Source organism: Xanthomonas sp. DAR 34887, from assembly GCF_041245805.1.
GTDB lineage: Bacteria > Pseudomonadota > Gammaproteobacteria > Xanthomonadales > Xanthomonadaceae > Xanthomonas_A > Xanthomonas_A tesorieronis.
Window position 1 is genome coordinate 822,154 of sequence record NZ_CP162490.1, and the last position, 57,671, is coordinate 879,824.

48 protein-coding genes (2 of these 48 only partly in view) are annotated in these 57,671 nt (G+C 69.0%); 39 read left to right on the forward strand and 9 right to left on the reverse strand.

The genetic code is table 11. The features are described 5' to 3' along the window. Positions 1–496, forward strand: the 3' portion of a protein-coding gene (hemC, locus tag AB3X08_RS03585) for a hydroxymethylbilane synthase (protein WP_369936279.1). The gene continues 425 nt to the left of window position 1, outside the view; the window shows 496 of its 921 coding nt (coding positions 426–921); its start codon lies off the left edge, out of view; it ends in the stop codon at positions 494–496. Positions 497–715: 219 nt separating this feature from the next. Here hemC and AB3X08_RS03590 read toward each other — a convergent pair whose 3' ends face one another. After that, positions 716–1,504, reverse strand: a complete 789-nt coding sequence (locus AB3X08_RS03590; RefSeq protein ID WP_184412195.1) for a DUF481 domain-containing protein — start codon at positions 1,502–1,504, stop codon at positions 716–718. Positions 1,505–1,698: 194 nt separating this feature from the next. On the opposite strand from AB3X08_RS03590, the gene AB3X08_RS03595 reads away from it, so the two are divergent. Further along, positions 1,699–2,670 (forward strand): helix-turn-helix transcriptional regulator, encoded by a 972-nt coding sequence (locus AB3X08_RS03595; RefSeq protein WP_369936281.1) that lies wholly within the window; start codon positions 1,699–1,701, stop codon positions 2,668–2,670. 99 nt (positions 2,671–2,769) lie between these two features. Here AB3X08_RS03595 and AB3X08_RS03600 read toward each other — a convergent pair whose 3' ends face one another. Continuing rightward, positions 2,770–3,186, reverse strand: coding sequence for a winged helix-turn-helix transcriptional regulator (locus AB3X08_RS03600; protein ID WP_369936283.1), 417 nt, complete (start codon positions 3,184–3,186; stop codon positions 2,770–2,772). A gap of 111 nt (positions 3,187–3,297) precedes the next feature. After that, entirely contained in the window at positions 3,298–3,882 is a 585-nt protein-coding gene (locus tag AB3X08_RS03605) for a lipocalin family protein (RefSeq protein WP_369936285.1), read from the reverse strand. Positions 3,883–4,013: 131 nt separating this feature from the next. On the opposite strand from AB3X08_RS03605, the gene AB3X08_RS03610 reads away from it, so the two are divergent. From AB3X08_RS03610 to AB3X08_RS03620, 3 genes are all read left to right on the forward strand, one after another. Beyond that, positions 4,014–4,316: a hypothetical protein gene (locus AB3X08_RS03610; RefSeq protein ID WP_369936287.1), complete on the forward strand. Its 303-nt coding sequence runs from the start codon at positions 4,014–4,016 to the stop codon at positions 4,314–4,316. 66 nt (positions 4,317–4,382) lie between these two features. Further along, positions 4,383–6,488: a prolyl oligopeptidase family serine peptidase gene (locus AB3X08_RS03615; RefSeq protein ID WP_369936288.1), complete on the forward strand. Its 2,106-nt coding sequence runs from the start codon at positions 4,383–4,385 to the stop codon at positions 6,486–6,488. A gap of 67 nt (positions 6,489–6,555) precedes the next feature. Next, positions 6,556–7,035 carry a hypothetical protein gene (locus AB3X08_RS03620; protein ID WP_369936290.1) on the forward strand — a complete coding sequence of 160 codons (480 nt, stop codon included), beginning with the start codon at positions 6,556–6,558 and terminating at the stop codon, positions 7,033–7,035. Positions 7,036–7,045: 10 nt separating this feature from the next. Here AB3X08_RS03620 and AB3X08_RS03625 read toward each other — a convergent pair whose 3' ends face one another. Further along, positions 7,046–8,257, reverse strand: coding sequence for a pyridoxal phosphate-dependent aminotransferase (locus tag AB3X08_RS03625; RefSeq protein ID WP_369936292.1), 1,212 nt, complete (start codon positions 8,255–8,257; stop codon positions 7,046–7,048). 164 nt (positions 8,258–8,421) lie between these two features. Here AB3X08_RS03625 and AB3X08_RS03630 point away from each other — a divergent pair, with 164 nt between their 5' ends. From AB3X08_RS03630 to hslU, 9 genes are all read left to right on the forward strand, one after another. Continuing rightward, positions 8,422–10,548, forward strand: coding sequence for a S9 family peptidase (locus AB3X08_RS03630; RefSeq protein WP_369936294.1), 2,127 nt, complete (start codon positions 8,422–8,424; stop codon positions 10,546–10,548). Positions 10,549–10,889: 341 nt separating this feature from the next. After that, positions 10,890–11,273, forward strand: coding sequence for a YbaN family protein (locus AB3X08_RS03635; protein WP_369936295.1), 384 nt, complete (start codon positions 10,890–10,892; stop codon positions 11,271–11,273). A gap of 98 nt (positions 11,274–11,371) precedes the next feature. Beyond that, on the forward strand, positions 11,372–11,623 hold the full coding sequence (lptM, locus tag AB3X08_RS03640; protein ID WP_369936297.1) for an LPS translocon maturation chaperone LptM: 252 nt from the start codon (positions 11,372–11,374) through the stop codon (positions 11,621–11,623). Then, entirely contained in the window at positions 11,616–12,470 is an 855-nt protein-coding gene (dapF, locus tag AB3X08_RS03645) for a diaminopimelate epimerase (protein ID WP_369936299.1), read from the forward strand. Before lptM ends, dapF begins: the two co-directional genes overlap by 8 nt. Then, positions 12,467–13,138 (forward strand): DUF484 family protein, encoded by a 672-nt coding sequence (locus tag AB3X08_RS03650; RefSeq protein WP_369936300.1) that lies wholly within the window; start codon positions 12,467–12,469, stop codon positions 13,136–13,138. Before dapF ends, AB3X08_RS03650 begins: the two co-directional genes overlap by 4 nt. A gap of 140 nt (positions 13,139–13,278) precedes the next feature. Continuing rightward, positions 13,279–14,109, forward strand: a complete 831-nt coding sequence (xerC, locus tag AB3X08_RS03655) for a tyrosine recombinase XerC (RefSeq protein ID WP_369936302.1) — start codon at positions 13,279–13,281, stop codon at positions 14,107–14,109. A gap of 110 nt (positions 14,110–14,219) precedes the next feature. Then, on the forward strand, positions 14,220–14,444 hold the full coding sequence (locus tag AB3X08_RS03660) for a DUF3079 domain-containing protein (protein WP_369936303.1): 225 nt from the start codon (positions 14,220–14,222) through the stop codon (positions 14,442–14,444). A 48-nt stretch (positions 14,445–14,492) separates the two neighbouring features. Beyond that, positions 14,493–15,044, forward strand: a complete 552-nt coding sequence (hslV, locus tag AB3X08_RS03665) for an ATP-dependent protease subunit HslV (protein ID WP_003465879.1) — start codon at positions 14,493–14,495, stop codon at positions 15,042–15,044. A 100-nt stretch (positions 15,045–15,144) separates the two neighbouring features. Further along, positions 15,145–16,512 carry an ATP-dependent protease ATPase subunit HslU gene (gene hslU / locus AB3X08_RS03670; RefSeq protein WP_369936304.1) on the forward strand — a complete coding sequence of 456 codons (1,368 nt, stop codon included), beginning with the start codon at positions 15,145–15,147 and terminating at the stop codon, positions 16,510–16,512. A 389-nt stretch (positions 16,513–16,901) separates the two neighbouring features. Here the strand turns inward: hslU and AB3X08_RS03675 are convergent, their stop codons facing one another. Both AB3X08_RS03675 and AB3X08_RS03680 read right to left on the reverse strand, forming a co-directional pair. Then, the gene (locus AB3X08_RS03675; protein ID WP_369936306.1) at positions 16,902–18,266 is read right to left on the reverse strand and encodes a DUF2252 domain-containing protein; all 1,365 of its coding nucleotides are present in this window, start codon (positions 18,264–18,266) and stop codon (positions 16,902–16,904) included. A gap of 149 nt (positions 18,267–18,415) precedes the next feature. Further along, positions 18,416–18,871: a nucleoside deaminase gene (locus AB3X08_RS03680; RefSeq protein WP_369936308.1), complete on the reverse strand. Its 456-nt coding sequence runs from the start codon at positions 18,869–18,871 to the stop codon at positions 18,416–18,418. A 309-nt stretch (positions 18,872–19,180) separates the two neighbouring features. On the opposite strand from AB3X08_RS03680, the gene AB3X08_RS03685 reads away from it, so the two are divergent. The 12 genes from AB3X08_RS03685 to AB3X08_RS03740 all read left to right on the forward strand — a co-directional run bounded on the left by AB3X08_RS03685 (position 19,181) and on the right by AB3X08_RS03740 (position 35,945). Next, complete coding sequence (locus AB3X08_RS03685; protein ID WP_369938406.1) at positions 19,181–20,287, forward strand: porin; 1,107 nt, start codon at positions 19,181–19,183, stop codon at positions 20,285–20,287. Between the two features lie 203 nt (positions 20,288–20,490). After that, positions 20,491–21,252: a bifunctional demethylmenaquinone methyltransferase/2-methoxy-6-polyprenyl-1,4-benzoquinol methylase UbiE gene (gene ubiE / locus AB3X08_RS03690; RefSeq protein ID WP_145703075.1), complete on the forward strand. Its 762-nt coding sequence runs from the start codon at positions 20,491–20,493 to the stop codon at positions 21,250–21,252. A 159-nt stretch (positions 21,253–21,411) separates the two neighbouring features. Next, entirely contained in the window at positions 21,412–23,352 is a 1,941-nt protein-coding gene (locus AB3X08_RS03695; RefSeq protein WP_369936310.1) for a M1 family metallopeptidase, read from the forward strand. 204 nt (positions 23,353–23,556) lie between these two features. Then, a complete protein-coding gene (locus AB3X08_RS03700) occupies positions 23,557–24,546 on the forward strand; it encodes an alpha/beta fold hydrolase (protein WP_369936312.1) in 990 nt (329 codons plus the stop codon). Further along, complete coding sequence (locus AB3X08_RS03705; RefSeq protein ID WP_369936314.1) at positions 24,543–25,262, forward strand: hypothetical protein; 720 nt, start codon at positions 24,543–24,545, stop codon at positions 25,260–25,262. The genes AB3X08_RS03700 and AB3X08_RS03705 overlap by 4 nt, the downstream gene beginning before the upstream one ends. Beyond that, positions 25,253–25,879 carry an HAD family hydrolase gene (locus tag AB3X08_RS03710; protein ID WP_369936315.1) on the forward strand — a complete coding sequence of 209 codons (627 nt, stop codon included), beginning with the start codon at positions 25,253–25,255 and terminating at the stop codon, positions 25,877–25,879. The genes AB3X08_RS03705 and AB3X08_RS03710 overlap by 10 nt, the downstream gene beginning before the upstream one ends. Before the next feature lie 1,038 nt (positions 25,880–26,917). Next, positions 26,918–28,927 (forward strand): methanol/ethanol family PQQ-dependent dehydrogenase, encoded by a 2,010-nt coding sequence (locus AB3X08_RS03715; RefSeq protein WP_369936316.1) that lies wholly within the window; start codon positions 26,918–26,920, stop codon positions 28,925–28,927. Continuing rightward, a complete protein-coding gene (locus AB3X08_RS03720; protein WP_369936317.1) occupies positions 28,924–30,681 on the forward strand; it encodes a quinoprotein dehydrogenase-associated putative ABC transporter substrate-binding protein in 1,758 nt (585 codons plus the stop codon). The genes AB3X08_RS03715 and AB3X08_RS03720 overlap by 4 nt, the downstream gene beginning before the upstream one ends. A 76-nt stretch (positions 30,682–30,757) precedes the next feature. Beyond that, positions 30,758–31,348 carry a c-type cytochrome gene (locus AB3X08_RS03725; RefSeq protein WP_369936318.1) on the forward strand — a complete coding sequence of 197 codons (591 nt, stop codon included), beginning with the start codon at positions 30,758–30,760 and terminating at the stop codon, positions 31,346–31,348. Continuing rightward, entirely contained in the window at positions 31,345–32,376 is a 1,032-nt protein-coding gene (locus AB3X08_RS03730) for a beta-propeller fold lactonase family protein (protein ID WP_369936319.1), read from the forward strand. Before AB3X08_RS03725 ends, AB3X08_RS03730 begins: the two co-directional genes overlap by 4 nt. Positions 32,377–32,423: 47 nt before the next feature. Next, positions 32,424–33,533, forward strand: coding sequence for an S-(hydroxymethyl)glutathione dehydrogenase/class III alcohol dehydrogenase (locus tag AB3X08_RS03735; RefSeq protein WP_369936320.1), 1,110 nt, complete (start codon positions 32,424–32,426; stop codon positions 33,531–33,533). 15 nt (positions 33,534–33,548) lie between these two features. Beyond that, entirely contained in the window at positions 33,549–35,945 is a 2,397-nt protein-coding gene (locus tag AB3X08_RS03740; protein ID WP_369936321.1) for a TonB-dependent receptor, read from the forward strand. 959 nt (positions 35,946–36,904) lie between these two features. On the opposite strand, the gene AB3X08_RS03745 is transcribed toward AB3X08_RS03740, so the two are convergent. Together AB3X08_RS03745 and AB3X08_RS03750 are read right to left on the reverse strand one after the other, a co-directional pair. Next, entirely contained in the window at positions 36,905–38,890 is a 1,986-nt protein-coding gene (locus tag AB3X08_RS03745; protein ID WP_369936323.1) for a sigma-54-dependent Fis family transcriptional regulator, read from the reverse strand. A 246-nt stretch (positions 38,891–39,136) separates the two neighbouring features. Beyond that, on the reverse strand, positions 39,137–40,069 hold the full coding sequence (locus tag AB3X08_RS03750) for a carbohydrate kinase family protein (protein ID WP_184412168.1): 933 nt from the start codon (positions 40,067–40,069) through the stop codon (positions 39,137–39,139). A 262-nt stretch (positions 40,070–40,331) separates the two neighbouring features. Between AB3X08_RS03750 and AB3X08_RS03755 the strand changes: the two genes are divergently transcribed. The 13 genes from AB3X08_RS03755 (at position 40,332) to AB3X08_RS03815 (ending at position 56,987) form a co-directional block, all read left to right on the forward strand. Next, positions 40,332–41,378, forward strand: a complete 1,047-nt coding sequence (locus tag AB3X08_RS03755) for a rod shape-determining protein (RefSeq protein ID WP_003465837.1) — start codon at positions 40,332–40,334, stop codon at positions 41,376–41,378. A 170-nt stretch (positions 41,379–41,548) separates the two neighbouring features. Further along, positions 41,549–42,679, forward strand: a complete 1,131-nt coding sequence (gene mreC / locus AB3X08_RS03760) for a rod shape-determining protein MreC (RefSeq protein ID WP_369936325.1) — start codon at positions 41,549–41,551, stop codon at positions 42,677–42,679. Next, positions 42,676–43,161 (forward strand): rod shape-determining protein MreD, encoded by a 486-nt coding sequence (gene mreD / locus AB3X08_RS03765; RefSeq protein WP_184412166.1) that lies wholly within the window; start codon positions 42,676–42,678, stop codon positions 43,159–43,161. The genes mreC and mreD overlap by 4 nt, the downstream gene beginning before the upstream one ends. Before the next feature lie 7 nt (positions 43,162–43,168). Then, positions 43,169–45,223 (forward strand): penicillin-binding protein 2, encoded by a 2,055-nt coding sequence (mrdA, locus tag AB3X08_RS03770; RefSeq protein ID WP_369938407.1) that lies wholly within the window; start codon positions 43,169–43,171, stop codon positions 45,221–45,223. After that, the gene (gene rodA / locus AB3X08_RS03775; protein WP_369936327.1) at positions 45,220–46,338 is read left to right on the forward strand and encodes a rod shape-determining protein RodA; all 1,119 of its coding nucleotides are present in this window, start codon (positions 45,220–45,222) and stop codon (positions 46,336–46,338) included. Before mrdA ends, rodA begins: the two co-directional genes overlap by 4 nt. A 337-nt stretch (positions 46,339–46,675) precedes the next feature. After that, complete coding sequence (locus AB3X08_RS03780; RefSeq protein WP_369936328.1) at positions 46,676–48,010, forward strand: virulence factor family protein; 1,335 nt, start codon at positions 46,676–46,678, stop codon at positions 48,008–48,010. A 430-nt stretch (positions 48,011–48,440) separates the two neighbouring features. Beyond that, complete coding sequence (locus AB3X08_RS03785) at positions 48,441–49,583, forward strand: NAD(P) transhydrogenase subunit alpha (protein WP_369936329.1); 1,143 nt, start codon at positions 48,441–48,443, stop codon at positions 49,581–49,583. 3 nt (positions 49,584–49,586) lie between these two features. Then, entirely contained in the window at positions 49,587–49,916 is a 330-nt protein-coding gene (locus AB3X08_RS03790; RefSeq protein ID WP_369936330.1) for an NAD(P) transhydrogenase subunit alpha, read from the forward strand. Between the two features lie 4 nt (positions 49,917–49,920). Further along, complete coding sequence (locus AB3X08_RS03795; protein ID WP_369936332.1) at positions 49,921–51,327, forward strand: NAD(P)(+) transhydrogenase (Re/Si-specific) subunit beta; 1,407 nt, start codon at positions 49,921–49,923, stop codon at positions 51,325–51,327. A gap of 68 nt (positions 51,328–51,395) precedes the next feature. Then, positions 51,396–52,787, forward strand: a complete 1,392-nt coding sequence (locus tag AB3X08_RS03800) for an NAD-dependent succinate-semialdehyde dehydrogenase (protein ID WP_369936333.1) — start codon at positions 51,396–51,398, stop codon at positions 52,785–52,787. A 222-nt stretch (positions 52,788–53,009) separates the two neighbouring features. Continuing rightward, on the forward strand, positions 53,010–54,146 hold the full coding sequence (gene mltB / locus AB3X08_RS03805) for a lytic murein transglycosylase B (protein WP_369936334.1): 1,137 nt from the start codon (positions 53,010–53,012) through the stop codon (positions 54,144–54,146). Then, positions 54,143–55,588 (forward strand): septal ring lytic transglycosylase RlpA family protein, encoded by a 1,446-nt coding sequence (locus AB3X08_RS03810; protein WP_369936335.1) that lies wholly within the window; start codon positions 54,143–54,145, stop codon positions 55,586–55,588. Before mltB ends, AB3X08_RS03810 begins: the two co-directional genes overlap by 4 nt. 187 nt (positions 55,589–55,775) lie before the next feature. Next, positions 55,776–56,987 carry a D-alanyl-D-alanine carboxypeptidase family protein gene (locus AB3X08_RS03815; RefSeq protein WP_369936336.1) on the forward strand — a complete coding sequence of 404 codons (1,212 nt, stop codon included), beginning with the start codon at positions 55,776–55,778 and terminating at the stop codon, positions 56,985–56,987. A gap of 110 nt (positions 56,988–57,097) precedes the next feature. On the opposite strand, the gene AB3X08_RS03820 is transcribed toward AB3X08_RS03815, so the two are convergent. After that, positions 57,098–57,671, reverse strand: partial view of a lipid A deacylase LpxR family protein gene (locus AB3X08_RS03820; RefSeq protein WP_369936337.1) — the 3' portion only. Its footprint extends 494 nt past the window's final position; only the last 574 of its 1,068 coding nucleotides appear in the window; its start codon lies off the right edge, out of view; the stop codon is at positions 57,098–57,100.

Below are 57,671 nucleotides of genomic sequence, written 5' to 3' on the forward strand. Positions count from 1 at the left end.
GTTGCTGGACCTGCGCGGCAACGTCAACACGCGCCTGGCCAAGCTCGACAACGGCGGCTACGACGGCATCGTACTGGCCTGCGCCGGCTTGCAGCGGCTGGGCCTGGAGGCGCGCATCACCCAGCGCCTGCAGCCGCCGGACTGGCTGCCGGCGCCGGCGCAGGGCGCCATCGCGGTGGAATGCCGTGGCGACGACGCGGCCGCACTGGGCCTGTTCGCCGCGATCGACGACGCGGCCACGCGCAGCTGCGTGGAGGCCGAGCGGGCGATGAACCGCGCGCTGCACGGCAGTTGCCACGTGCCGGTGGCCGCGTTCGCGCACTGGCGGGGCGAAGACCTGCTGCTGCAGGGCATGGTCGGCGGCGTCGCCGACGGGCGCCTGGTGCGCGCCGACCTGCAGCGCAGCGCCCAGGACCCGCAGGCGCTGGGCGAGGCGGTGGCCGAGGCGCTGCTAGGCGCCGGCGCACGCGAACTGCTGGACGCCGTGCTGCCGTGAACGCAGGCCGGCCAAATCCGGCAGCCACCCTGTAGGAGCGGCTTCAGCTGCGACAGGCCTAAAGAGACAGATAGTGCCTGTCGCGGCTGAAGCCGCTCCTACAGAAGCTCCGTCAGCTGAAACACCCGAAGTCCTAGCGGCTGGAAGACCACGCATCGGCCCGATCGCCGCGCCGCCCGGCTTTTGCGAATCCCCAATCCCGACTCCCGAATCCCGGCCTCACTTGAACTTATAGACCACGTTCATCGTCGCCAAGGTATCGGTCTTCTTCTTGTCGTCGCTGACATCGCTGTTGTGGCGCGCCTGCCAGCCGGCCTTCAGCGCCAGCCGCGAGTTCATGCTGACCGAGATGCCCAGGTCGTTCTGCGCGAAGGTGTTGTAGGAGCCGGATTCGACCAGCAGGGTATTGGCCAGTTCGGTGTTCTCGGTCAGGCCGTACTTGAAGTCGACCAGGCCGCGGCCGATCAGCCCGGTCTCGGTGCGGTCTTCTTCCACGTCGTGGGCGCGGCGCACGCCGGGACCGATCTGCACGTCGAGGCTCCTGTGGTCGCCATCCATGATCCGCGTGCCGTAGCCGATGCCGATCGTGGCCAGGCGGTCGTAGGTGGCGAAATCGTCGCGCTCGTAGCGCAGCGAGGCGGTCAGCTGGCGGTGCTCGCCGAGCTGCAGCGCGCTGCCGGCGCTGCCGGTGTAGCGGTTGGACGTCGTCTGGCGCACGCGTTCGGTGGTGCCGTCGTCGTTGGTGTTGGTGTACTCGGCGCTGGCGCGCAAGGCGAACAGATCGATGCTGTGGATCCAGTCGCCGTCCAGGTACTGGCCCTTGAGCCGGCCATTGAAGCTTTCGTTGGAACTGTTGCCGCGCGAGGAGGACAGTCCCAGCTCGCCGGAGCCGCTCCACGGTGAACTGCCCGGTTCCGCCGGCGGGGTGGGCACATCGGCGGCCAGGGCCGTGGAGGTGCACAGCAGCAACGAGGTGATGGCGGATACTACGGTGGCGCAGCGGGGCATGGCTTTACTCTCCGGTTGAGGACGCAGCCTTCGGCTAACGAAATGGAAACGATTTCATCATACCGGATCTACATGACGCCCCGGCCGCCACCGGACCCCGGCTTCATCGCCGGTTCGGTCGTGTCGCCGCGGTTCGGGCGCGCGGCCGGCCGCAATGCGTTCTTCCGCCACGCACTTCGGACATAATCGGGACCATGGACCGCTACGAACGCATCAACGCACTGCACCGGCTGCTCAAGTCCGCCCGCTATCCGGTGACGGTGGCGCGGCTGCAGGACGAATTGAGCTGCTCCCGCGCCACCGTCTATCGCGACCTGGCGTTCCTGCGCGATGCGCTGATGGCCCCGGTCGAGGGCGACGGCGAGGCCGGGTTCCGCTACGAGTCCGGCGAGAGCGACCGCTTCGAACTGCCCGGGTTGTGGCTCAGTTCCGAGGAACTGCACGCGCTGCTGGCCTCGCAGCAATTGCTGGCGCGGACCGGCGGGGGGGTGCTGTCCTCGGTGCTGGCGCCGCTGCAGCAGCGCATCGAGAGCCTGCTGGCGGCGCAGGCCGGGGCCACCCACTGGCCGGTGGAGCGGGTGCGGGTGATCCCGCATCGCGGCCGCAAGCTCGACGAGGCCAGTTTCCGCACCGTCGCCTCGGCGGTGCTGGAGCGCAAGCGGCTGTCGTTCGACTACCGTGCGCGCTCCACCGACGAATCGACCAAGCGCACGGTGTCGCCGCAGCGCATCACCCACTACCGCGACAACTGGTACCTGGACGCCTGGGACCACGGCCGCGACGCGGTGCGCAGCTTCGCGGTGGACCGCATCAACCAGGCGCGGCTGCTCGACCAGCCGGCGCAGGACATGGCCGACGCGGAGCTGGACTCGCAGCTGGCGGCCAGCTACGGGATCTTCTCCGGCGCGCCCAAGGGCTGGGCGACGATCGTGTTCAGCCCCAAGGCCGCGCGCTGGGTCGCCGACGAGCACTGGCATTCCAAGCAGCAGGGGCGGTTCCTGGCCGACGGCCGCTACGAACTGAAGGTGCCGTACAGCGTCTCGCGCGAGCTGCTGATGGACGTGCTGCACTACGGCTCGGACGCGGAAATCGTCGAGCCGCGCTCGCTGCGCGAACAGGCCAAGGCGCTGCTGTCGCTGGCGCTGAGCAACTATAGCGACGACTGAGGCGTTCGCATCGGGCGTGCTGCTGCCGTTGTAGGAGCGGCTTCAGCCGCGACAGGCATTATCGATGGCCGACATCGCCTGTCGCGGCTGAAGCCGCTCCTACAGGGCGTCCGGCGGCGGGTTGCCGCTGCTCAGGATCGCGCCGATGTTGTTCTCGATCCAGTCCACCAGCGCCTGCACATGCGTGGCCGCGTCTTCGCCCAGCGCGGTCAGCGCGTATTCCACGTGCGGCGGGACCACCGGATAGGCGGTGCGCTGCACCAGGCCATCGGCTTCCAGCGCCTGCAGGGTCTGCGACAGCATCTTCTCGCTGACCCCTTCGAGCTTGCGGCGCAGGTCGCCGAACCGATGCGTGCCCTTGCGCAGCGCGACCAGCACCAGCACGCCCCAGCGGCTGGTCACATGGCTGAGGACGGCGCGCGAAGGACAATGCTGCGCGAACACCTGGCCGCGCGTGGGCTCCGCGGCGGGGGCGTGCGGCGCAGTGCAGGGGAGGTCGGAAGGAACGCTGGCCAAGCGGTGCACCTGTCTGGGGGACGGACCGGCCCGATCATACGGGGGCCGGCTGGCGCCTCGCTGAGCGGCAGGCGATGGCGGTGCAACCTATTCGGGGATCGGCGACACGCCTCAGGGCTTGCTCGGCACTTCGAAGCCCAGCTTGCCGACCTGGTCGCGGCGCTGCGCCACGCGCTTGAGCTTGTCCACCTTAATCCCGTAATCGTGGTCCAGCTTGCCGACCAGCTCGCGGTACTGCTTGTAGTCCATGTCCGGCGAGCGCGAGAACACCCAGGCCAGGTCGCGGCCGGGGTAGTCGATCAGCGCCCAGGAATAGTCCGGCGCCACTTCGAGGATGCGGTACTTGGTCGGCACCACGGCGAAGAACCAGGTGGTCCAGCGGCGGTTGCCGCTGTCGTCCTTGACCGTGGCGCGCGAGGTGACCTCCTTGATCGGCTCGTCGAAGCCTTCGCGGTACTGGTAGCGCACGGCGATCTTGCCGTCTTCCTTGAGCGTGTACTCGTCGCTGCTGGCGACATGCCCGCGTTCGGCGAAATACGGCACGTGCGCGATCACGTACCAGCGGCCCATGAAGCGCTGCAGGTCGATCGGCGGCTGCTGCGAGGGTTCTTGCTCCGGGGATTTCGCCCGCGCCGCCGGCAGGGGAACGGCCATGCCGAGCAGCAGCACGGAGGCGAACAGGGAAAGCAGGCGCATAGGGCAGGGTCCGGGGCTTGAAGAGATACGCTACCCAGTATCGGGCGAAAGTGATGTCAATAGTGGGTCGCAGCCACTGAGATGGCCGCGCGGCAGGCTGCACGCCTCAGCCCTGCTCCGGAGTCGCCGCCATGCCGATCGCCCGTTCGTCCCGCCCCGTCCATGCCCCGCACCCCGCGCTGCGCCGCCTGGTGCGACAGGCGCTGCTCGCCGGCCTGGCCCTGGTCCTGGTATGGCCGGCGGCGCGCGGCTACAGCGAATGGCTGGGCTGGCGGCCGTTGTGGCTGCTGGGCATGCCGCTGAGCGCGTGGTGGGCGCTGCACCGCTTCCCGTTGCCGCTGCGGGCGTTGCGCCGGGTCCGGGCGCGGGTGCGGCCACGGGTGCAGGCACGGCGCCGGCGGGCGCCGGCCTGGCGGACCAGTCGCGCGGCCTGACCTTCGGCAGGGGAGGGCTGCGGCCCTGCATGCTACGGTTCCGGGCTGTTCTCCCGGACCCGACCCATGCCCTCTCTTGCCCATGCCTGCCTGCTCGCCGGACTGATCGTCTCCGGCACCGCCGCGGCGAAGGAAACCGCGATGCCCCAAGATCCCTATGCCTGGCTGGAAGACGTCACCGGCGCCAAGCCGCTGGACTGGGTCAAGGCGCAGAACGCCAAGACCGAGGCGCGGCTGACCGCGCAGCCGGGCTTCCAGGCGCGCGAGGCCGGCATCCGCGAAGTGCTGGATTCCGACGCGAAGATTCCGGCGGTGCAGAAGATCGGCCCGTACTACTACAACCTGTGGAAGGACCGCGAGCACGAGCGCGGCCTGTGGCGGCGCACCACCCTGGACGAGTACCGCAAGCCCGAGCCGAAGTGGGAGACGGTGCTGGACCTGGATGCGCTGAACAAGGCCGAGGGCGAGAACTGGGTCTGGCATGGCGCCGACTGCCTGCGCCCGGAGTACCGCCGCTGCCTGATCGCGCTGTCGCGCGGCGGCGCCGATGCCGACGTCACCCGCGAGTTCGATCTGGGGACCAAGCAATGGGTGAAGGACGGCTTCTTCCGTCCCGAGGCCAAGGGCGGCCTGGGCTGGATCGACGCCGATACCGTCTACCTGTACACCGATTTCGGCGCCGGTTCGATGACCAGCTCGGGCTATCCGCGCGTGGTCAAGCAGTGGAAGCGCGGCACCCCGCTGCAGAGCGCGAGCCTGGTCTACGAAGGCAAGCCGGAAGACATGTATATCGCCGCGATGCACGACGACACGCCCGGCTACGAGCGCGATTTCGTCAGCCGCACGCTGGCGTTCTACAACGACGAGATGTACGTGCGCGGCGCCGATGGCCGCCTGAGCAAGATCGAGGCGCCCAACTCGGCCAACAAGCGCGTGCACCGGCAGTGGCTGACCCTGGAACTGCGCGATCCGTGGACGGTGGACGGCAAGACCTACCCGGCCGGCGCGCTGCTGGCGGCCAAGTTCGACGACTTCATGGCCGGCAAGCGTGCGTTCCAGGTGCTGTTCACCCCGACCGAGACCGCGTCGCTGGCCTCGTTCGTATGGACCAAGTCGCACCTGGTGTTGAACGTGCTCGACAACGTCAAGAGCCGGCTGTGGGTGCTGACCCCGGGCGAGGGCGAGTGGGCGCGCACGCCGTTCCCGGTCGGCGACCTGGCCTTCGGCAGCACCAGCGTGGATGCGGTCGATGCCGACGAGAACGATCAGGTGTGGCTGACCTCCACCGATTTCCTGACCCCGACCACGCTGATGCTGGCCGACGTGCAGCGCGGCCCGCAGAGCATCGAGACGCTGAAGGCGATGCCGAGCTTCTTCGATGCGTCCAAGGACGCGATCGAGCAGCATTTCGCGGTGTCCAAGGACGGCACCAAGGTGCCGTACTTCCTGGTCCGGCCGAAGCAGCTCAAGCTCGACGGCAGCAATCCGACCCTGCTGTACGCCTACGGCGGTTTCGAGATCTCGATGACCCCGTTCTATTCCGGCGGCCTGGGCCGTGCCTGGCTCGACCAGGGCGGCGTGTACGCGCTGGCCAATATCCGCGGCGGCGGCGAGTACGGTCCGCGCTGGCACCAGGCGGCGCTGAAGCAGAACCGGCACAAGGCCTACGAGGACATGGCGGCGGTGGCGCAGGATCTGGCCGCACGCAAGATCACCTCGGCCAAGCACCTGGGCGTGCAGGGCGGCAGCAACGGCGGGCTGATGGCCGGCAACATGCTGGTGCAGTACCCGCAGCTGTTCGGTGCGGTGGTGGTGCAGGTACCGCTGCTGGACATGAAGCGCTACAGCCATCTGTTGGCCGGCGCTTCGTGGATGGCCGAGTACGGCAACCCGGACACCGACGACTGGAAGTACATCCAGACCTTCTCGCCGTACCACCTGTTCGACCCGAAGAAGACCTATCCGCCGGTGATCTTCCTGACCTCGACCCGCGACGACCGGGTGCATCCGGGCCATGCGCGCAAGATGGCGGCGAAGATGATCGATGCCGGCAAGGACGTGAGCTACTACGAGAACACCGAAGGCGGCCACGGCGGCGCGGCCAATAATGCGCAGGCGGCGCATATGCAGGCGCTGGCGTACGGGTTCCTGTGGGAGCGGCTGGCCAAGTGACCGCTGCGGTCCGCTTCCGGGCAGGGAAGCGGACCTGCGTCTTGTCGTGGCACGAAGGGAAACCGCGATGCTGCTGAACCTGGCGCTGGCCCTCGTGGCTGGCCATTGCACTGTGGACCGCGCACGCTATGCGTTGCGCGGCGATCCCGCGCTCACCGCGCGCTTCGTCGTGGTGGAATCCGGCGCGGCGTGGCCAACGCATCTGGCATTGCGCCTGCAATCGGCGCGCAGCGGTCGCGCGCACTGGTTCCTGCCTGCCGACGGCGGCAGCGACGGGCGCCAACTGCTGGCCTCGATTACCGACCCGACCGTGTCGGGTTGGCGGCCGCCGGACCCCGACGGTGGGCCACGCCCGCTCGGCGATGCCGAATACATCGGTGCCGATGCCGATTACACCTTGCTGGATCGCGCGCCGCGGCGCGGCGACGAGGCGCCTGTGCACTTCCTGCTGCCGGAATTGCGCGAACTGCTCTGGTATCGCACGCCGGCGGATCAACGCGAACGCAGTGCGAGGCAGTTCTTCGACAAGGTGGGATGCAGCGACTGAGTGATTCGCGTCAGCGCGCCCAACGTTCCAGCCCGCGCGCGATGCGCGCCACCGCTTCCTGCAGCCGCGGCAGGCTCTGCGTGTAGGCGATGCGCACGTGCTGGCGCGCGCGGTGGTGGCCGAAGTCCACGCCCGGGGTGAACGCCACGTGCTCGGTTTCCAGGAAATGCGCGCAGAAGGCCTGCGCGTCGTCGGTGAAGGCGCTGACGTCGGCATACAAGTAGAACGCGCCCTGCGGTTCGACTTCGATGCGGAAGCCGAGCGCGCGCAATGCAGGCAATAGATAGTCGCGGCGCTGGCCGAATTCGGCGCGGCGCGCTTCCAGCAGCTGCAGGGTTTCCGGCAGGAAACAGGCCAGCGCCGCATGCTGGGCGATGCTGGAGGCGCTGATGTACAGGTTCTGCGCCAGCTTCTCCAGCGACGGCACCGCCGCGCGTGGCGCCACCAGCCAGCCCAGCCGCCAGCCGGTCATGCCGAAGTACTTGGAGAAGCTGTTGAGCACGTAGGCGCCGTCGTCGACCTCGAGCACGCTGGGCGCGTCGATGCCGTAGCTGAGGCCGTGGTAGATCTCGTCGACCACCAGGTGGCCGCCGCGCGCCTGCAGCGCCTGCGCCAGCGCGGCCAGTTCGGCGCGGTCCAGCAGAGTGCCGGTCGGGTTGGCCGGCGAGGCCACCAGCGCGCCGACGCTGTCGGCATTCCAGTGCGCGTCCAGCAAGGCCGGGGTCAGCTGGTAGCGGCTGTCCGGGCCGACCGGCACCAGCTGCGCCGCGCCTTCGACCAGGCGCAGGAAATGCCGGTTGCACGGATAGCCGGGGTCGGCCATCAGCCAGCGCTTGCCCGGATCCACCAGCAACGCGCTGGCCAGCAGCAGCGCGCCGGACCCGCCGGGGGTGATCATGATCCGTGCCGGGTCCAGGTCCACGTCGTGGCGTTGCCGGTAGAACCCGGCCAGCGCCTCGCGCAGCGCCGGCAGCCCGCGCGCGGCGGTGTAGCGGGTGTGGCCGGCGGCGAGCGCGGCCTGGCCGGCGGCGACGATCGGCGCGGCGGTGGTGAAATCCGGTTCGCCGATCTCCAGGTGGATCACGTCGTGGCCGGCGTGTTCCAGTTCGTTGGCGCGGGCCAGCAGCGCCATTACGTGAAACGGTTCGATGTCGCGGCTGCGTTGGCTGTACGCGGGCAGCGCCTGCGGCGTGGTACGGGGGGCGGTCGGATGCGGGTTCATGGCCCGATGATAGAGGAGCGCGGGCAGGACATCGTTGCGCGCTTGCCAGGATGCGGCGTTGCGCGGAGACTCGGCCGGCACCGTGCGGCGCCGCGCCGCACGCCTGCCGTCTCCCGGCCCGGGCGGCGTGTCCCGTTGCGTTACTGCCGCCGGAGCCCCATTAGATGCATCACCGTTCCCTGCTAGCGAGTTTTCTGCTGCTCATGACCGCGCCCTTCGCTTCCGCCCTCGCCACCGACGCCACCCCGCCGCATCCGGCCAAGCAGCCGCACACGGTGAAGGCACCGTTCGGCGCTACCCGCCAGGACGATTACTACTGGCTGCGCGACGACAAACGCGAAAACCCGCAGATGCTGGCGTATCTCAATGCCGAGAACGCCTACGCCGACCAGGTGCTGAAGCCGCTCAAGCCGCTGGAAGACACGCTGTACAAGGAAATCGTCGGCCGCATCAAGCAGGACGACAGCAGCGTGCCGTACCGCGAGCGCGGCTACTGGTACTACACCCGCTTCGAGAGCGGCAAGGACTATCCGGTGCATGCGCGGCGCAAGGGCAGCATGGACGCGGCGGAAGAGGTCCTGCTCGACGTCAATGCCATGGCTGCGGACAAGGGCTATTTCAGCGTCGGCGATGCGGTGGTCAGCCAGGACAACCGCCTGCTGGCCTGGACCGAGGACGACGTCGGCCGTCGCCAGTACGTGGTGCGCTTCAAGAATCTGGACACCGGCGAGATCTACGCCGACCGCGTGCCTGGCGTATCGCCGGACGTGGTCTGGGCCGACGACAACAAGACCTTGTTCTACGTCGAGAACGACCCGGAAACTCTGCTCACCGTGCGCGTCAAGAAGCATGTGCTGGGCACGCCGGCGGCGCAGGACGTGCTGGTCTACGAGGAGAAGGACGACAGCTTCTACATGGGCCTGGGCCGCACCCGCGACGACAAGTACATCCTCATCGGCGTGGAAAGCACGGTGTCCTCCGAACAGCGCTACGCGCCGGCCGCCGATCCGCAGCACTTCACGGTGCTGGCACCGCGCGAGCGCGATGTGGAATACAGCGCCGACCATTTCGACGGGCGCTGGGTGATCCGCACCAACTGGAAGGCCAAGAACTACGCGCTGATGACCGCGCCCGACGGCGCCACCAAGCGCGCGCAATGGCAGGCCTGGCTGCCCTACGACGAAAAGGTGTTCATCGACGGCTTCGAACTGTTCGACGGCTTCACCGCCATCGCCGAGCGTTCCGAGGGCCTGGAGCGGATCCGCCTGCACTTCGCCGACGGCAAGGAGGAGTACGTCAAGGCCGACGAGTCGGCGTATTCGATGGGCCTGTCGGTCAATCCCGAGCCGGACACGCCGTGGCTGCGCTACAGCTACACCTCGCTGACCACGCCGGCCACCACCTACGAACTGAACACCCGCACCGGCGAGCGCAAGCTGCTCAAGCAGCAGCCGGTGATCGGCTACGACGCCGACAAGTACCAGACCGAGCGGGTGTGGGTGACCGCGCGCGACGGGGTCAAGGTGCCGGTGTCGCTGGTGTACAAGAAGGGCTTCAAGAAGGACGGCACGGCGGCGCTGTACCAGTACGCCTACGGCAGCTATGGCATGTCCACCGATCCGAACTTCAACCTGCCGGTGGTCAGCCTGCTCGACCGCGGCGTGGTCTACGCCATCGCGCATATCCGCGGCGGCCAGGAGATGGGCCGCGACTGGTACGACCAGGGCAAGCTGCTGCACAAGAAGAATACCTTCACCGATTTCATCGACGTCACCCGCGGCCTGGTCAAGCTGGGCTACGCGGCGCCGGACCGCGTGGCCGCGGCCGGCGGCAGCGCCGGCGGGCTGCTGATGGGCGCGATCGCGAACATGGCGCCGCAGGACTACCGGGTGCTGGTGGCGCAGGTGCCGTTCGTCGACGTGGTCACCACCATGCTCGACCCGAGCATTCCGCTGACCACCAACGAATACGACGAGTGGGGCAACCCGGAACAGAAGCAGTACTACGACTACATGCTCGGCTATTCGCCGTACGACAACGTCACCCGCCAGGCGTATCCGGCGCTGTTCGTCGGTACCGGCCTGTGGGATTCGCAGGTGCAGTACTGGGAGCCGGCCAAGTGGGTGGCCAAGTTGCGCGAGGACAACACCGGCACCCGCCCGATCGTGTTCCGGGTCAACATGGAAGCCGGACACGGCGGCAAGTCCGGGCGCTTCCGCCGCTACCGCGAGCAGGCCGAGTCGTACGCGTTCATGCTCGACCAGTTGGGCGTGGAGCAGGCGGCGAAGTAAGAAGACGGGCCGGGGCGGCGTTCTGTCGCGGCTGAAGCCGCTCCTACAGTGCAACCGGCCAGCAAGCGCACGCCCTGTAGGAGCGGCTTCAGCCGCGACAGAACGGTTCCGGAGCCGGCCGGCTTTCCGGCTTCGTTCGTCGCGACTGAAGTCGCTCCCACAAGGATGGCGCGCCGAGCGCTGGCCGGGGTGCACTGTGGGAGGGGCTTCAGCCCCGACTGCATCATGCCCGGCAAGCGTGCCATCCCGCTCCTCGCGTCTGAATTCGCCCGCGCAGGAGGCGGGCGCCGAGGGCGCATATCGCCCGCATCGCCGCCCGGCCGCGGCTTTATCATGCGTCGATGGAACCCCCTTCCCGTTTCCGCTGGGCCTGGTGGCTGCTGGCCTACGTCAGCCTGGCCACGGGCATCGTCGGCATTTTCGTGCCAGGGTTGCCGACGACGGTGTTCGTGCTGATTTCGGCCTATGCCGCCTCGCGCGGCTCCGAGCGCCTGCGCCGGCGGTTGCTGGAGGATCCGCGGTTCGGCGCCAGCATCCGCGATTGGGAGGCGCACGGCGCGGTCAGCCGCCGCGGCAAGTGGATGGCCACGCTGACCATGGCGGTGTGCGCGCTGGTGCTGCTGCTGTTCGTGCACAAGCCGTGGGTGCAGGTCGTGGCGATCGGCTGCATGAGTTGCGTGGCGCTGTGGCTGTGGCTGCGCCCGGAGCCGCCGCCGCGCGCGTGAAGCGGGATCGCGCATCCGCATCGGCCGGACATGGCGGCGCTGGCCGCAGCGTGGCCGGCGGCACAGCCGGTTCATGCCCTTCTGGCTATACTCGGCGCATGAGCACATCGTTCCGTCATTTGATCCGTATCGCCCTGTGCGGCGCCGCCCTGCTGGCGCTGTCCGGTTGCGGCAACAAGGGCCCGTTGGTGATGCCGCAGAAGCCGGTACCGGTGGAGGCCGCACCGGCCGCCGCGCCCGACGCGACGCCGCCCGCCACCACCGATCCGGCCGGCCAGGCGCAGCCGGTCGATGGTCAGCAGCAGCCGACCGACGCCACCAGCCCCACGCCCACCGATGGGAATGAGTGAGGCCAGCGTCGCGGCGCGCCTGCGCTTTTCCAAGATGCAGGGCGCGGGCAACGATTTCGTGGTGCTCGATCTGCGCGACGGCACCCCGCCGCCGGACGCCGCGCTGGCGGTGCGCCTGGCCGACCGCCATTTCGGCGTCGGCTGCGACCAACTGCTGACCATCGAGGCGCCGCGCAGCGCCGACGCGGTGGCCAGCTACCGCATCTGGAATACCGACGGCAGCCTGGCCGGGCAGTGCGGCAACGGTGCGCGCTGCGTCGCCGCCTGGCTGGTGCGCGACGGCGCCGCCGGCAACGATCCGTTCGTCATCGACAGTCCGTTCGCCTCGCACCGCATCGAACGCAACGCCGACGGCCAGTTCGCGGTGGCGATGGGCGTGCCGCGCTTCGCCCCGGAGAACGTGCCGCTGATCGGCTTCCCGCGCATGCGCGAGGAATATGTGCTGCCGCTGCAGGGCGGCAGCGTGCGCTTCGGCGCGGTGTCGATGGGCAATCCGCATGCGGTGCTGGAAGTGGGCCTGGTCGATGCCGCCCCGGTCGAGCGGCTGGGGCCGCTCCTGCAGCAGCACGCGTCGTTTCCCGATTCGGTCAACGTCGGCTTCGCCCAGGTGATCGACCGCGGCCATGTGCGCCTGCGCGTGTACGAGCGCGGCGTCGGCGAGACCCTGGCCTGCGGCAGCGGCGCCTGCGCGGCCGCGGCGGTGCTGATCCAGCGCGGCCGCGTGGACCGCGACGTGCGCGTGGTGCTGCCTGGCGGCGAACTGCGGATCCACTGGCCGCACGACGATGCGCCGGTGGTGATGTCCGGGCCGGCCGCATTCGTTTTCGATGGGGAGTGGATCCGATGAGCGAGACCCAGGACAAGATCGGCGCGCACGAAATCGCCGCATGGCTGCGCCGGCATCCGGCGTTCCTGAAACAGTTCCCCGACCTGGCGCTGACCCTGGTGGTGCCGCGCGACGACGGCCCGACCGCGTCGCTGGCCAGCTACCAGCTGGAAGTGCTGCGCGACAAGAACCGCGAGCTGTCGCGGCGCCTGTCCGAGCTGGCCGGCAATGCCCAGGTCAACGAGCGGTTGGCGGTGCGGACCCATCAGCTGACCCTGGCGCTGATGCGCCAGACCAGCGCCGCCGACAGCGTGCGCGCGATGGCCGCGTCGCTGCAGGAGGATTTCCAGGGCGACCTGGTCAGCATCGTGCTGCTGCGGCCGCTGCCCGGGCTGGAGCAGGCGCCGTGGCTGCAGATCCTGGCGCAGGACGACCCGCGGCTGGCGCCGTTCCGCGACTGCCTGAAGGACGGCGAGCCGATCTGCGGCCGCCTGCAGCCGGAAAAGCAGGCGCTGCTGTACGGCGAGCGCCTCGAGGAAGTGCAGTCCACCGCGCTGCTGCCGCTGCCGGGCGTGGGCCTGCTTGCGGTCGGCAGCCACGATCCGAATCGCTTCTACCCCGGCATGGGCACCTTGTTCCTGCGCATGATGGGCGAGTCGCTGACGGTGGCGCTGCAGCGCTTCGCATGAGCGCCGGGACGCGGGACTCGGGACTCGGGACTAGGAAAAAGCGCGCCGACGCGCGCACCGATGCGTCGGCTGTCGATGCCGAATCCCCAATCCCGAATCCCCAATCCCGGTTCCTCAGCTATCTGCACGTCGAACGGCGCATGTCCGCGCACACGCTGGATGCCTACCGCCGCGACCTGGCCGCGTTGGCGGCGTGGGCGGCGGACAATGCCGGTGGCGACCTCGCCGCGCTCGATGCCGAGCAGCTGCGCCATTTCATCGCCGCCGAGCACCGTCGCGGGCTGTCGCCCAAAAGCCTGCAGCGCCGCCTGTCGGCGTGCCGCAGTTTCTATGCGTGGTTGCTCAAGCATGGCCAGATCGCCGCCAGCCCGGCCGCCGCGCTACGCGCGCCGAAGGCGCCGCGCAAGCTGCCGCAGGTGCTGGACGCGGACGAGGCGGTGCGCCTGGTCGAAGTGCCGACCGATGCGCCGCTGGGCCTGCGCGATCGCGCGCTGCTGGAACTGTTCTATTCCTCGGGGCTGCGCCTGAGCGAGCTGTGCGCGCTGCGCTGGCGCGACCTGGATTTCGCCGGCGGCCTGGTCCGCGTGCTCGGCAAGGGCAACAAGCAGCGGCTGGTGCCGGTCGGCTCGCACGCGCGCAAGGCGCTGCTGGAATGGCAGGCGGAGACTAAGGCGGCGGCCGAGGCGCCGGTGTTCCCGGGCCGCGGCGGCGCGCCGATCGGGGCGCGCGCGGTGCAGATCCGGATCAAGCAGCTGGCCGGGCGCCAGGGCCTGTTCAAGCACGTGCACCCGCACATGCTGCGGCACAGCTTCGCCAGCCACATCCTCGAATCCTCCGGCGACCTGCGCGGCGTGCAGGAACTGCTCGGCCACGCCGACATCGCCACCACGCAGATCTACACCCACCTGGATTTCCAGCACCTGGCCAAGGTCTACGACGCCGCGCATCCGCGCGCCAAGCGCAAATCCTGACGGCCGAACGCAGCCGTACCGTCGCGCGTTCGCACGCGTTTGTTCTGGATCAAGGCGCGCGCCGCTGCGAGCGCAGAGAGTGTCCGCCGAACGTGCAGCGAGGCAGGTCGATGGCGAAACCCTTTCCGTTGAAACCCGCGCATCCCGAGCGGATCTGCTGGGGCTGCGACCGCTATTGCGCGGCGGACGATCTGGCCTGCGGCAACGGCAGCGGACGCGTCATGCACCCGCTGGAGCTGCAGGGTGAGGACTGGTACCTGCTGTGGGGCGTCGAACCGGAGTCCGAGCACCCGGGCCGCGCGAAGATCGGCGGCGATCGGCAAGCGGATGCTTGAACGGGCGGCGGCATGCCCCCACACCTGAAGAACCGCTCAGGAGGCCGCATGGACCCCAGTCAAAATCCCAATGTTTTCCACGCCACCACGATCCTGTCGGTGCGCCGCAACGGCCATGTCGCCGTGGCCGGCGATGGTCAGGTCACGCTGGGCCATACCGTGATGAAGGGCAATGCGCGCAAGGTGCGCCGGCTCGGCCGCGACGGCCAGGTGCTGGCCGGTTTCGCCGGCGCCGCCGCCGATGCGTTCACCCTGTTCGAACTGTTCGAGGCCAAGCTCGAGAAGCACGGCCAGCTGACCCGCGCGGCGGTGGAACTGGCCAAGGACTGGCGCACCGAACGCCGCCTGGGCAAGCTCGAGGCATTGCTGGCGGTGGCCGACAAGGAAACCTCGCTGATCATCAGCGGCACCGGCGACGTGATCGAGCCGGAGGACGGCATCATCGCCATCGGTTCCGGCGGTTCCTACGCGCTGTCGGCGGCGCGCGCGCTGCTCGGCCACACCGAGCTCGACGCGAAGACCATCGCGGTCGAAGCGCTGAATATCGCCGGCGACATCTGCATCTATACCAATCGCAACGTGGTGGTCGAGGAGCTGTGATTCGGGAGTGGGGATTGGGGATTCGCAGAAGCGCTCCTTTCCCTGTGCCCCGACACGCATCGATCGTTCCCATTCCGCTTCTACGAATCCCCAATCCCCAATGCCAAATCCCGATACCTCAACCATGACCCCGCGCGAAATCGTGCAGGAGCTGGACCGCCACATCGTCGGCCAGCACGACGCCAAGCGCGCGGTGGCGATCGCGCTGCGCAACCGTTGGCGGCGCATGCAGCTGCCCGATGCGCTGCGCAACGAAGTGATGCCCAAGAACATCCTGATGATCGGTCCCACCGGCGTCGGCAAGACCGAGATCGCGCGGCGCCTGGCGACGCTGGCCAACGCGCCGTTCGTCAAGGTCGAGGCCACCCGCTTCACCGAGGTCGGCTACGTCGGCAAGGACGTGGAGCAGATCGTGCGCGACCTGGCCGACACCGCGGTCAAGCTGTATCGCGAACAGGCCAAGACCCGCGTGCGCACCCAGGCCGAGGAACGCGCCGAAGACCGCATCCTCGACGCGTTGCTGCCGCGGCGCAGCGCCGGCATCGGCTTCGATCCGGAGGCCGCGCGCAACGAGCCTTCGGCGCAGGACAACGATACACGCAGCAAGTTCCGGCGCATGCTGCGCGCCGGCGAACTGGACGAGCGCGAGATCGAACTGGACGTGGCGGTCAACGTCAGCATGGACATCATGACCCCGCCGGGCATGGAGGAAATGGGCCAGCAGCTGCGGCAGATGTTCTCGAATCTGGGCGGCAGCAAGTCGCAGTCGCGCAAGCTGACGATCAAGGCGGCGCGGCCGCTGCTGATCGAGGAAGAGGCCGGCAAGCTGGTCAACGAGGAAGACGTGCGCGCCGCGGCGATCGAAGCCTGCGAGCAGCACGGCATCGTGTTCATCGACGAGATCGACAAGGTCGCCAAGCGCGGCGAGGCCGGGGCGTCCGGTGGTGACGTGTCGCGCGAAGGCGTGCAGCGCGACCTGTTGCCGCTGGTCGAAGGCTCCAACGTCAGCACCAAGTACGGCACGGTCAAGACCGACCACATCCTGTTCATCGCCTCCGGCGCGTTCCACCTGGCCAAGCCCAGCGACCTGATCCCCGAGCTGCAGGGCCGCTTCCCGATCCGGGTCGAGTTGTCGGCGCTGTCCAAGGAAGACTTCATCCGCATCCTCACCGAGCCGAAGGCGGCGTTGAGCAAGCAGTACGAAGCGCTGCTGCTGACCGAAGGCGTGACCCTGAGCTTCACCGACGATGCGATCGAGCGCCTTGCCGAGATCGCGTTCCTGGTCAACGAGCGCCAGGAGAACATCGGCGCACGGCGCCTGCACACGGTGCTCGAGCGCCTGCTCGATACGCTGAGCTTCGAGGCGCCGGATCGCGACGGGCAGAGCGTCACCGTCGATGCGGTCTACGTCGATGCGCACCTGGGCGAACTGGTGCAGGATCCGGACTTGAGCCGCTACATCCTGTAGTCGTGGCGGCCGGCTGGGCGCAGGTGAGCCGGCGCCACAGTGCTGCAAATAATCGCTTGCGGCCAATAAAGTTGTGGGAGCGACTTCAGTCGCGACGGGCTTTCCCGGGAAAGCTTCGTCGCGACTGAAGTCGCTCCCACAGAAGGTCTATCGGCAAACCGGAGCCGGAACAAAGTGCGCCTGCGCAGCGCGCAGCACAGCGGCGCTTCCGGCTGCGTGCGGCCACACGAAAGCCTGCCAGGCGTCGGTCCCCCGGAACCCTGTAGGCGTCTGCAGGCGGAGGTCCCCCGGAACCCTGTAGGAGCGGCTTCAGCCGCGACGCTTTACCGACAGTGCCTGTCGCGGCTGACGCCGCTCCTACAGGGTTTCCTCTGCGGTGACCGCCGCGCTCAGTACAGCGGCGTTCCGGCCTGGTACGCGGCTACGAATCCCTGCCAGTCCAGCTGCACTTGCGCGGCGTAGTCGAACGCGAATTGGCGCAGCTCCGATTTCAGTCCGCTCTTGCTGCTGGCGGCCGCGTCGATCTGCTTGTCGATGCTGTAGCCGACCACGGCCGGGTCGTAGTCCTGGTCGGACAGCGCGTGCGCCGAGGCCAGCGCCTGGCCCAGGTAGGTGGCGGCGGTGGCCAGCTTGCCGGCGCTGCCCAGCGCGGTCGGGTCCAGGTCTTCCTGGAACGGCGATTTCTCGTGCACGTAGAACGGCACGCCGGCGACGCTGGCGTAGCCGATCAGCACGTCGGCATCCAGGGTCTGCGCCTTGGCGGTGCGCGCCACGCGTTCGCCTTCGTGGTTGTCGTAGCTGGAGGCGGGCATCTGCGACGGCGCGGCGACGGCGACCACGCTGGCCCCTTCCTGCTTCCATTCCAGGATCACGTCGTCGATGGTCGCGCTGCTCGCACCTTCGATCAGCACGTACAGCCGCTGCCGGCCGAGGCTGCCGGTGCCCGAACCGAGTTTCTGGCGCACGTCCTTGATCGTGTAGTAACTGGACGCATGGCGCTTGGATGCCGCGATCGAGGCCACATAGCCGTTCATCGCCGCGGCGACCGCCGAGGCGGTGGCGCTGTCCACCGCGACCAGGTTGTCCAGGCTCTGGAAGCTGCGCTTGCCACCGCTGACCACCGTGTATTTGGCCAGCAGGCTGCTGCGGCTCTTGCCGTCGGCGCTGTCGATGGCCTTGGCCACCACGCCGCTGGTGTTGCTCGTGGACAGCTTGAAGCTCTTCTCGGCGTCGCTGCCCTTGAAGTCGCCGATCTTGTCCAGGTACGCGCCGACCATGGTGTCGATCGCGCTGCCGATGTCGCTGTCGGACAGGCCGTTGTCGCGCCCGGCCAGGACCATGCTCGCCGCCAGCCGGCGCAGGTCCCACACGTACTGGCCGAGGTGGCCTTCGTCGAAGTCGGCGACCTGGAACACCGCCTTGCCGCTGCTGTCGCGCGCGGCGTCGAAGTTGCCGATGTGGGTGTCGCCGCCGAGCCAGGTGTAGCCGGTCTGCGGGCTGGTCCACAGCGACGCCGGCAAGGTCGTCATGTCCTGGTAGAACAGGTGGTCGGTGCCGCGATAGAACGCGTAGGCGCTGCCGGCCATCGTCGCCATCTTGGTGTCCAGCTCGGCCTGCTGCGCCGCGTAGGGGTGGTTGTAGTCGTGGATCTGCTGCACCACCCAGGCATCGCGCTGGTTCGCGGCGGTGGCGCAGCCGGCGGCGGCGGCGAGGATCAGGCCGAGCAGCCGCAGGCGCGGCAGGCGGGTGGACATGGCGGGTCTCCAGGCGCGGACAGGGCGACCAGTCCAGCACGCCGGCATTGCACGGCGATGAATCCGGGCCCGGCCCGATCCGGCGCAGGCTTCGCTACAAATAGCGCAGGCAGGCCGACTCCCCGGGGTTGGATGACCGCGGCGCGCGCTCAGTCCTCGCCGATGTCCTCGTTCCACACGTCCGGATGGGCCGCGATGTAGCCGCCGAGCAGGTCGATGCACTCCTGGCTGTGCAGGTCGATCACGGTGACGCCGTTCTCGCGCAGCCAGTCGATGCCGCCCTGGAAGGTCACCGATTCGCCGACCACCACGGTGCCGATGTTGAACTGCCGCACCAGGCCGCTGCAGTACCAGCACGGCGCCAGCGTGGTGACCATGATGGTGTCCTTGTAGCGGCGCTGGCGGCCGGCCTTGCGGAACGCATCGGTCTCGCCGTGCACCGACGGGTCGCCTTCCTGCACGCGGCGGTTGTGGCCGCAGCCGAGCAGGCGGCCGTCGTTGTGGTACAGCGCCGCGCCGATCGGGATGCCGCCCTCGGCCAGGCCCTGGCGGGCCTCGGCGATGGCGGTGTCGAGCAGGGCGCGGTAGTCGGGCGTGGTCAGCATCGCAGGCGGTTCCGAGGTGGGAGAGGGCCATAGTGCGCACGGCCGCGCTGGCTGTCACCTGCGCCGCGGCAGCACAGGGAGGCGCGTGCGATCGTCGCTGTGCCGTCCTGGCGCGCGCAGCGTCGATGCCGGCGCAGGTCGGTGCCCGGCGGGGCCGCTTTACTTGCCGCCCGAATAGGGCTATGAACGCTCTACCCCACCCCCCACATCGCCGGCTCGGCGTACGCCCTGCTGCATAGACGTTGTTGTCCGTTCTACGGGAGACACGCGATGCGCAATACGATGTGGAAAGGAGTTGTGGGCGTGGCCATGGCCATCGCAGGGGCGGGCGGCGCGGCGCAGGCACTGGCGCAGGAGCCGCAGGCGCAGGGGTTGCACTGGGACGACGGTAAAGCCAGCGTCAGCCTGTACGGCACGCTGGACGTGGGCTATGTCGGTCGCCGCGGCGGCAATGGCGCGGTGCCCGACATGGGCAGCGAGCACGACGTGCAGAGTGCGGCTGGGCCCGATGGCAGCAATGTCGGCGTCAAGCTCGGCTACGACCTCGGCAACGGCACCCGCCTCATCGGCGAAGCCGAGTTCGGGTTCAACCTGGCTGGGCAGAAGGAGGACGGCAGCGGCGGCAAGACCTTCTACAACCGGCATTCGTGGCTGGGCGCGACCGGCCAATGGGGCACGTTGCTCGCCGGCACCGTGGACGGCGGCCGCGCGTCGCTGCTCAAGCAATACGACCCGTTCAAGGGCCGCTCGGTCGCCAGCGCGGGGTCGGTGCAGCTGGTGCTCACCCGCGCCAAGGAAGCGGTGGTGTACGTCACGCCCACCTGGCAAGGACTCAACGCCACCTTCGCCTATACGCCCAACATCAACAGCGTCAGCGACCACGACAGCCGCAGCCCGTTGTACGCGGTAATCCTGGGCTATAGCCACGGACCGCTGAGCCTGGGTTACGACCATGAGGAAGAATGGTGGAACGCGGTGCCCGGGCTGACCCGGCTCAGGATCAACCTGTTCGGCGCCAGCTACGATTTCGGCCCGCTCAAGCTGCACGGGTTCTACGAGCGTATCGACATCGAACAGCCCTTCGACGTTGCCGCGCTGGGCTACTTTCACGAGCACAAGGGCTACCTGCTGGGCGCTACCGTGCCGATGGGCAGTAAGGGGTTGTGGAAGGCCGCCTGGAGCCGCCGCGACTCCGCATACGTGGACAACACCTGTTCCAAGTGGGGCGTCGGCTACCAGCACACGTTGGCCGAAAAAGCCTACCTCTATGCCGACTATGCGCGAATCAGCAATGGCGCCAACGGCACCTGTACCATCGCCTACAGCAACGAGCAGACCTCCTCCGACCTGGGCCGGGGCGATGCCGGCGGCTACGGCATCGAGGGGGTGGATTTCGGCGTGGTGCTGAAGTTCTGAGTGCGGAAACGTTCGACCGCGTCGCGTGGCCGGCCGGGGACCGGGCGCGCGGCGCGGCGGCAAGCGCGCGAGGCCGCTACGCCAGGCTGGCAGCGGCCCGCATCCGTGGCCTCGGGCGTGGTCGGCACCGGCTTGGCGGCCCAGGTCGGGTGCGACCACCCGCCGCAAGCCACGACCGCGCCAGCAGTGCGATAATCCCCGCCATGAGCGAATCCCCCTACAAGTCCGGCACTACCCATTTCGGCTTCCGCGACGTCGCCGCCAAGGACAAGCAGAAGCTGGTCGGCGAGGTGTTCACCTCGGTCGCCGGCAACTACGACCTGATGAACGACCTGATGAGCCTGGGCATCCACCGGGCCTGGAAGCGCTACTTCGTGGCCACCGCGCAGGTCAAGCCGGGCGACCGCGTGCTCGACCTGGCCGGCGGTACCGGCGATATCGCCGCGCTGCTGAAGGAGCGGGTCGGCGACGAGGGCGCGGTGGTGCTGGGCGACATCAACGCCGGCATGCTGTCGGTGGGCCGCGACCGGCTGACCAACCGCGGCCTGGTCGCGGGCCTGGACTATGTGCAGTGCAACGCCGAGGCGCTGCCGTTCCCGGACCAGAGCTTCGACCTGGTCACCATTGCCTTCGGCCTGCGCAACGTCACCGACAAGGACGCGGCGCTGCGCGAGATGTACCGGGTGCTGAAGGTCGGCGGGCAGGCGCGGGTGCTGGAGTTTTCCGAGGTCACCGCCGACTGGTTCAAGCCGATCTACGACTTCCATTCGTTCAAGATCCTGCCGCGCCTGGGCAAGCTGTTCGCCAAGGATGCCGACAGCTACCAGTACCTGGCCGAGAGCATCCGCAAGCATCCGCCGCAGGACGCGCTGAAGGGCATGATGGCCGAGGCCGGCTTCGCCCGCAGCCACTACAAGAACCTGACCGGCGGCATCGTGGCGATCCATTCCGGTTACAAGATTTAAAAAGCGGGATTTGGGATTGGAGATTCGGGATTGGTGAAGCGCGGACTGCTCCGCTTTACGAATCCCCACTCCCGAATCCCCGCTTTTCCACAGCCGAATGGCTGGTCATCCCAGCCTTCAAGGTAAACTGCGGGTTTCCCCGAACCGGTGCTGTCCGCCATGCGTTCCCCGTTCCTGTTGTTGTCCCTGGCCGCGGTGATCGCGTCCGGGTGTTCCCGTGAAGCGCCCGCGCCCGATGCGGCCGCTCCCGCCGCCAAGCCCGCGTCCACCGCCGTGAAACCCGCCGACCGCAGCCACGACGAAAGCTCCTACGCCGAGCCGGGCAAGGTCGTGATCAAGGATCTGGCGCTGGACCTGAAGCTGGACTTCGACAGCAAGCAGATCGGCGGCACCGCCACCTATACGCTGGACTGGAAGGACAAGAACGCCAAGCAGCTGCTGCTGGACACGCGCGAGCTGACCATCGAACAGGTGCAGGGCGACGACGGCAAGGGCAATCTGGCGCCGCTGCAGTACGCGCTGGCGCCGGCCGACAAGATCTACGGCAGCAAGCTGACCATCGAAGCGCCGAACCAGCCGCAGAAGGTCACCATCGCCTACCACACCGCCGCGACCGCCTCGGGCCTGCAGTGGCTGGAGCCGTCGATGACCGAGGGCAAGAAACTGCCCTTCATGTTCAGCCAGTCGCAGGCGATCCATGCGCGCAGCTGGGTGCCGCTGCAGGACACGCCGAGCGTGCGCTTCACCTACAGCGCGCACGTGGTGTCGCGTCCGGACGTGATGGTGCTGATGAGCGCCGACAACGACCCGAAGGCGGCGCGCGACGGCGACTACACGTTCAAGATGCCGCAGCCGATCCCGTCCTACCTGCTGGCCATCGCCGCCGGCGACCTGGTGTTCAAGCCGATCTCCGCGCGTTCGGGCGTGTGGGCCGAGCCGACCATGGCCGACAAGGCGGCCAAGGAGTTCGAGGACACCGAGAAGATGATCGTCGCCGCCGAGACGTTGTACGGTCCGTACCGCTGGGGCCGCTACGACATGCTGGTGCTGCCGCCGTCGTTCCCGTTCGGCGGCATGGAGAATCCGCGCCTGACCTTCGCCACCCCGACCGTGATCGTCGGCGACAAGTCGCTGGTGTCGCTGATCGCGCACGAGCTGGCGCATAGCTGGTCCGGCAACCTGGTGACCAACGCCAGCTGGAAGGACATCTGGCTCAACGAAGGCTTCACCACCTACGTGCAGGCGCGCATCACCGAAGCGCTGTACGGCGCCGAAGCGGCGGAGATGGAGCGCGAGATCGACCAGACCGACCTGCTCGCCGAGGTCAAGGACATGAGCCCGGCCGACCAGGCGCTGGCGCTGCCGGCGCTGACCGAGCGCGATCCGGACGATGCGCTGAGCCAGGTCGCCTACGTCAAGGGCGCCTGGTTCCTGCAGTTCCTGGAACAGCGCTTCGGCCGCGCCACCTTCGATGCGTTCCTGCGCGGCTGGTTCGACGACCACGCGTTCCAGAGCGCCAACACCGACCAGTTCGTCGACTATCTGAAGAAGAACCTGCTGGCCAAGAAGCCCGATGCGGTCAGCGAGGCCGAGCTGCACGCGTGGCTGGACGAGCCGGGCATCCCGGCGTTCGCGCAGAAGGCGCGTTCGCGCAACTTCGCGATGGTCGATACCGCGCGCATCGCCTGGGCCGGCAGCGGCACGCTGCCGGGCAAGCAGGTCACCGACGCCTGGAGCACGCAGGAGTGGACGCGCTTCCTCAGCGGCCTGGGCGCCACGCTCAAGCCCGAGCAGCTCAAGCAGGTCGACGCCGCCTACCACTTCACCGGCACCCCGAACGGCGAGATCGCGATGCGCTGGTATCCGCTGGCGATCCGCAGCGGCTACGCCGAAGCGCGCCCGGCCGCCGGCGAGTTCATCGCCCGCGTCGGCCGCCGCAAGCTGATCCTGCCGATCTACGCCGAGCTGGTGAAGACCCCGGACGGGCTGGCCTTCGCCAAGCAGATCTTCGCCCAGGCCAAGCCCGGCTACCACCCGATCACCACGGTGTCGGTGGAAGACATGCTGGCCAAGGCCGACAAGGGCGCCGCCGCGCACTGAGGCGGCGCTGCGCGAACGCGCGGCGCGGATCGCGGCGCCGGGAGCAGTCCCGGCGCCGTTTTTCGTTTGCGCGGCGGCGACTGCCGCCGCGCAGTACCTGCGGCACGCCGATCCGGGCGCACTGCGCCCGTGCGCAGGACTTGGCGCAAACCGGGCCGCATGCGAAGGTAGGCGCATGGCCCGTTTCCGGTTCCCGGCTCTTCCATGTTGCTGATCCTGTTGTTGCTGCTGGTGGCGTTCACCGCGCTGGCCGTGGGGTTGGCCCTGTTGGTGGGCGTGGTGCTGGTGGTGCGCAGCAAGCCGTTCCTGCTGGTGCGCCTGGAAGGCCTGCGCCTGCGCCGCGGCAGCGGCCTACGGCGCCGCCAGGCGCAGGTCGCCGGGCACCGCTGGACCTACCTGCACCGCGCCGCGGCCGATCCCGCCGCCCCTGCGCTGCTGCTGGTGCACGGCTTCACCGGCAGCAAGGAAAATTGGTTGCCGCTGGCGCGCGCGCTCGGCGATCGCTATCACCTGTTCATTCCCGATCTGCCCGGCTGGGCCGAGAGCCAGCGCATCGACGGGCAGGACTACGGCTTCGTCGCACAGGCCGAGCGCGTGGCCGCGTTCGCCGCGCAGTGCGTGCGCGGTACCGGCAGCGAATGCGTGCTGGTCGGGCATTCGATGGGCGGCGGCATCGCCGCGCTGGCCGCCGCGCGCCATCCGCAATTGTTCGATCGCGTCGGCCTGCTCAATGCCGCCGGCGTGCGTTTCGCCGACAACGCCTTTGGCCAGGCGGTGCTGGACGGCGACAATCCGTTCGCGGTGTACGACGCCGACTCGCTGCGCCGCTACATCGACACGGTGTTCCTGCTGGAGCCGAGCAAGCCGCGCATTCCGTCCTGGGCGGTGTCGTCGGTCGTCGCCTGGCGGCGCAGCGAGGCCGGCTTCGAACAGCAGGTGCTGGCGCGGATCGGACGCAGCGAAGAGGCCTTCCTGCCGTTCGAGGAAGCCGCGCATATCCACCAGCCGGCGCTGCTGCTGAACTGCGTGCAGGATGCGGTGATCGATGCCAGCGCGCTGTCGCTGTATGCGCAGCGCGTGCCACAGGCGCTGCAGGTGCTGCTCGATGGCAGCGGCCACATGTCCATCGTCGAGAAGCCGGCCGAGGTCGCGCAGGCGATCGATCACTTGATCCAACGAGGAGTCCCCCGATGAAACGCATTCTGCTCGGCGCGCTGTGCGCCGTCGCCCTGGCCGGTTGCGGCGACCACGAGGCCGAGCGCAAGGCGCAGGCCGCGGCCGAAGCGCAGGCCAAGGCGCAGGCCGCCGACGATCTGGCCAAGCAATACGATGCCGCGGTGAAGTCCGGCAACTGGGACCTGGCGCGCGTCCATGGCGCGGCGCTGCTGGAGCAGTATCCCGGTTCGGACGCGGCCGAGCGGATCGAGCCCGGCTATGCCGAGGTCAAGGCCAAGGGCGAGGCGGCGCGCGAGCTGCGGCGCATGCAGGCGGCCTGGGAATATTCGCAGGTGCCGGCCGGCAAGGGCACGCAGCGCTCGGCGATGCTGTACAGCCGCGACAAGGTCGATGTGGACGGCAGCGGCCCGAAGCCGGTGCAGCTGGTGTTCCGCGACCATCCCGAATGGAAGCGCAGCGCCTACCTGGTGCTGCAGGCCGGCGATTTCCGCTGCGCCGGCGGCTGCAAGGTGCAGTTGAAGGCCGACGATGCCGCGCCGCGCGCGGCCGCGGCGTGGCGCCCGAATACCGACGAGGCGATCGCGATGTTCATCAGCGACGACAAGGCGCTGTGGAAGCTGGCGCGCAAGACCACGGTGCTGCAGATCGAGTTTCCGGTGAAGGCCGGCGGCACCCGCACCGCGGTGTTCGAGACCGGCGGCCTGGACGGGTCGCAGATGCCCGGATGGGATTGAACGCGGCGGCGCCCGGCGCGCGCCTGGGCCAGGTGCGGCACTGGGTGTTCGACATGGACGGCACGCTGACCCGTGCGGTGCACGATTTCGCACTGATCCGCCGCGAGCTGCAGATTCCGCCGCAGGCCGACATCCTGCAGCATCTGGCTGCGCTGCCGGCGGAGGAGGGCGCAGCCAAGCATGCCTGGCTGCTCGAGCACGAACGCGCGTTGGCGTTGGAGGCCGTCGCCGCACCCGGCGCGCCGGCATTGTTGCGCACGTTGCATGCGGCCGGTTGCCGGCTGGCGGTGCTGACCCGCAATGCGCAGGAACTGGCGCGGGTGACGTTGCGCGCGATCGGGGTGGAGCATCTGTTCGAGGACGCCAGCATTCTTGGCCGCGACGAGGCGCCGCCCAAGCCGCATCCTGGCGGGTTGCAGCAGCTTGCTGCGCGTTGGGGCGTGGCGCCGCATGCGCTGGTCATGCTCGGCGATCACGAATACGACCTGCAATGCGGGCGCGATGCCGGGGCGACCACGGTGCTGCTGCATGCGGACAATCCGTGGCCGGCGTTGGCCGATTTGCATTTCGCCGATTGCGCGGAGTTGCTGGCGTGGTGGCAGGACGCGGCTGCGTAGAGCAGCGTCTCTGTAGGAGCGGCTTCAGCCGCGACTGATTCTGTCAGGAAGGTGTCGCGGCTGAAGCCGCTCCTACAATGATTCTTCCATCGTCATCGCTATCGCTATCGCTATCGCTATCGCCAAAGCAAAGGCAACAGCTTTCGCCTGCAGCGAGTCACTTTTCTTTGCTTGTGCAAAGAAAAGTAACCAAAAGAAACACACCCTACTGCGCGCCCTCCGCGCTGCGCGCTCCGGGTCCGCGAATAGGACGGGATTCGCGGAAGGGGCATCCTGCCCCTGCCGCGAACGGCGCACATCCATGTGCGCCGCCCCTTCGGGGTTTTTCCCGCCCTATTCGCCGCTGCGTAAGGGACCCGGAAAGTCCACAGCCACAGCCACAGCCACAGCCAAAGCCACAGCCACAGCCACAGCCACAGCCAAAGCCACAGCCACAGCCACAGCCACAGCCAAAGCCACAGCCACAGCCACAGCCACAGCAGAGCAAGGGCGGAGCCACAGCAAAGCAATAGCAAAGCAGAGCAAAGCACAGCAAAGCACAGCAAGCGCTGTGGGGCGCTGGCTGGAGGCTGACGCTCCGGATGCTGCGGTTTGCCGCTGGTGTGGCGATCCGCGGTGCCGCGCCTCCAGCAACGGCTGTTCGATGCAGTAGCTTGGGGACTTGAGGGTCGGGGCTTGAGTCGCTCCAGGGAGTCTGGGAATCCCCGGACTCGGGCTGGCAGCACAGCGACGGACGGGCTGGGTCTGTCCTGGCCCCTGTCAGGCATGCCGGCCGCTGCTGCGCGTGGCGCCGCGGTCCAGCTGCGTCAATCGCGATACAGGCGGGTGGAGCAAAGTGTTCCGTTTTCGATACAGCGCGGGAGCGTTGCGGAGGCGGGTCTGTGCCCTTGCCGCGGCCGATGCTTGTGGCTCAAGGATGGCGCACTGCAGCAGTGCGCTGGCACGTCGATTGCTCTCTTGCCGGCGATGTTTCCACATCCCGCCGCGCAGGCCGTTCGACGGTGAGCGCCACGGCTCTTCAACGAGGGGAGTAGAACGATGCACAGTCATCCATGTCGTACCCGTGCCTGGACGCTGCTCGCGCTGGCCACCGCGCTGGTGCTGGCGGGTTGCAAGAAACATGAAGAAACCGCTGCGCCGGCCGCGCCTGCCGCCGCGCAGCAGCCGGCCGCTGCCGCGCCGGCCGCGGCGGCCGATACCGACAGCGAGTTCGCCACCACCGCCGGCAACCCCGACAACTGGGGCGGCATCGGTCGCGACTTCGGCCTGAACCGGCACAGCCCGCTGGCCGAGATCAATCGCGACAACGTCAAGAACCTGAAGATGTCGTGGGAAATGAAGACCGACGCCACCCGCGGCCACGAAGGCCAGCCGCTGGTGATCGGCAGCATCATGTACATGGTCAGCGCGTATCCGAACAACGTGTTCGCGATCGATCTGGCGGCGGAGGACGACGGCAAGGTGCTGTGGAAATACACGCCGCAGCAGGACGAGCGCTCGGTGGCGGTGGCGTGCTGCGACACGGTCAATCGCGGCGCGTCCTACGCCGACGGCAAGCTGGTGTTCGGCAGCCTCAGCGGCGACGTGATCGCGCTCGATGCCAAGACCGGCAAGGAAGTGTGGAAGCAGAAGCTCGCCTATCCGGAAAAGGGCGAGACCATCACCATGGCGCCGATCATCGCCGACGGCAAGGTCGTGGCCGGCATCAGCGGCAACGAGTTCGGCGTGCGTGGCCGCGTCGCGGCGTACGCGCTGGCCGACGGCAAGCAGGCCTGGTCGTGCGAGGCCACCGGCAGCGACAAGGACATCTGCCTGGGTCCGGATTTCAACAAGGCCAATCCGCAGCATGGCCAGCTCGGCGACCTGGGCGTGAAGACCTTCCCCGAGGAAGGCTGGAAGCGCGGTGGCGGCGCGGCGTGGGGCTGGTACAGCTACGACCCGAAACTGAAGCTGGTCTACTACGGCACCGGCAATCCCGGCCTGTGGAGCCCGTCGTACCGCTGCGGCAAGACCACGCAGAAGGAATGCGATACCGGCGAATACGACAACAAGTGGTCGATGACCCTGTTCGCGCGCAAGATCGATACCGGCGAAGCGGTGTGGGGCTACCAGAAGACGCCGTTCGACCAGTGGGACTACGACGGCATCAACGAGCCGATCCTGGTCGACCTGACCATCGACGGCAAGCAGGTGCCATCGGTGGTGCAGTTCGACCGCAACGGCTTCGCCTACGTGCTCGACCGCCGCGACGGCACCCTGCTGCGCGCGCACAAGTTCGTGCCGGCCAACTGGGCCGAGAGCATCGACATGAAGACCGGCCGCCCGATCAAGGTCGCCGCGCATTCGCCGCTGGAGCGCGGCAAGAAGGTCGAGGCGTTCCCGTCGGCGATGGGCGGCAAGGACCAGCAGCCGTGCTCGGTGGATCCGGCTAATTCGGCGGTGTTCTTCTGCGGCACCAACAACTGGCACATGGAACTGGAACCGCAGGAACGCGGCAACACCATGATGGGCCTGCCGTACGTGTTCGCCAACGTGATGATGAAGCCGAACGAACCCGGCGCGCTGGGCATCGTCAAGGCGTTCGACGTGGTCGAAGGCAAGTCCAAGTGGGAGATCAAGGAGAAGTTCCCGGTGTGGAGCGGCACCCTGGTCACCGACGGCGGGCTGGTGTTCTACGGCACGCTCGACGGCTGGTTCCGCGCGGTGGACAAGGACACCGGCAAGAAGCTGTGGGAGACCAAGTTGCCGTCCGGCATCATCGGCAACCCGATCGCCTACAAGGCCAACGGCCATCAGTACGTGGCGGTGTTCTCCGGCATCGGCGGCTGGATCGGTCTGCCGGTCGCCGGCGGCCTGGATCCGGGCGATCCGTACGGCGCGCTGGGTGCGGCGGGTCTGGCCTTCAGCAACGGCTTCGACAAGATCCCGTTGGGCGGCATGGTGCATACCTTCCGCATCGACGGCGCAGGCAAGACCGTCACCGCCAGCGCAACCCCCACCGCTGCGGCGGGTGGCGCACCGGCCGCCGCGGCCAAGACCGCGCGATGAGCCGGCGGCGACGCGTCCATGTCGCGAGCGACCGCCCGGGGGAGGCGGTCGCGCTGCGGCGCTTGTATCGGGGCGCGCGCGCCGTGGTGTTGCTTTGCAGCCTCGGACTCGTCGCCGCAGGTTGCACGCGCGAGCCGTCGTCCGCGACGGCTCGCGTTCCTCAGGCCGCCTCCAGCGCGGCCGCCAAACCCACGGCGGGCACCGCGCCCGCCCCCGCGCTCGCCGCCGATGCGGCGGTGCTGCGGGTCTGCGCCGATCCGGGCAACATGCCGTTGTCCAATCGCGCCGGAGAAGGCTTCCAGAACAAGATCGCGCAGGTCCTCGCCGAGGCGATGGGCCGGCGCCTGGAATACGAGTGGCGTACCTACTATCAACGTGGGTTGGCGCGCAGCACGATCAACGCCGGGCGTTGCGACGTGCTGATGGACATGAACAGCGACTTCGAGATGGGCCTGCCCACGCAGCCGCTGTACCGCTCCACCTATGTGCTGGTGACCCGCAAGGGCCTGGCGTTGCGGCCGGCGTCGCTCGACGATCCGGCGCTGAAGAAGCTCAAGATCGGCGTGTTCCAGAGTTCGCCGGCACGGCAGGCGCTGTTCGACCATGGCGTGTCAGGCGACGTGCAATACCTGTTCTACGACTCGGCGACCTCGCCGCAGGACCACCCGGGCAAGCTGGCCGAGCGCGTCGCCGGCGGGCAGCTCGACGCCGCCGAATCCTGGGGGCCGGTCGCCGGCTACTACGCCGCGCGCGGCGGCCTGGGCGTGGTGCCGATGAACGTCATCGACGACGAAGTGCTGGAGTATTCGATGGCGTGGGCGGTGTCGCGCAAGAACGCCGACCTGCGCGATGCGCTGAACGCGGCGATGCAGCGCAGCGCCGGCAAGATCGGCGCGATCCTGCGCGAGTACCACGTGCCGCTGGTGGCCTGCGCCGACTGCATCGTCAACGGCGATCTGCGCTCGCACGGTAGTTACGACACGCCGGCCGACGATGTCACCACGCCCAGCCCGCAGGCTTCCTCGGAAATGCTGGCGCAACTGCAGCTGCGTATCGCCGGCGGCGCCGACCCCAATCAGGAACTGGCGCATGCGCTGGACGCCGGCGACGGCGTGCGCGTGGCCTGGCTGCTGCGCCACGGCGCCAGCGCCGACCGGCCCAACCTGCTGGGCGAGCCGCCGCTGCACCAGGCGATCCGCAACCAGGCGCCGACCCTGGTCGGCGAGTTGCTGGCCGCCGGCGCCAACGTGGAAAGCCGCGATGGCAGCGGCTGGACGCCGTTGATGAAGGCGGCCTGGGGCAACGACGCGCAGAGCGCCAAGCTGCTGCTGGCGCGGCGGGCCAAGGTCGATGCGGTGTCCAAGGACGGCTGGACCGCGCTGGACCTGGCCATTTCCTATGCCGATGTCGACCTGGTGCAGGCGCTGCTCGGCGCCGGCGCCAACGTGCGCCGCGCCAATCCGGCCGGCTTCACTCCGGTGATGTTCGCGGTGGCGCGCAACGATCCGCAGATGCTGGATGCATTGCTGGCGCGTGGTGCCGAGGCCGACCGGCCCAACCGCGCCGGCGTCACCCCGCTGATGCTGGCCGCCGCGGCCGGGCGTGAGGACGCCAGCCGCCGCCTGCTCGCCGCCGGCGCCAACGCCGCCACCCGCGACGCCGACGGCAAGACGCCGGCCGCGCTGGCGCAACAGCGCGGCGATGCATCGCTGGCGCAACTGCTGACGGAGGCCGAACACCGACGCACGCAATGACCGCCACGCCTTCCTGCTCGTGCCGCAGCCGCGGCGTGCACGTCCCCACAGTCCGTCCCGCAAAGGTTCTTTCCCCATGCGCAATGCCGTCGTCCGCCGCTCCGTCGTTCCGAAGCTGCTGCAGCTGTCCCTGTTCGCGTTGACCCTGGCCCTGGCCGCCTGCGGCAAGGATGCGCCGCCTTCCGAACCGGCCGCCGCGCCAGCACCCGCCGCACCGGCTGCAGCCGCGCCCGCCGCACCTGCGACCCCGCCCGCTGCATCCGGCGCCGCGCCAGCGCCGGGCGCCGCCGCCGCGACCCCGCCGCCGGCCGCGGTCACCCCGATTCCGAAAGGCCCGCCGGTGAAGGACACGCCGGAGCTGGCCGCCGAAGGCAAGAAGATCTTCCTGTCCGCCGGCTGCAGCGCCTGCCACGGCGGCACCGGCGGCGGCGGCATGTGCCCGCCGCTGACCAACGACATCTGGGTCTATGGCCACGACGACGACACCCTGCGCGCGCTGATCAACGAAGGAACCGCCGGCATGGCGACGCACGGCAAGGTCCGCGTCGGCCACGAGAAGGTGGTCGGGCAGATGCCACCGTTCGCGCCAGTGCTCAAGGAGGGCGACACCGAGAAGCTGCTGGCCTTCATCCACTCGATCAACAAGACCGCGGGCGGGGCTCCATGACCCCAGGCGCGCGACGCACGCTGGGCACCGCTGCGCTGGCGCTGTTGCTGGCCGGTGCGGCCTGCCAGCGCGCGGCGGTGCCTGCCGGTAGCGCGGATGCGGGTGCCGACGCCACGCCATCCGCCGCGCCGGCGGCGGCGCTGGCGTACGTGCCGAATCAGCGCGCCGGCACCATCTCGGTGATCGACACCGGCAGCGACGCGGTAGTGCGCACGCTGTCGGCGCAGGGCCAGCTCGGCAAGCGCCTGCAGCAACTGCTGCCTGGACCGTCCGGCCATCTGTACGTGATCGATGCGCAAGGGCACCGCCTGCTGGAACTGGATACGGCGCAGGACCGGGTGCTGCGCAGCGTGGACATCGGCGAGAACGCCGAAGGCATCGCCGCGTCGCCGGACGGCCGCCAGTTCGCGGTGTGCGTGGAAGGGCAGAACCAGGTGATGCTGATCGATCCGGCCAGCTTCGCGATCGGCGCGCGCATCGCCACCCAGGGCCAGGCGCCGGAGCACTGCGTGTACAGCCCCGACGGCGCGCTGCTGCTGACCAGCAACGAAGGCTCCAACGATCTGGACGTGATCGACCTGAAGGCGGGCAAATCCACCGGCGTCATCGCCACCAGCGGCCATCCGCGCGGCATGGCGTTCGCGCCCGACGGCAACACCGTGTACGTGGCGCAGGAGGCGGCCAGCGTGGTCGATGTGATCGACCTGGTCGCGCGCCGGCGCGTGGCCAGCATTCCCGCCGGGCAGCGCACCGCCGGCATCGCCATTTCGAGAGACGGCAGCCGCGTCTATGCCTCCAACGGCGGCGCCGGCACGGTCAGCGTGATCGACCCGGCCGCGCGCGCCAGCCTGGCCGAGATCCCGGTCGGGCAGCGCCCGTGGAATCCGGCGCTCAGCGCCGACGGCAAGAAACTGTACGTGGCCAACGGCCGCTCCAACAGCGTCAGCGTCATCGACACCTCCAGCATGAAGGAGATCAAGCAGATCGCAGTGGGCGACATGCCCTGGGGTGTGGTCATCGCGCAGTGAGGCGAGGAGCGCATGCGGCATAGCGAGACGATGCGGGGGAGAGGGGAATGAAGACGCGAGCCGCGGTCGCCTGGGCGGCGAATGAGCCGCTGGCCATCGAGGAGGTGGACCTGCAACCGCCGAAGGCCGGCGAAGTGCTGGTGCGCCTGGTCGCCAGCGGCGTGTGCCACAGCGACGCCAGTACCCTGTCCGGTGCCGATCCCGATGCCGCGTTCCCGGTGATCTTGGGCCAGGAAGGCGCCGGCGTGGTCGAGGATGTGGGGGTCGGCGTCACCAGCGTGCGCCCCGGCGATCATGTGATTCCGCTGTACATGCCCGAATGCGGCGTGTGCAAGTTCTGCCGCTCCGGGCGCACCAATCTGTGCCAGGCGATCCGCGCCAGCCAGGACCGCGGGCTGATGCCCGACGGCAGCAGCCGCTTCTCGCTGCGCGGGCGGCCGATCCTGCACTACATGGGCACCAGCACCTTCGCCGAGTACACCGTGCTGCCGGAGATCGCGGTGGCCAAGATCCATCCCGCCGCGCCGCTGGACAAGGTCTGCCTGCTCGGCTGCACGATCACCACCGGCATCGGCGCGGTGCTCAACACCGCGCGGGTGCGGCCGGGCGACAGCGTGGCGGTGTTCGGACTCGGCGGCATCGGCCTGTCGGTGGTGCAGGGTGCGGTGATGGCGCGCGCCGGGCGCATCATCGTGGTCGACATCAACCGCGACAAGTTCGAACTGGCGCGCGCGCTGGGCGCCACCGATTGCCTGGATCCGAAGGACTTCGGCGCGCCGGTGCAGCAGGTGATCGTCGATCTCACCGACGGCGGCGCCGATCACAGCTTCGAGTGCGTCGGCGACGTGCGCGCGATGCGCGCGGCACTGGAGTGCTGCCACAAGGGCTGGGGCGAAAGCATCATCCTGGGCGTGGCGCCGAGCGCGCAGGAGATCAGCACGCGGCCGCTGCAACTGGTCACCGGCCGCGCCTGGCGCGGCAGCGCGTTCGGCGGGGTCAAGGGCCGCAGCGAACTGCCGGCCTACGCCGAGCGCTACCTGGCCGGCGAGATCCATATCGACGAACTCATCAGCGAGACGCTGCCGTTGCAGGACATCAACCGCGCCTTCGCTGCGATCCGCGCGGGCAGGGGCATCAAATCGGTCGTGCTGTATTGATACGAAGGAGAAAACATGGTTTGCAGCAAGGGACGTGGTACTTCGCTGGCGAGCGCGCATGCGCTGGCCGTTGCCATCGCCGTCGCGTTGGTTGCCGCACCGGCCGGCGCACAGACCACGGTCAATGCCGACGACGCGCAAATCACCGCGCTGGACCGGGTCGAGGTCACCGCCACGCCGATTCCCGGCACCCTGATCGATGCCGACCACTTGCCGTACACGGTGCAGACCGCCAACGCCGACGACATCGCGCGCAGCCAGGCCGGCAACCTCGCCGACTTCCTGCTGCGGCAGATGAACGGCGTGGACACCAATGAGGTGCAGGGCAGCCCGTTCCAGACCGATCTCACCTTCCGCGGCTTCCGCGCCTCGGCCTTGCCCGGCGCCTCGCAAGGCGTATCGGTGTACCTGGACGGGGTGCGCATGAACGAGCCGTTCGCCGACATCGTCAGCTGGGACATGATGCCGGAGGCGGCGATCCGCAGTGTCGCGTTGATGCCCGGCTCCAATCCCTTGTTCGGGCCGAACACGCTCGGCGGCGCGCTGGCGTTCACCACCCAATCCGGCCTGACCGCGCCGGGCCTGCGTGCGGATCTGTCGTTCGGCAGCGGCGCGCGCAAGCGCCTGGACGCGTCCTATGGCTACGCCGGCGGCGATGGCGTGCATGCCTTCGTCGCCGTCACCGGCTTCGACGAGGACGGCTGGCGCGACGCCTCCGAAGGCCGTCTCGGCACCGTGTTCGGCAAGCTCGGGCGGGAGGGCGACAACACCGATTGGGACGTGTCGCTGCTGCACGGGCGCAGCCGCCTGATCGGCAACGGCCTGCTGCCTGCCAGCCGCTACACCGACGATGGCGTCGAACCCGGCCTGTACCAGGCCGACCGCGACGCGGTCTACACCTCGCCGGACTTGACCCGCAACCGCAACACCCTGCTGACCGCGCAACTGGACCACCGCTTCGACGCGGACACCTCGCTGCATCTGCTCGCCTACTATCGCGAAGGTCGCCGCGACACGGTCAACGGCGACATCAACGAGGACTACGAGGAGTTCGTCGAGGACTGCGCCGACGGCTACGCTGCCGACGGCACGCCGTTGGACGACGACTGCGCGGTTTCGCGCGCGCAGGCCGATGCGCTGCACAGCGGCGTGCTCAACACCACGCAGATGCGCCAGCACGCCGAGGGCGTGGCGCTGAATTTCAGCCGCCAGGCCGGCGCGCATGCGCTGAGCCTCGGCGCCACCTACGACCGCAACCGGGTGCGCTACCGGCAGTACGCACAGGAAGGCTTCGTGGAGGACGACCGCTCCGTCGTCGCCGATCCCGACGAGGAGCGCGAATTCTTTTCCGGGGTCAGCGGCCGCAGCAGCACGCTGGGCGTGTTCGCCGCCGACACCTGGGAGGTGAGCGACGCCACCCACGTGACCGGTGCGCTGCGCTGGAACCGGGTCGAGGTCAGCAACGTGCTGTCCACCGCCGAGGACGGCGCGCTGCCGCGCGAGCGCTTCGTGTTCGCCAAGGCCAATCCGTCGCTGGGCATCACCCAGCGCCTGGGCGGCGGCTTCACCGCCTTCGCCTCGGTCTCGCAGAACAGCCGCGCGCCGACCGCGATCGAACTGGGCTGCGCCGATCCGGAACAGCCGTGCCGGTTGCCGACCGGGCTGCAGGCCGATCCGCGCCTGGAGCAGATCGTCTCGCGCACCTACGAAGTCGGCGTGCGCTGGAACCCGTCGCCGGAGCAGGCCTTCAACGCCTCGCTGTACCGGGCGGACAATCGCGACGACATCCTGTTCCTGCGCGCGCCGAATACCCAGTTGGGCTACTTCGACAACGTCGATCGCACCCGTTACCAGGGTGCGGACCTGAGCTGGCGCGCCAGCAGCGGCGCGCTGCGCTGGTTCGCCGCCTACAGCTACCTGGACGCCACCTACCGCAGCGACGGCGAACTGCTGTCCGGCGAGCGCACCATCGACCTGCATCCGGGCATGCGCATCGCCGGCCTGCCGCGCAACACGCTGAAGCTGGGCATGGAGTGGCAGGCACTGGCGCAGCTGGCGGTGGGCGCGGACCTGCGCGCGATCTCGCGGCGCGTGGCCAGCGGCAACGAGGACGGCCTGGTCGAGGATCCCGAGGACGGCGAAGACGCGGCGCGCCACGACCTGTCCACCGGCGGCTATGCGTTGATCGACGTGCACGGCACCTGGCAGATCGCCGACGGTCTGTCGTTGTATCTGCGCGTCAACAACCTGTTCGACCGCCGCTACGAGACCTATGCGGCGGTCGCCGAAGACCTGTTCCCGGATGGCGCGCTGGCGCGCCCGCAGGACGCCGCGGTCGAGGACGGCCCGTCGCGCTTCGTCGCCCCAGGCGCGCCGCGGCAATACCAGGTCGGTTTGCGCTGGCGGTTCTAGGTCGCCGGTGATGCGTGCGGAGCACGGCAGCGCAGACCCGCCGACGCGAAGTGCACGCTTCTTGTAGGAGCGGCTTCAGCCGCGACATCGACGCCGGAGGATGTCCGGCTTCGGACAGAGTCGGGACTGAAGTCCCTCCCACAACAGCGGCGTGCATGCACCGCTGCATCACTGCATCGGGCATTGGCTATTTGTAGGAGCGGCTTCAGCCGCGACACGGAAGCCGAAAGGCGCGCAGCTTCGACAGCACGCGGGACGCAAGTTCTTCTTGCGGTAGATATCGATGAGCACCGCCGGTTCAGGCCGCCATTTGTTGTGGGAGCGACTTCAGGGCATCTCCAATAACTCCATTCCGGAGTTGCACGGCGCACGCTGCGCGTGGCGATGGCGTGTTCTTTTTTCTGTCGCGGCTGAAGCCGCTCCTACAGATGCGCGCCGTGTTCTTGTAGGAGTGGCTTCAGCCGCGACATCGACGCCGGAGGATATCCGGCTTCGGACAGAGTCGGGACTGAAGTCCCTCCCACAACAGTAGCGTGCATGCATCGCTGAACTACTGCATCGCTGCATCGCTGCATCGGGCATTGGCTATTTGTAGGAGGCTCAGCGGCGACACCGAAGCCGGAAGGCGCCTAGCTTCGACAGCAATCGGGACGCAAATTCTTCCTGCGGATGATGTCGATGAGCACGGTCGGCGCAGGCCGCTGGTTGTTGTGGGAGCGACTTCAGTCGCGACTCCGAAGCTGGGAATTTGCAGGCTTCGTTAGCAGTCAAGATCGAAGGCCTTCGTGCAACAGCGGCATGGATGTATCGCTGTATCAGGCGATGATCGTTGCAGGAGCGGCTTCAGCCGCGACACAGAAGCCGGATACAGATCGGCTTTGTGTCGCGGCTGAAGCCGCTCCTACAGAGAGCGATGGCGTAATGGAGAGGGCATGCCCGCAACAGCGTCGCGCCCACACTCAAGCCGTCGCCAACCCATGCTTGCGCAGCTTGCGGTACAGGGTGTTGCGGCTGATGCCGAGCGCGTCGGCGGTGCGGCTGACGTTCCAGCGGTGGCGTTCGAGCTGTTGCTGCAGCACGCTGCGCTCGGCGCTGTCCAGCGCCACGCGGCCGGGCATGTCATCGGCGGCGACCGCATCGCCGTTGACCAGGCACGGGCCGCTGTCGGCATCGACGATTTCCTGCGGCAGGTTGGAGATGCGGATCATGCCGTCGGCGCACAGTACCGCGGCGGTGCGCAGCACGTTGCGCAGTTGCCGCAGGTTGCCCGGCCAGGCGTAGCTGAGCAGCTTGTGCAGCGCGTCTTCGCTGATGCGCACGTGGCGCTCGCCGCTCTCCTCGCGCAGCAGGGTGCGGATCAGCTCGGCCTTGTCGCTGCGCTCGCGCAGTGGCGGCAGGTGCAGCACCACCCCGTTGAGGCGGTAGTACAGATCCTCGCGGAACTCGCCGGCGGCCACCATCTGCATCAGGTCGCGGTGGCTGGCGCTGATCACGTGCAGCTCCAGCGGCATCGCCCGATCGCTGCCCAGTGGGGTCACGCTCTGTTCTTCCAGCACGCGCAGCAGCCGCGTCTGCAGCGGCAGCGGCATGTCGCCGATCTCGTCCAGGAACAAGGTGCCGCCGCTGGCCTGCAGCAGCTTGCCGTGGCGGCCTTCGCGCGCGGCATCGGTGAACGCGCCGCGCGCGTAGCCGAACAGTTCGCTCTCGATCAGCGCCTCGGGAATCGCCGCGCAGTTCACCGCCACGAACGACCGCGCCGCCCACGGCGAGCCGCGGTGCACCGCCTTGGCGAACTCCTCCTTGCCGGTGCCGGTGGCGCCGCACAGCAGGATCGACACGCGGTGCGCGGCCAGCTTCAGCGCGTTGTCCAGGTTGTGGCGCATGCGCGGATCGGAGCCGACGTGTTCGCGTGAGTAGGCGGCTTCGCCATTGTCGGCGTCGGCGGCCTGCGCGCCGCTGGCAACCACGTCGCGGCGCGGCGGCTGCGCCAGGGCGAAGAAGCGGCGCCCGTGGCAGGCGCAGCGGATCGACCAGAGCGTGCTGGCGTCGTTGCGCGCGCGCTGCTCCACGGTATCGAAGTCCAGCTGCATCACCTGCGAGATGTCGCGCCCGACCAAAAGGCTGCGATCGCCCTTGCCGAGCTGTTCCAGCGCCGCCTGGTTGACCGCCAGCACGCAGCCGTCGGCGCCGATCGCCATGAGCGCCTCGTGCAGCAGGCCGGCGAACTCCGGGCGGCTGTGGAAGCGCAGGATCCACGCATGCCGGTACTGGTCCAGGAAGTACGAACGCGCGATCTGCGCCGCCGACATGCGCACCAGCGCGCTGGTGTGGCGCTGCACCAGCTTGGTGTCGCGCGCGTCCGGCGTGGACGCATCCAGCACCGCCAGCAATTGCCCGTGCGGGTCGAGGATCGGCGCGCCGCTGCACGACAGCGGAAGGTGCCGGGCCAGGTAATGTTCGCCGCGGTGCACGCCGAGCGCGCTGCGCTCCACCGCGCAGGTGCCGATGCCGTTGGTGCCCTGGTAGCGTTCGGCCCAGCTGGCGCCGCAGAACAGCCCGGTCTCGCGGAACTCGCGCAGCAGCGCGGGGTCCTGCACGCTGTGTAGCAAGGTCGCCTCGGCATCGGCGAACACCACCGCGTAGCCGCCGCCGGCGATCTGCTCGTAGAGGTTCTCCATCTCCACCTTGGCGATGCGCAGCACTTCCTCGAGCCGCTGCTGGCGCTCGCGCAGCCCGCTGCCGTCGTGGACCATCGGCGAAGGGGAGGCATCCGGACTCAGTCCATATTCGTCCAGGCAGCGCTGCCACGAGCGCGCCAGCGCCGGCGGCAGCGGTTCGATCTGGCGGAAACGGCGCATCCGCGCCAGCAACGCGGATTCCGCCTCGGCAGCGGACGACGGCCCAGCCGTGGCCTGCAGGAGGTTGGCGACAGTCACTTCCGACACGTGGCGCATCCTCGGTCCCCACCCGGGACTAGAGCGGCAGTGACGCACAAACCGGGCCAAGGCTCAAACCGCAGTGCAGCAAAAGCCGGGATTGGGGAGTCGGGAATGGGGATTGGCAAGAGCGGCTTGGCTGGGACGGCTCCTTTCCGCCTCGGCCCAAACGAAAAAACCGCGCAATCGCGCGGTTCCTTGTGGCCTCAAGGCGCCAGTACCCAGCTTTTACGAATCTCCAATCCCCAATCCCGGCTACAACGCATACCCGAACTGCTGCTTGAACTGGTCGTTGAACTCGTCGAAGTCGAATCGCTGGTTCTGGGTGCCCGGGTGTTCCACCTTCAGCGCCCCCATCAGATTGCCCATGCGGCCGATCGTCAGCCAGTCGCAGCCGCGCTCGATACCGAAGATCAGGCCGGCGCGGAAGGCGTCGCCGCAGCCGGTCGGGTCGACTACGCGGCGCTCGTGCGCCGGCGGGATGTCGTAGGTCTTGTCGGGGGTGTAGACCAGCGCGCCCTTCGGGCCCTGGGTGGTGATGTAGGCCTGCACCCGCGAGACGATGTCCTGCTCGTTCCAGCCGGTGCGCTCCTGCAGCAGGTTGGACTCGTAGTCGTTGACCACCACGTAGTCGGCCTGTTCGATGAAGGTGCGCAGCTCCGGGCCGTTGAACAGCGGCATCGCCTGGCCGGGATCGAAGATGAAGGGGATGCCCCCGGCGGCGAACTCCTCGGCGTTCTGGATCATGCCCTCGCGCCCGTCCGGGCCGACCAGGCCCAGGGTCACGCCCGGCACGTCGCGCACGTGGTTCTCGTAGCTGCGCATCATCGCGCCGGGGTGGAACGCGGTGATCTGGTTGTTGTCGTGGTCGGTGGTGATGAACGCCTGCGGGGTGAACAGCTCGTCGATCACCTTGACCCGCGACAGGTCGATGCCCAGCGTCTCGAAATGCTCGCGGTACGGGCCGAAATCCTGGCCCACCGTGCCCATCGGGATCGGGTGGCCGCCCAGCAGGTGCAGGTTGTAGGCGATGTTGCCGGCGCAGCCGCCGAACTCGCGGCGCATCCGTGGCACCAGGAACGACACGTTCAGGATGTGCACCTTGTCCGGCAGGATGTGGTTCTTGAACTGGTCCGGGAACACCATGATGGTGTCGAAAGCGAGGGAACCACAGATCAGTGCGGACATCGGGCAGGCCTTGGCGGAGGGATGAGCCCGCATTCAGGCGGGCAGCGTGCGGGGTCGCCGCGGCGCAAAGGGTAACGGCTGCGGCCGGGCAGGGCCAGACGCACGATCCTCGGCGGCGCCGCCAAGCGCACGCAAGGCGCGGTTTTAGCGAGAATTTTCCTTGCCCGCACCCAGGTGGGTTGTTACGCTAGCAGACTTCGTTTTCTGCCCATTTTTTCGCCATTCGGCGACGGCACGCGACTCCCCAGGACTCAATTCCCCGATGTTCAAGAAACTCCGCGGCATGTTCTCCAACGACCTGTCCATCGATCTGGGCACGGCCAACACCCTCATCTACGTGCGTGGCCAGGGCATCGTGCTGAACGAACCGTCGGTGGTCGCGGTGCGCCAGGACCGGGCGATCGGCGGCACCCGCTCGGTGGCCGCGGTCGGCGCCGAGGCCAAGCAGATGCTTGGCCGTACCCCGGGCCACATCACCACCATCCGCCCGATGAAGGATGGCGTCATCGCCGACTTCACCTACACCGAGGCGATGCTGAAGCACTTCATCAAGAAAGTGCACAAGTCGCGCTTCCTGCGTCCGAGCCCGCGCGTGCTGGTGTGCGTGCCGGCCGGCTCCACCCAGGTCGAGCGCCGCGCGATCAAGGAATCGGCCGAGGAGGCCGGCGCCCGCGACGTGTACCTGATCGAGGAACCGATGGCCGCGGCGATCGGCGCCGGCATGCCGGTCACCGAGGCGCGCGGCTCGATGGTCATCGACATCGGTGGCGGCACCACCGAGGTGGCGGTGATCTCGCTGAACGGCATCGTCTACTCGCAGTCGGTGCGCATCGGCGGCGACCGCTTCGACGAGTCGATCACCAACTACGTGCGCCGCAACCACGGCATGCTGATCGGCGAGGCCACCGCCGAGCGCATCAAGCTGCAGATCGGCTGCGCCTATCCGCAGGAAGAGGTGCAGGAGATGGAAATCTCCGGCCGCAACCTCGCCGAGGGCGTGCCGAAGATGATCAAGATCAACTCCAACGAGGTGCTCGAAGCGCTACACGAGCCGCTGTCGGGCATCGTCTCGGCGGTCAAGCTGGCCCTGGAGCAGACCCCGCCGGAACTGTGCGCCGACGTCGCCGAGCGCGGCATCGTGCTGACCGGCGGCGGCGCGCTGCTGCGCGACCTGGACCGGCTGATCTCCGAGGAGACCGGCCTGCACGTGCAGGTCGCCGACGATCCGCTGACCTGCGTGGCCCGCGGCGGCGGCCGTGCGCTGGAGCTGGTGGACATGCACGGCAACGAGTTCTTCGCGCCGGAGTGATGGTGAGGCCGGGAATCGGGAATGGGGAATGGGGAATCGAACGGCCCATCCGCACCGACACTGCCGGCTCCGCATCCGCCACCGTGCCTGCGCCCCGGCCTGATCGAGCCGGGAGCGCGCTGTTGTTTTCCGATTCCCCATTCCCAATTCCCTCTTCCCGGCTCTAGCCCGTGCCTCCCTACGCCGGTCCTCCCGTCACTGCCCGCCCGGGCGAAGCCGCCAGCACGCCGCGCCTGTTGGCGTACCTGGCCCTGGCGGTGGTGCTGATCGTGCTCGACGCGCAGGCCGGCTGGCTGGCCCAGTTGCGCAGCCAGACCAACCTGTTGGTGCAGCCGCTGTGGGCGCTGGCCGGGTTGCCGGGCCGGCTCGGTTCGCAGGTGCAGGAGAACGCCGCCAGCCATGCGCAGCTGGTCAAGGAAAACCGCGCGCTGCGCAACGAACTGTTGATCGCCAAGGCGCGGCTGACCCGGCTGCAGACCGCGGCGCTGGACAACGCGCAGCTGCGCGAGCTGCTCGGCGTGGCCGAGCGCCGCGGCCTGGATGTGCAGCTGGCGCCGATCCTGGACATCGACCTGGACCCGACCCGGCAGCGCCTGGTGCTCGACGCCGGCAGCCGCGACGGCGTGCATGTCGGCCAGGCGGTGATCGATGCCGGCGGGCTGATGGGCCAGGTGATCGAGGTGACCCCGCTGCACTCCACCGTGCTGCTGCTCACCGACCCCGACCACGCGGTGCCGGTGACGGTGGCGCGCAACGGCGTGCGCCTGATCGTCTACGGCCGCGGCGACACCCTGGAACTGCGCGACGTGCCGCTCAGCGCCGGGGTCGAGGTCGGCGACGAGATCGTCACCTCCGGCCTCGGCGGGCGCTTCCCGGCCGGCTTCCCGGTCGGCACGGTGGCGACCCTGCGCCCGGACGACACCCACGCCTTCCTGGTCGGCAACCTGAAGCCGGCGGCGAAGCTGGACCGGGGGCGGGATGTGCTGTTGCTGCGGCCTTCGGCCTCCGCAACGGGATTGGGGAGTGGGGATTCGGGATTGGATAAAAGCGGCGCCAGCGGTGGCGGCAATGGTCGTGTGCCATCCGCGGCTTCCACCGCGCCAACTCAGCCGGCCTCCTCCCCACTTCCGGACTCCCAGCAGGCCACGCCTTCGCGATCGGCCGCCACCCCGCCGCCGGCACGTACCGCGACGGCTCCCGCGGCCGCCGCCGCGCCCGCTGCCCGCAAACAGCCGTTATCCCCTCGAATCCCGAATCCCGAATCCCCAATCCCGGCGTCTCCACAGGAGACGCAGCAATGAGCCGCCTGCGCAGCAAAGGCTGGGTGCTCCCGGTCAGCGTGATCCTGGCGCTGCTGCTGGGGCTGTTGCCGTTGCCGCTGTTGCTGCAGCCGCTGCGGCCGTACTGGCTGGCGCTGGTGGTGGCGTACTGGGTGATCGAGACGCCGGACAAGGTCGGGCTGGGCTTCGCCTTCGCCATCGGCGTGGTCGCCGATCTGCTGTACGGCGGGGTGCTCGGCGAACAGGCGCTGCGGCTGGTGATCCTGAGTTTCATCCTGCAGCGCTTCCGCGCGCGCATCCGCTTCTTCCCGATGTCGCAGCAGGCGCTGGCGATCGGCGGCTTGCTGGTCAACGACCGCATCGTCGCCGCGGCCGTGCACCTGGCGGTGGGCGAGCCGACGCTGCCGTGGAACTACTGGTGGGCGCCGCTGCTGGGCATGGCGCTGTGGCCGCCGCTGTTCGTGCTGCTGGACGCGCTGCGGCTGGGCCGGCGGAGCAAGTAGCGTGGCCCTGCACACCCGCCGCACGCAGAAGAACCCGCACGCCGAGGCCGAGCAGTTCCGGCGCCGCGCGGCGCTGGGCTTCTTCGGCGTGCTGGTGGCGCTGGTCGGCCTGGGCGCCTGGTACTTCAAGCTGCAGGTGCTGGACCACGACATCTACGCCACGCGCTCGGACGCCAACCGGATCAAGCCGCGGCCGGTGGTGCCGGGGCGCGGCATGATCTACGACCGCAACGGCCGCCTGCTGGCCGAGAACGTGCCCGCGTTCCGGCTCGACGTGACCCCGGACAAGGTCGACGACATGGACGCGTTGCTGGCCGAGCTCGGCAAGGTCATCGCGCTGTCGCCGGAGGACATCGAACGCTTCCAGGCCGCGCGCAAGGCCAGCCGCAGCTTCCGTCCGGTGACCCTGAAGCTGCGGGTCAGCGAGGAAGAACGCGCGCGTTTCGCGGTTGACCGCTGGCGCTTCCCCGGCGTGGAGCTGGAGCCCTACCTGACCCGCCACTATCCCTACGGCGAGCTGTTCGCGCACATCATCGGCTACGTCGGCCGCATCGACGAGAAGGACCTGGAGATGCTCGGCGAAGGCAATGCCGCGCTGACCCACATCGGCAAGTCCGGGCTGGAGCGCTATTACGAAGAGGAACTGCGCGGCAAGGTCGGCTACGAGCAGGTCGAGACCAACGTGCAGGGCCGCGCGATCCGCACCGTCGGCCGGGTGCCGGCGCAGTCCGGCGCCGACCTGCGCCTGTCCATCGACGCCGACCTGCAGCGCGCGATGGTCGCCGCGTTCGGCGACTACCAGGGCGCGGCCATCGCGATCGATCCGCGCACCGGCGAGATCCTGGCGATGGTCAGCCTGCCGTCCTACGACCCCAATCTGTTCGTCAACGGCATCTCGCATGCCGATTTCCAGGCGCTCAACGGCGATCCGTCGCGGCCGCAGTTCAACCGCCTGGTGCTCGGCGGGGTGGCGCCCGGTTCGACCATCAAGCCGTTCATGGGCCTGGCCGGGCTCGACAGCGGCACGCGCCGGCCGGAGGACAAGATCCTGTCCACCGGCATGTTCTACCTGCCCGGGGTCAGCCGCGGCTGGGGCGACTCGCACCGCGGCGGGCACGGCTGGACCGACCTGCGCAAGTCGATCGCGCAGTCGGTCAATACCTACTACTACAAACTCGCCGTCGACATGGGCATCACCAAGGTCGACCAGTACATGGGCCGCTACGGCTTCGGCGTGCCCACCGGCATCGACCTGATGGGCGAGATCGGCGGCATCGTGCCGTCGCCGGCGTACAAGGCCAAGAGCCGCAAGGAAGCGTGGTATCCCGGCGACACGGTCAACATCGCGATCGGCCAGGGCGACTGGAAGGTGACCCCGCTGCAGCTGGTGCGCGCGGTGGCCGGCATCGCCGATGGCCAGCTACGCACCCCGCACCTGGTGATGGCCCAGCGCGGCGCGTTCGACCAGCCGTGGACGCCGGTGGCGCTCGGCCCGGGCAAGCCGATCAGCGACAACCCCGGCAACCTGCAGGCGGTGCGCGAGGGCATGATGGACACCATGCGTCCGGGCGGCAGCGGCCATGCGATCGCGGTCAGCGCGCCGTACCAGATGGCCGGCAAGACCGGCACCGCGCAGGTGGTCAGCCGCAAGGGCCTGGCCGCGGTGGATCCGCGCAGCCTGCCGATGCACCTGCGCCATCGCTCGCTGTTCGAGGGCTTCGCCCCGGCCGAGCAGCCGACCATCGCCCTGGCGATCGCGGTGGAAGGCGGCGGCTACGGCGCCAGCACCGCCGCGCCGATCGCGCGCAAGATCTTCGATGCCTGGCTGCTCGGCCGCTTGCCGCCCGGCGTCGAGCCGCTGGACAGCCTGCGCGGCGCCACCGCGTTCGGCAGCCAGCTGTACTACGCCGAGGATCCGGGCTCGCGCGGCGCCGCCGACGCGGTGGCGCTGGCCGCCGGCGAACGCCCGGTGCTGATCGGCCCGGTCGAGGTGGAAGCCGCCGCCGTGCCGCTGCCCGCCGCGCCGCCGCCGATCCCCGACGAGATCCCGGACGAACGATGAAGGATTTCCTGCGCTGGCTGGCCGATCTCGGCGGCCGTTTCACCCGCACCCTGGACTGGCCGATGTGCCTGGCCCTGGGCGCGTTGATGGTGATCGGCCTGGCGGTGCTCAAGAGCGCCGGCGGCCAGGCCGGCGGCAACCATCTGATGCTGGCCCAGGCGGTGCGCTTCGCGATCGGCGCGGCGGCGATGTGGGGCCTGTCGCGGGTCTCGGCGCTGCGCCTGCGCGCATGGACGCCACTGATCTACGCGCTGTCGATGCTGCCGCTGCTGGCGGTGTTCGCGCTGGGCACCGGCAAGTACGGCCGGCAATGGCTGGACCTGAAGGTGTTCTACCTGCAGCCGGCCGAGCTGCTGAAGATCAGCATGCCGATGATGGTGGCCTGGTACCTGCACCGCGTGCCGCTGCCGCCGCGCGTGCCCACGGTGCTGGTCAGCGGGGTGATCATCGGCCTGCCGACCGCGCTGATCATGCTGCAGCCGGACTTCGGCACCGGCGTGCTGATCGCCGCCAGCGGCGGCTTCGTGCTGCTGCTGGCCGGGCTGCCGTGGTGGTGGGTGGGCATCGCGGTCGGCGGCGTCGCCGCGGCCGCGCCGGTGGCCTGGTTCTGGCTGCTGCGGCCGTACCAGAAGGACCGGATCATGATGTTCCTCAATCCGGAGAACGATGCGCTGGGGGCCGGCTGGAACATCATCCAGTCCAAGATCGCGATCGGTTCCGGCGGCCTGCACGGCAAGGGCTGGGGCCTGGGTTCGCAGTCGCACCTGAACTTCATTCCCGAGCAGACCACCGACTTCGCGTTCTCGGTGCTCAGCGAGGAATTCGGCTGGATCGGCGTGGCCACGGTGCTGACCCTGTACCTGGTGGTGATCGGGCGCTGCCTGTGGATTGCCACGCAGGCGCGTGACACGTTTTCGCGCCTGCTCGCCGGCGCCACCGGCCTGGCGTTTTTCGTCTATGTGCTGGTCAACGGCGGCATGATCTCCGGGCTGCTGCCGGTGGTCGGCGTGCCGATGCCGCTGATGAGTTACGGCGGCACCTCGGCGGTGTCGCTGTTGGCCGGGCTGGGCCTGGTGATGGCGGTCAAGGCGCACCGCCCGGTGCACGGCTACTGAGCGTTGCGCGCCGCCGGCGCGCGCTGGCTTAACCGCAAGTATGCGGTGATGTGACAGACGATTGCGGCATGTGTCGGCGCTGCGCACAATTCGCGTCGATGCCACGTCGCGGCGCCGGATTTTCCGGTCCGCTGCGAGCGCAGGATCTGTTCCGGGTGAGCCATGCGCGGCGTCGACGCCGCCCAGCCGGCCCGCGTCCATCGAGGGGAGCCAACGCAGCGCATCGTCGATCCGGGCCTGGCCCGTTTCGTTCTTCTGCGTCCGTCCGCGCCTGTCCTCCTCGCGTCTTCTCCCGTGGTTCCTGTCCGCTCGGCTGTGCCGACATGGATGTGTGTCGATGAAATTCCTGCGATTCCTGTTGCTGCTGAGCGTCGTGCTGGGCCTGAGCGGCTATGCGCTGATCCGCTACTACTTTCCCAAAGGCGCGATGCATAGCCACGGCTACGGCCGGGTCGCATTGACCCAGCCGGCCGGCCCGCCGCAGGGCATGGTGATCCTGTTCGCCAGCGGCAACCGCGCGCAGCGCCAGGCGGCGGCAGCGCGCATCGCCGCCACCGGCGCGGTGGTCGCGACGGTCGACGGCGATCGCTACCTGATGCGCCTGCAGCGTGGCGGCAGCGGCTGCGAGCATGCCTGGCACGATGCCGAACAGCTGAGCCGGCACCTGCAGCGCGACCTGCACGGCGACCGCTACTTCCTGCCGATGCTGGCCGGTACCGGCACCGGTGCGACCCTGGCCGAGCGCATCGTCGGCGCCGCGCCCGCGGCGACCCTGGGCGGGGCGATCGGCATCGCGCCGGCGCCGACCGAGGTCTGCGCCGGCACCGCGCAAGCCAACAGCGCGCAGGGCTTCGTCGATCTCGCGGCGGCACCGGTGGGCGCTGCGCCGGAGACGGCGCTGGCCGCGCGCGTGGCCGCGCACCTGCACACGCCGGGCAGCGGCGGTGCGCTCGACGACCTGCCGTTGACCGAACTGCCAGTGCGCGTGCCCGGCGCGCCGCTGGCGATCGTGCTGTCCGGCGACGGCGGCTGGCGCGATATCGACAAGGGCATGGCCGAGGCCTTGCAGCAGCGCGGCATCGCAGTGGTCGGCTGGGACAGCCTGCGCTACTTCTGGCGCGACAAGCCGCCGGCGCAGGCCAGCGCCGACCTGGCGCGGGTCATCGACCACTACCAGCAGCGCTGGCATCCGCAGCGCATCCTGCTGGTGGGCTATTCCTTCGGCGCCACCGCGATGCCGTTCATGTACAACCGCCTGCCGCCGGCGCAGCGCGCGCAGGTCGGCCTGCTGGCCTTGTTCGGCGTGGACCACAAGGCCGATTTCCAGATCCGCGTGCGCAACTGGTTCGACCTGGGCGATGCCGCCGACGCCAAGCCGGTGCTGCCGGAAATCGCGCGCATCGCGCCGTCGCAGCTGCTGTGCGTATACGGCGACCAGGAGAAGGACACGGTGTGCCCGCAGCTGCGCGACAGCGGCGCGAAGATCGTCGCGCTGCACGGCGGCCACCATTTCGACCAGCATCCGGCCGGCCTGGCGACGATCGTGGACGCGCGCTGGCAGCAGCTTGCAGAAGACGCGCGCCATCCTGTCGCGGCGCTCGATGCCGGGCATCCGCATGCAGGTACGGCGCAACCCATGCCGCTGCACACGCCGCCTGGGGCGCTGCAATAACGCTGTCGCTGTCCCGGCGGCGTGGCGCTGCTGGTGCTGGAACGAGTGACGCTCCAGCCGCGAACGGCCATGCACGCATGGCCGCCGCGCCCGCATCCAACGGTTCATCTGGCTCGCTGCGCTGAAGGCCAGCAACGTGCGTATCCGCGCGCACAACTCCGATCGGCAACGATCCACCCGTAATGTTGCCAGCGCCTGGGCGATCGGGTGTCCGGCGCGCTGCCCACGTGCAGCGCCAAGCCGGTCTTGCCGGCGTTGTAGCCGCGGTCGGCACGGCGAGGCGCCAAGCCGGCGGCACCGACATTCATTGTCGCTACCGATCCCCCGCGCCTGTACCGCGGGTCAATGCGTCGACCGCAATTGATCGCAATCAATGATGGCGGCGGCGCGCGCGCGCACCGTGTCTGTACTGACCGACAGGCACTGGCTCATGGCGTTCACCGTAGCGGTAGTGAAAGAACAGCAGGCTGGCGAGCGTCGCGTGGCGATGGTGCCGGCGGTGCTGCCGAAGCTGGCGAAACTTGGTGCGCAGCTGCGCTTGCAGGCGGGCGCCGGCATCGCCGCGCGCTTCGACGATGCGGCCTATGCCGGCTGCACCGTGCTCGACGATGCGCAGGAAGTCGTCGCCGGCGCCGACCTGGTGCTGGCGGTGCAGGCGCCGTCGCTGCAGACCCTGGCGGCGATGCGTCCGGGCAGCATGCTGGTCGCGATGCTGTATCCGGCCAAGGCGCCGGGGTTGCTGGAGTTGCTGTGCGAACGCCGCATCACCGCGTTCGCGATGGAAACCGTGCCGCGGATCAGCCGCGCGCAATCGCTGGACGTGCTGTCGAGCCAGGCCGCGCTGGCCGGCTACTACGCGCCGCTGCTGGGCGCGGTGCACCTGCCGCGGATCCTGCCGATGATGACCACCGCGGTTGGCTCGCTGCGCGCCGCACGTGTGCTGGTGATGGGCCTGGGCGTGGCCGGACTGCAGGCGCTGGCCACCGCGCGCCGGCTCGGCGCGGTCACCGAAGGCTACGACGTGCGCCCGGAAACGCGCGAGCAGGCGCAATCGGTCGGCGCCAGGTTCGTCGACACCGGCATCGACGCGCGCGGCGAAGGCGGCTATGCGCGCGAACTCACCGCAGAGGAACGCGCCAAGGCCGCCGCGGTGCTGACCCAGCACATCCAGCAGGCCGACATGATCGTCACCACCGCCAACGTGCCCGGCCGCACCGCGCCGATCCTGATCGAGCGCGCGCAGATCGACGGCATGAAGCCCGGCGCGGTGATCGTGGACCTGGCCGCCGACAGCGGCGGCAACTGCGCCGGCAGCGTGCCCGGGCAGACCGTGGAGGTGGGTCCAGTGACTATCGTCGCGCCGTTCAACGTGCCCTCGGCGCTGGCCCAGCATGCCAGCGAGCTGTACGCGAAGAACCTGCTGAACCTGCTCGAGTTGCTGGTCCGCGACGGCGCGCTGGCGCCGGACTTCGACGACGAGGTCGTTGCCGGCACCTTGCTGACCCGCGACGGCCAACGTTGCCATCCCACGCCGCAGGCCATCGCGCCTGCACCCGCCGCCAAGGAGTCCTGAGCGATGAATCTCGATCTGTCGATGAGCTGGATGATCGCGTTGTACGTGTTCATGCTCGCGGCGTTCACCGGCTACGAAGTGATCGGCAAGGTGCCGTCGATCCTGCACACGCCGCTGATGTCCGGTTCCAACTTCATCCACGGCATCGTCGTGGTCGGCGCGATGCACGCGCTGTTCAACGCCGACAGCGTCGCCGGCCAGGCGATCGGCTTCGTCGGCGTGCTGCTCGGCGCCGGCAACGCCGCCGGCGGCTACGTGGTCACCGATCGCATGCTGGCGATGTTCAAGCCCAGCGCCAAGTCCGCCTCCGCCACCGACACCCCGAAGGAATAGCGCCATGCTGCAGTTGCTGGTGGAGCTCAGCGGGTTCGCCGCCGCCCTGTTGTTCGTTCTCGGCCTCAAGCACATGTCCTCGCCGGTGACCGCGCTGCGCGGCATCGTATTGGCCGGCATCGGCATGCTGGTCGCGGTCGCCGCCGCATTCGGCTACCTGGCCGCTCTGCAGCCGAGCGCGCAGCCGCATGCGCTGACCAATCTCGCCCTGGCGCTGCTGGCGCTGGCGCTCGGCGGCGCCTGGGCCTGGCGCAGCGGGCGCAAGGTGGCGGTGACCGCGATGCCGCAGATGGTGGCGCTGTACAACGGCATGGGCGGCGGCGCCGCGGCCGCGGTGGCGGCGGTCGCACTGACCGCGCGGCAACCGCAGCACGGCGGCCTGCATCTCGCGGTGACCGTGCTCGGCGCCTTGATCGGATCGATCTCGCTGTCCGGTTCGGTGATCGCCTGGGCCAAGCTCGACGGCCGCATCAACAGCGCCTGGCGCTTCAAGGGACAGAGCGTGTTCAACGCCGGCGTGTTCCTCGCCGCGCTGGTGCTCGGCGCACTGGTCGTGGCGCAAATCGGCGGCGGCTGGGCCGCCCTGGCGTTCTTCGTCGCCGCGCTGGGTTTCGGCATCCTGATGACGCTGCCGATCGGCGGCGCCGACATGCCGGTGGTGATCTCGCTGTACAACGCGTTCACCGGCCTGGCGGTGGGCCTGGAAGGCTTCGCGTTGCAGAACCCGGCGCTGATGATCGCCGGCATGGTGGTCGGATCGGCCGGCACGCTGTTGACCATGCTGATGGCCAAGTCGATGAACCGCTCGCTGGCCAATGTGCTGTTCAGCAATTTCGGCGACGGCGCCGCGGTGGCGCAGGGCGACGTGCAGGGCCGCATGACCGCGGTGGAAGCCAGCGATGCGGCGGTGGCGATGCGCTATGCCTCCAGCGTGATCATCGTGCCCGGTTACGGCCTGGCGGTGGCGCAGGCGCAGGCGCGGCTGTACGAACTGGTCAAGCTGCTGCAGGCCGCCGAGGTGGACGTGAAGTTCGCGATCCATCCGGTCGCCGGGCGCATGCCCGGGCACATGAACGTGCTGCTCGCCGAGGCCGGTGTGCCCTACGACCTGATCTTCGACATGGACGACATCAACGACAGCTTCGCCAGCGCCGATGTTGCGCTGGTGATCGGCGCCAACGACGTGGTCAACCCGGCCGCGCGCAGCGACAAAACCTCGCCGATCTACGGCATGCCGATCCTCAACGCCGACCAGGCGCACCAGGTCTACGTGATCAAGCGCGGCCAGGGCAAGGGCTATGCCGGCGTGGAGAACCTGCTGTTCTACGGCGACAACTGCGACATGGTCTACGGCGACGCCGCCGCGGTGCTCAACCGCATGGTGCAGGCGGTGAAGGACCTGTCCGGCTGACCGAATCGAACCGAACCTGCGCCGCTGCGACGCGTCGGCGCTTCCCGATTTTCCACGAGGACACGATCATGGCTTATGCGACCCGCAATCCCTACACCGGCGAACTGCTCGCCAGTTTTCCCGAGGCTACCGACGCGCAGGTGCTCGCCGCGATCGGCGCCGCCGACGCCGCCTTCCAGCAGTGGAAGAACGCCTCCTTCGCCGAGCGCGCCAAGGTCATGCACGCGGCGGCGCGACTGCTGCGCGCCGACGTGCGCGGCTACGCGCAGCTGCTGACCCTGGAGATGGGCAAGCTGATCGGCGAGGCCGAAGCCGAGGTGAGCTTGTCCGCCGACATCTTCGAGTACTACGCGGTCAACGCCGAACGCCTGCTGGCGCCGGAGCGGCTGCCGGTGGCCGATCCGGCCGAAGGCGAGGCGATGCTGGTGCACGAGCCGCTGGGCGTGCTGCTGGCGATCGAGCCGTGGAACTTCCCGTACTACCAGATCGCGCGGATCATCGCCCCGCAACTGTCGGCCGGCAACACGGTGTTGCTCAAGCACGCGTCCAACGTGCCGCAGTGCGCGGCGAAGTTCGAAGCGCTGATGGCCGCGGCGGGGCTGCCGGCCGGCGCGTTCGCCAATCTCTACGCCACGCGTTCGCAGGTGGAAACCATCCTCAACGACCCGCGCGTGCACGGCGTGGCACTGACCGGCTCGGAAGGCGCCGGCGCCATCGTCGCCGCGCAGGCGGCCAGGGCGCTGAAGAAATCGACGATGGAACTAGGCGGCGCCGACGCCTTCGTGGTGCTGGCCGATGCCGAACTGGAGAAGACGGTGAAGTGGGCGGTGTTCGGCCGCCACTGGAACGGCGGCCAGGTGTGCGTATCGTCCAAGCGCATGATCGTGGCGCGCGAGGTGTACGCGGAGTTCCTGCGCCGCTACCGCGCGGGCGTGGCCGCGCTCAAGGCCGGCGATCCGATGGATCCGGCGACCACGTTGGCGCCGCTGTCCTCGCAGGGCGCGGCCGACGAACTCAAGCGGCAGATCGCCGCGGCGGTGGAGCATGGCGCCACCGCCACCGAGGTTGGGCCGCCGGTGCCGACGCAGGGCGCGTTCGTGCAGCCGACCCTTCTGACCAATGTGACCAGGGACAACCCGGCCTATTACCAGGAGTTCTTCGGCCCGGTATCGATGCTGTTCGAGGCCGCCGACGAAGACGATGCGGTGCGCATCGCGAACGACTCGCCGTTCGGCCTGGGTGGCTCGGTGTTCACCGCCGACACTGCGCGCGGCGTCGAGGTGGCCAGGCGCATTTCCACCGGCATGGTGTTCGTCAACCATCCGACCATGGTCAAGGCCGACCTGCCGTTCGGCGGCGTGCGCCGCTCCGGCTACGGGCGCGAACTGATCGGGCTGGGCATCAAGGAGTTCGTCAACCACAAGCTGATCGACGTGGTGGACATCGACGCGCGATTCTGAGCGTCGCCGTCGCGCAGCGCTGCGGGCCGTCGGTGGGCAACCACCGGCGGCCTTTGCGTTTGCGCTGCGCTGCGCCGACGGCGTCGCTGCCGGCGCTGTGGCCCACGGGGTGTCGCCGCGCTCCCAGCATGAATACGACAAGCCGGCTTGACTCGCGGCAAAGTTCTTTTGTTTCATGGCGTTATTGGTGGAAATTCATCTGGACTCTGTTAACCTGCCGGCATGATTCGACGTTCGCTGATTTGCCTGATCACGCTTGGCCTGGTCGCATGCGCGACCCAGCCCAAGGCGCCGCCGTCGCCGCCGCAGGCCACGACGCTGCCGCAACCGCCGCCGCCCGCGTCGCCGCCTGCCGGTACCGCGCCCGAAGCGGCACCCGCACCGCCGGTCGACCTGACCCCGGTGCCGTTCGAGATCGCGCGCGCCAACTTCGTCCGCGACACCGCGGCCAAGTACGGCCTGGACCCGGCGCAGATCGAGGCGACGCTGGCGCAGGCGCAGTTCAAGGACGCGATCGTGGCGGCGATGTCGCGCCCGGCCGAGCGGGTCAAGCCGTGGAGCGAATACCGGCCGATGTTCATCAGCCAGGCGCGCATCGACGGCGGCCGCGCGTTCCTGGCCACGCACCGCGAAGAACTGCTGCGCGTGCAGGCGCGCACCGGCGTGCCGGCGGAGATCATCGTCGCGATCATCGGCGTGGAGACCAGCTACGGCAAGAACGCGGGCAGCTACCGCGTGCTCGACGCGCTGTACACGCTGGCGTTTCGCTATCCGCGCAGCGGCGACCCGGCCAAGCTCGAACGCGAAGTGCGCCGCGAGCTGTTTTTCCGCGACGAACTCGGCCAGCTGTTCGCGCTCGGCCGCGAGGAGAACCTGGACGTCACCACGCTGATCGGCAGCTATGCCGGCGCGATGGGCCTGGGCCAGTTCATGCCGTCCAGCTACCGCCAGTTCGCGGTGGATGGCGATGGCGACGGCAAGCGCAACCTGTTCACCGACTACGACGACATGTTCTCCTCGATCGCCAACTACTTCGTCAAGAAGGGCGGCTGGGTGCGCGACGGCGCGGTCGCGGTGCCGGCCACGCTGCGTCCCGGTGCCGAGGAATTCAATCCGACCGACTGGACTCCGAGCTACACGCTGGCCGACCTGGCCGCGCGCGGCTACCAGCCAGCCGCACCGGTTCCCGCCGGCGCCACCGCCACCCCGATCACGCTCGAGGGCAGCGCCGGCAAGCAGTACTGGCTCGGCTTCCAGAATTACTACGCGATCACCCGTTACAACATTTCCAAGATGTACGCGATGGCCGTGTACCAACTGTCCCAGGCCATCGCCGGCAAGGAGTTACCCCCGGCATGAACCCGAACGCGCTGCTCCGGATCGTTCCCGTCGTCGCCCTGCTGGCGCTGGCCGCCTGCAGCAGCGCCCCGAAGAAGACCGCCGGCGGCGCCGGCTCAGCGCCGGGGGTCAAGGTGGAAGGCCGCGGTCCGGCGCATGTCGCCACCGGCTGCCCGTCCACCTCGCCGTACGCACCGGCCAAGGAAGACCCGTCCAAGCGCGGCAACTACACTGCCGGCGGCCTGTACGCGCCCGGCGTCAGCGACAGCACCCCGGACTACGTGCCCAACGTGGCCTGCATCCCCGAGCCGCTGGTCACCGACGAGCCGCGCTCGGCGATCGGCAACCGCTCGCCGTACATGGTGCTGGGCCGCGAATACACCATCATCGACGACCCGCACAGCTACGTCGAACGCGGCACCGCTTCGTACTACGGCAGCAAGTTCCATGGCCGCCTGACCTCCAATCGCGAGGTCTACGACATGTACGCGTTCACCGCTGCGCACAAGACCCTGCCGCTGCCCAGCTTCGCCCTGGTCACCAACCTGGACAACGGCGAATCGGTGGTGGTGCGGGTCAATGACCGCGGCCCGTTCCACGACGACCGGGTCATCGACCTGAGCTACGCGGCGGCGGTCAAGCTCGGCATCACCGGCAAGGGCACTGGCCGGGTCGAAGTGCGCGGGCTGACGCCGGCCGACAACGGCAACCTGCTCGCATCGCGCAGGACCGGCAAGCAGGTCGTCACCGGCACCGCGCTGGCCAGCGCGGCCGGCGCCGGCAATGCCGCGCAGGCCGCCGCGGCGCGGCGCGCCACCGACATGGACAACCTGGTCAAGGCCTTGCCGGCCAAGCCGGCCACCGTCGTCGCCGCGGCCAACGCGCCGGCACGCAGCGCTGCCACCAGCAGTACCGCGGCGCCCAGCGCCGCCAGCGCGACCGCCGCTGCGGCGGCGCTGCCGGAAGGCGAGCGCTGGCGCTACCGCGTACAGGCCGATGCCGACACCGCGGCCAATGCCGACCATTTCGACGACTGGATGAAATCGCGTGGCGTGCGCGTGGCGACCGGCAAGCCGGCCAAGGTCGATGCGACCGCAGCCGCCACGCAGGCGCCGCGGCGCGCCACCACGACCGCCGTCGCGGCTGCGGCACCTGCGCCGGCACCCAAGCCTGCAGCGCCGCCCGTGTCGGCGACCCGCGCGGCCGCCGACAACGCCGCGGCGCGCGGCCCGCTCGGCATCCTGCTGCAGGTGGCCAGCTTCGCCAGCCGCGAGAACGCCAACCGCGCGCTGTCGCAGCTGGCCTCGGCCGGCATCGTCGGCGCCAGCGTCAGCGACATCGTGTCCGGTGGGCGTACGTTGTGGCGGTTGCGGGTCGCCGCCGAGGACAGTGGCCGTGCCACCGAGCTGGCCAGCCGCATCGCCGGCCTCGGCTTCGGGCATCCGCAGATCGTCAAGGACTGAAGCGCGCGGCGAACCCGCGCGGCTGTCGCTGCCGCGCGCCGGCCGCCGCCAGCTTCGCGGACCGCTCCCGCGCCGATGGCTTAACGCTGCCTCCCGCCTGCGCCGCCGCGGCGCCTGGGCGGGCGCCGGCTGGCCCTACAATGCCTCGTTTACCATCGGCCTTCGGGCCCGCCAGGAGTCGTTTTAGATGAAATTCCGCTTTGCCGTCGCCGCCGTGGCCACCTTCGCCGTCGGCCTGGTTTCCGCGCAGACCCCCGGCCCGGTGCCGGCATCGCCTGCCGCCGCTGCCACCGCGCCCGCCGCCGTGGCGATCCCGCCGGCGCCCAAGCCGGCCGTGTCCAAGTCCTGGGTGTTGATGGACTACGCCACCGGCCAGGTGCTGGCCGGCGAGAACGAGCACGCGCGGGTGGCCCCGGCCAGCATCACCAAGGTGATGACCTCCTACGTGATCGCCGCCGAACTGAAGCTGGGCAAGATCAAGCGCGACGACCAGGTCATGCTCAGCGAGCGCGCCTGGCGCGAGGGCGGCGCCGGCACCGACGGCAGCTACAGCGGCTTCCCGGTCAACCAGACCGCGCGCCTGGAGGACATGGAAAAGGGCATGGCGATTCAGTCCGGCAACGACGCGGCGATCGCGCTTGCCGAACACGCCGCCGGCAGCGAGGAAGCCTTCGCGTCGCTGATGAACAACTACGCGGCCAAGCTCGGCATGACCGGCTCGCATTTCGTCAACGCCCACGGCCTGTCCGCCGAAGGCCACTACACCACCGCCTACGACCTGGCGCTACTGGGCCGGGCGATGGTGCGCGACTATCCGGAAACCTACGCCTACAACAAGATCAAGGAATTCCGGGTCGGCGACATCACCCAGCAGAACCGCAACCTGCTGCTGTGGCGCGATCCCAGCGTGGACGGCATCAAGACCGGCCACACCTCCGAAGCCGGCTACTGCCTGCTCAGCTCGGCGCAGCGCGGCGACCAGCGCCTGATCGCGGTGGTGATGGGCGACAGCTCCGAGAAGCAGCGCGCCGAGGACAGTCTGGCGCTGCTCAACTGGGGCTTCCGGTTCTTCGAGACCCACCGCCTGTACGAGCCGGGCAAGCAGGTCGCGCAGCAGCGCGTGTGGAAGGGCACCGAGAAGGAAGTGCTGCTGGGCGTGGCGCAGCCGCTGCTGGTCGGCGTGCCGCGCGGCCGTTACAACGAACTGAAGCCGTCGATCGATGTGCCCAAGACCCTGGAAGCGCCGATCAAGCAGGGCCAGGCGATCGGCACGGTGAAGGTCTCGCTGGACGGCAAGGTGATCGCGCAGGCGCCGCTGGTGGCATTGAAGGCGGTCGACGAGGCCGGCTTCTTCAAGCGCCTGTGGGACAGCTTCTGGATGTGGTGGGAAGCCGAATGATTTGAAAAAAAGCCGGCTTGCGCCGGCTTTTTTTGGGATTGGGGATTGGGATTCGTCGGAGCCGGGTGCGTTTTTCCAATCCCGAATCCCGAATCCCCAATCCCGGCCTTTCAAAGCCGCCGGCTGATCGTGAAGCTGCCGAACACCGGCGTCTGTTTCTGCAGGTCGAATTCGCGGGTGCTCCAGTAGCGCGCCAGCGCGAACTTCCACTTGCCGCGCATCACCGCCAGGCCGAACCCGGCCTCGCCGACGAAGGGGCGCTTCTTCACGCTGTGGCTGTCGCGGAAGGTGTTGCCGTCCAAGGTGATGTCGCGCAGCACCCAGCTCGCGTCGCTGGTCAGGAACAGATGGGCCGACCAGCCGCGGCCCATGCCGTAGCGGGGCGGGGCGGTGTTCTCGCCGGCCGGGCGCAACGGCGAGCTGCCGAAATCGTCGGGCAGTTTCCAGCCGAAGCGCACTTCGGCGCCGGCGTTGGCGTGGGTCTGCAGGGTGCCGAGCGCGCCGCCCCAATGGCTGATCGCGTCCCAGCCCCAGCCGTCGGCGTTGACCGCCGCGTCGCCGGGCCAGCGGCGCATGCGTTCGTGCACCAGGCGGAACACCGGTTCGTCGTGCAACTGGTTGTCCCAGCCGAGGAATTTCTCGTCGCCGAGCACATCGTGCACCGCGTCCTGTACCTGCTTGCCC

Bases quoted from the DNA above. Each gene is read 5' to 3' on its own strand.
- AB3X08_RS03590 (WP_184412195.1), bottom strand. From the start codon at position 1,504: ATGCCCCGCTGCGCCACCGTAGTATCCGCCATCACCTCGTTGCTGCTG.
- AB3X08_RS03595 (WP_369936281.1), top strand. From the start codon at position 1,699: ATGGACCGCTACGAACGCATCAACGCACTGCACCGGCTGCTCAAGTCC.
- AB3X08_RS03605 (WP_369936285.1), bottom strand. From the start codon at position 3,882: ATGCGCCTGCTTTCCCTGTTCGCCTCCGTGCTGCTGCTCGGCATGGCC.
- AB3X08_RS03610 (WP_369936287.1), top strand. From the start codon at position 4,014: ATGCCGATCGCCCGTTCGTCCCGCCCCGTCCATGCCCCGCACCCCGCG.
- AB3X08_RS03615 (WP_369936288.1), top strand. From the start codon at position 4,383: ATGCCCTCTCTTGCCCATGCCTGCCTGCTCGCCGGACTGATCGTCTCC.
- AB3X08_RS03620 (WP_369936290.1), top strand. From the start codon at position 6,556: ATGCTGCTGAACCTGGCGCTGGCCCTCGTGGCTGGCCATTGCACTGTG.
- AB3X08_RS03625 (WP_369936292.1), bottom strand. From the start codon at position 8,257: ATGAACCCGCATCCGACCGCCCCCCGTACCACGCCGCAGGCGCTGCCC.
- AB3X08_RS03630 (WP_369936294.1), top strand. From the start codon at position 8,422: ATGCATCACCGTTCCCTGCTAGCGAGTTTTCTGCTGCTCATGACCGCG.
- AB3X08_RS03635 (WP_369936295.1), top strand. From the start codon at position 10,890: ATGGAACCCCCTTCCCGTTTCCGCTGGGCCTGGTGGCTGCTGGCCTAC.
- lptM (WP_369936297.1), top strand. From the start codon at position 11,372: ATGAGCACATCGTTCCGTCATTTGATCCGTATCGCCCTGTGCGGCGCC.
- dapF (WP_369936299.1), top strand. From the start codon at position 11,616: ATGAGTGAGGCCAGCGTCGCGGCGCGCCTGCGCTTTTCCAAGATGCAG.
- AB3X08_RS03650 (WP_369936300.1), top strand. From the start codon at position 12,467: ATGAGCGAGACCCAGGACAAGATCGGCGCGCACGAAATCGCCGCATGG.
- xerC (WP_369936302.1), top strand. From the start codon at position 13,279: ATGTCCGCGCACACGCTGGATGCCTACCGCCGCGACCTGGCCGCGTTG.
- AB3X08_RS03660 (WP_369936303.1), top strand. From the start codon at position 14,220: ATGGCGAAACCCTTTCCGTTGAAACCCGCGCATCCCGAGCGGATCTGC.
- hslV (WP_003465879.1), top strand. From the start codon at position 14,493: ATGGACCCCAGTCAAAATCCCAATGTTTTCCACGCCACCACGATCCTG.
- hslU (WP_369936304.1), top strand. From the start codon at position 15,145: ATGCCAAATCCCGATACCTCAACCATGACCCCGCGCGAAATCGTGCAG.
- AB3X08_RS03675 (WP_369936306.1), bottom strand. From the start codon at position 18,266: ATGTCCACCCGCCTGCCGCGCCTGCGGCTGCTCGGCCTGATCCTCGCC.
- AB3X08_RS03680 (WP_369936308.1), bottom strand. From the start codon at position 18,871: ATGCTGACCACGCCCGACTACCGCGCCCTGCTCGACACCGCCATCGCC.
- AB3X08_RS03685 (WP_369938406.1), top strand. From the start codon at position 19,181: ATGGCCATCGCAGGGGCGGGCGGCGCGGCGCAGGCACTGGCGCAGGAG.
- ubiE (WP_145703075.1), top strand. From the start codon at position 20,491: ATGAGCGAATCCCCCTACAAGTCCGGCACTACCCATTTCGGCTTCCGC.
- AB3X08_RS03695 (WP_369936310.1), top strand. From the start codon at position 21,412: ATGCGTTCCCCGTTCCTGTTGTTGTCCCTGGCCGCGGTGATCGCGTCC.
- AB3X08_RS03700 (WP_369936312.1), top strand. From the start codon at position 23,557: ATGTTGCTGATCCTGTTGTTGCTGCTGGTGGCGTTCACCGCGCTGGCC.
- AB3X08_RS03705 (WP_369936314.1), top strand. From the start codon at position 24,543: ATGAAACGCATTCTGCTCGGCGCGCTGTGCGCCGTCGCCCTGGCCGGT.
- AB3X08_RS03710 (WP_369936315.1), top strand. From the start codon at position 25,253: ATGGGATTGAACGCGGCGGCGCCCGGCGCGCGCCTGGGCCAGGTGCGG.
- AB3X08_RS03715 (WP_369936316.1), top strand. From the start codon at position 26,918: ATGCACAGTCATCCATGTCGTACCCGTGCCTGGACGCTGCTCGCGCTG.
- AB3X08_RS03720 (WP_369936317.1), top strand. From the start codon at position 28,924: ATGAGCCGGCGGCGACGCGTCCATGTCGCGAGCGACCGCCCGGGGGAG.
- AB3X08_RS03725 (WP_369936318.1), top strand. From the start codon at position 30,758: ATGCGCAATGCCGTCGTCCGCCGCTCCGTCGTTCCGAAGCTGCTGCAG.
- AB3X08_RS03730 (WP_369936319.1), top strand. From the start codon at position 31,345: ATGACCCCAGGCGCGCGACGCACGCTGGGCACCGCTGCGCTGGCGCTG.
- AB3X08_RS03735 (WP_369936320.1), top strand. From the start codon at position 32,424: ATGAAGACGCGAGCCGCGGTCGCCTGGGCGGCGAATGAGCCGCTGGCC.
- AB3X08_RS03740 (WP_369936321.1), top strand. From the start codon at position 33,549: ATGGTTTGCAGCAAGGGACGTGGTACTTCGCTGGCGAGCGCGCATGCG.
- AB3X08_RS03750 (WP_184412168.1), bottom strand. From the start codon at position 40,069: ATGTCCGCACTGATCTGTGGTTCCCTCGCTTTCGACACCATCATGGTG.
- AB3X08_RS03755 (WP_003465837.1), top strand. From the start codon at position 40,332: ATGTTCAAGAAACTCCGCGGCATGTTCTCCAACGACCTGTCCATCGAT.
- mreD (WP_184412166.1), top strand. From the start codon at position 42,676: ATGAGCCGCCTGCGCAGCAAAGGCTGGGTGCTCCCGGTCAGCGTGATC.
- rodA (WP_369936327.1), top strand. From the start codon at position 45,220: ATGAAGGATTTCCTGCGCTGGCTGGCCGATCTCGGCGGCCGTTTCACC.
- AB3X08_RS03780 (WP_369936328.1), top strand. From the start codon at position 46,676: ATGAAATTCCTGCGATTCCTGTTGCTGCTGAGCGTCGTGCTGGGCCTG.
- AB3X08_RS03785 (WP_369936329.1), top strand. From the start codon at position 48,441: ATGGCGTTCACCGTAGCGGTAGTGAAAGAACAGCAGGCTGGCGAGCGT.
- AB3X08_RS03790 (WP_369936330.1), top strand. From the start codon at position 49,587: ATGAATCTCGATCTGTCGATGAGCTGGATGATCGCGTTGTACGTGTTC.
- AB3X08_RS03795 (WP_369936332.1), top strand. From the start codon at position 49,921: ATGCTGCAGTTGCTGGTGGAGCTCAGCGGGTTCGCCGCCGCCCTGTTG.
- AB3X08_RS03800 (WP_369936333.1), top strand. From the start codon at position 51,396: ATGGCTTATGCGACCCGCAATCCCTACACCGGCGAACTGCTCGCCAGT.
- mltB (WP_369936334.1), top strand. From the start codon at position 53,010: ATGATTCGACGTTCGCTGATTTGCCTGATCACGCTTGGCCTGGTCGCA.
- AB3X08_RS03810 (WP_369936335.1), top strand. From the start codon at position 54,143: ATGAACCCGAACGCGCTGCTCCGGATCGTTCCCGTCGTCGCCCTGCTG.
- AB3X08_RS03815 (WP_369936336.1), top strand. From the start codon at position 55,776: ATGAAATTCCGCTTTGCCGTCGCCGCCGTGGCCACCTTCGCCGTCGGC.